General features: G+C 28.5%; 50 protein-coding genes and 2 tRNA genes (2 of these 52 only partly in view). 28 read left to right on the top strand and 24 right to left on the bottom strand.

Annotated features, from left to right (window positions below):
• Positions 1-712, bottom strand: partial view of a sigma-54-dependent transcriptional regulator gene (locus DS884_RS13950; RefSeq protein WP_113787178.1) — the 5' portion only. The gene continues 659 nt to the left of window position 1, outside the view; 712 of the gene's 1,371 nt are visible here — the first part of the coding sequence; it begins with the start codon at positions 710-712; its stop codon lies off the left edge, out of view.
• 159 nt (positions 713-871) lie between these two features.
• On the opposite strand from DS884_RS13950, the gene DS884_RS13945 reads away from it, so the two are divergent.
• The 7 genes from DS884_RS13945 to DS884_RS13915 all read left to right on the top strand — a co-directional run bounded on the left by DS884_RS13945 (position 872) and on the right by DS884_RS13915 (position 10,248).
• Positions 872-2,116 (top strand): efflux RND transporter periplasmic adaptor subunit, encoded by a 1,245-nt coding sequence (locus tag DS884_RS13945; protein ID WP_113787177.1) that lies wholly within the window; start codon positions 872-874, stop codon positions 2,114-2,116.
• Positions 2,117-2,176: 60 nt separating this feature from the next.
• Positions 2,177-2,878, top strand: a complete 702-nt coding sequence (locus DS884_RS13940) for an ABC transporter ATP-binding protein (RefSeq protein WP_113787176.1) — start codon at positions 2,177-2,179, stop codon at positions 2,876-2,878.
• Positions 2,879-2,904: 26 nt separating this feature from the next.
• Positions 2,905-4,356 (top strand): serine hydrolase domain-containing protein, encoded by a 1,452-nt coding sequence (locus tag DS884_RS13935; RefSeq protein WP_113787175.1) that lies wholly within the window; start codon positions 2,905-2,907, stop codon positions 4,354-4,356.
• 4 nt (positions 4,357-4,360) lie between these two features.
• Positions 4,361-6,781, top strand: coding sequence for an ABC transporter permease (locus DS884_RS13930; RefSeq protein WP_113787174.1), 2,421 nt, complete (start codon positions 4,361-4,363; stop codon positions 6,779-6,781).
• 1 nt (position 6,782) lies between these two features.
• Positions 6,783-7,547: a GIN domain-containing protein gene (locus DS884_RS13925; protein WP_113787173.1), complete on the top strand. Its 765-nt coding sequence runs from the start codon at positions 6,783-6,785 to the stop codon at positions 7,545-7,547.
• 108 nt (positions 7,548-7,655) lie between these two features.
• Positions 7,656-8,906, top strand: a complete 1,251-nt coding sequence (locus tag DS884_RS13920) for an Hsp70 family protein (RefSeq protein ID WP_113787172.1) — start codon at positions 7,656-7,658, stop codon at positions 8,904-8,906.
• Between the two features lie 154 nt (positions 8,907-9,060).
• The gene (locus DS884_RS13915; protein ID WP_113787171.1) at positions 9,061-10,248 is read left to right on the top strand and encodes a hypothetical protein; all 1,188 of its coding nucleotides are present in this window, start codon (positions 9,061-9,063) and stop codon (positions 10,246-10,248) included.
• Between the two features lie 17 nt (positions 10,249-10,265).
• Here the strand turns inward: DS884_RS13915 and DS884_RS13910 are convergent, their stop codons facing one another.
• From DS884_RS13910 to DS884_RS13890, 5 genes are all read right to left on the bottom strand, one after another.
• Positions 10,266-11,687 (bottom strand): cytochrome P450, encoded by a 1,422-nt coding sequence (locus DS884_RS13910; RefSeq protein WP_113787170.1) that lies wholly within the window; start codon positions 11,685-11,687, stop codon positions 10,266-10,268.
• A gap of 498 nt (positions 11,688-12,185) precedes the next feature.
• Complete coding sequence (gene purL / locus DS884_RS13905; protein ID WP_113787169.1) at positions 12,186-15,863, bottom strand: phosphoribosylformylglycinamidine synthase; 3,678 nt, start codon at positions 15,861-15,863, stop codon at positions 12,186-12,188.
• 86 nt (positions 15,864-15,949) lie between these two features.
• Positions 15,950-16,759 carry a carboxypeptidase-like regulatory domain-containing protein gene (locus DS884_RS13900; protein ID WP_113787168.1) on the bottom strand — a complete coding sequence of 270 codons (810 nt, stop codon included), beginning with the start codon at positions 16,757-16,759 and terminating at the stop codon, positions 15,950-15,952.
• Positions 16,760-16,960: 201 nt separating this feature from the next.
• Positions 16,961-17,044: transfer RNA gene (locus tag DS884_RS13895), tRNA-Leu, on the bottom strand.
• Between the two features lie 39 nt (positions 17,045-17,083).
• A tRNA-Lys gene (locus DS884_RS13890) sits at positions 17,084-17,156 on the bottom strand.
• 109 nt (positions 17,157-17,265) lie between these two features.
• Between DS884_RS13890 and DS884_RS13885 the strand changes: the two genes are divergently transcribed.
• Positions 17,266-17,784, top strand: a complete 519-nt coding sequence (locus DS884_RS13885) for a shikimate kinase (protein ID WP_113787167.1) — start codon at positions 17,266-17,268, stop codon at positions 17,782-17,784.
• Here the strand turns inward: DS884_RS13885 and DS884_RS13880 are convergent.
• The gene (locus DS884_RS13880) at positions 17,776-18,279 is read right to left on the bottom strand and encodes a phosphoribosyltransferase domain-containing protein (RefSeq protein WP_093871215.1); all 504 of its coding nucleotides are present in this window, start codon (positions 18,277-18,279) and stop codon (positions 17,776-17,778) included. The genes DS884_RS13885 and DS884_RS13880 overlap by 9 nt on opposite strands.
• A 25-nt stretch (positions 18,280-18,304) precedes the next feature.
• Positions 18,305-18,676 (bottom strand): RNA-binding S4 domain-containing protein, encoded by a 372-nt coding sequence (locus DS884_RS13875; RefSeq protein ID WP_093871214.1) that lies wholly within the window; start codon positions 18,674-18,676, stop codon positions 18,305-18,307.
• An 80-nt stretch (positions 18,677-18,756) separates the two neighbouring features.
• Here DS884_RS13875 and DS884_RS13870 point away from each other — a divergent pair, with 80 nt between their 5' ends.
• The 4 genes from DS884_RS13870 to DS884_RS13855 all read left to right on the top strand — a co-directional run bounded on the left by DS884_RS13870 (position 18,757) and on the right by DS884_RS13855 (position 23,444).
• Entirely contained in the window at positions 18,757-19,668 is a 912-nt protein-coding gene (locus DS884_RS13870; protein ID WP_113787166.1) for an FKBP-type peptidyl-prolyl cis-trans isomerase, read from the top strand.
• 338 nt (positions 19,669-20,006) lie between these two features.
• Complete coding sequence (locus DS884_RS13865) at positions 20,007-20,465, top strand: cold-shock protein (RefSeq protein WP_093871212.1); 459 nt, start codon at positions 20,007-20,009, stop codon at positions 20,463-20,465.
• 142 nt (positions 20,466-20,607) lie between these two features.
• Complete coding sequence (locus DS884_RS13860) at positions 20,608-21,648, top strand: helix-turn-helix domain-containing protein (RefSeq protein ID WP_093871211.1); 1,041 nt, start codon at positions 20,608-20,610, stop codon at positions 21,646-21,648.
• Between the two features lie 98 nt (positions 21,649-21,746).
• Positions 21,747-23,444 (top strand): S41 family peptidase, encoded by a 1,698-nt coding sequence (locus tag DS884_RS13855; RefSeq protein WP_113787165.1) that lies wholly within the window; start codon positions 21,747-21,749, stop codon positions 23,442-23,444.
• A 92-nt stretch (positions 23,445-23,536) separates the two neighbouring features.
• Here DS884_RS13855 and DS884_RS13850 read toward each other — a convergent pair whose 3' ends face one another.
• Positions 23,537-23,794, bottom strand: a complete 258-nt coding sequence (locus DS884_RS13850; RefSeq protein ID WP_113787164.1) for a hypothetical protein — start codon at positions 23,792-23,794, stop codon at positions 23,537-23,539.
• Positions 23,795-23,967: 173 nt separating this feature from the next.
• Complete coding sequence (locus DS884_RS13845; RefSeq protein ID WP_093871208.1) at positions 23,968-24,282, bottom strand: DUF6787 family protein; 315 nt, start codon at positions 24,280-24,282, stop codon at positions 23,968-23,970.
• Between the two features lie 188 nt (positions 24,283-24,470).
• On the opposite strand from DS884_RS13845, the gene DS884_RS13840 reads away from it, so the two are divergent.
• The 12 genes from DS884_RS13840 to DS884_RS13785 all read left to right on the top strand — a co-directional run bounded on the left by DS884_RS13840 (position 24,471) and on the right by DS884_RS13785 (position 37,268).
• Complete coding sequence (locus DS884_RS13840) at positions 24,471-25,709, top strand: alginate export family protein (protein ID WP_113787163.1); 1,239 nt, start codon at positions 24,471-24,473, stop codon at positions 25,707-25,709.
• Between the two features lie 2 nt (positions 25,710-25,711).
• Positions 25,712-26,440, top strand: coding sequence for an iron-sulfur cluster repair di-iron protein (gene ric, locus DS884_RS13835; RefSeq protein ID WP_113787162.1), 729 nt, complete (start codon positions 25,712-25,714; stop codon positions 26,438-26,440).
• A gap of 324 nt (positions 26,441-26,764) precedes the next feature.
• Positions 26,765-27,004: a hypothetical protein gene (locus tag DS884_RS13830; RefSeq protein ID WP_113787161.1), complete on the top strand. Its 240-nt coding sequence runs from the start codon at positions 26,765-26,767 to the stop codon at positions 27,002-27,004.
• A gap of 3 nt (positions 27,005-27,007) precedes the next feature.
• Positions 27,008-29,332, top strand: coding sequence for a molybdopterin-dependent oxidoreductase (locus tag DS884_RS13825; RefSeq protein WP_113787160.1), 2,325 nt, complete (start codon positions 27,008-27,010; stop codon positions 29,330-29,332).
• A gap of 3 nt (positions 29,333-29,335) precedes the next feature.
• Positions 29,336-30,031 carry a multiheme c-type cytochrome gene (locus DS884_RS13820; protein WP_113787159.1) on the top strand — a complete coding sequence of 232 codons (696 nt, stop codon included), beginning with the start codon at positions 29,336-29,338 and terminating at the stop codon, positions 30,029-30,031.
• A complete protein-coding gene (locus DS884_RS13815) occupies positions 30,024-30,653 on the top strand; it encodes a cytochrome C (RefSeq protein WP_113787158.1) in 630 nt (209 codons plus the stop codon). The genes DS884_RS13820 and DS884_RS13815 overlap by 8 nt, the downstream gene beginning before the upstream one ends.
• Before the next feature lie 6 nt (positions 30,654-30,659).
• Complete coding sequence (locus DS884_RS13810) at positions 30,660-31,793, top strand: 4Fe-4S dicluster domain-containing protein (protein ID WP_113787157.1); 1,134 nt, start codon at positions 30,660-30,662, stop codon at positions 31,791-31,793.
• A gap of 229 nt (positions 31,794-32,022) precedes the next feature.
• Positions 32,023-33,243 (top strand): sulfate reduction electron transfer complex DsrMKJOP subunit DsrP, encoded by a 1,221-nt coding sequence (gene dsrP / locus DS884_RS13805; RefSeq protein WP_113787156.1) that lies wholly within the window; start codon positions 32,023-32,025, stop codon positions 33,241-33,243.
• 620 nt (positions 33,244-33,863) lie between these two features.
• The gene (locus DS884_RS13800) at positions 33,864-34,445 is read left to right on the top strand and encodes a methyltransferase domain-containing protein (protein ID WP_113787155.1); all 582 of its coding nucleotides are present in this window, start codon (positions 33,864-33,866) and stop codon (positions 34,443-34,445) included.
• Positions 34,446-34,538: 93 nt separating this feature from the next.
• Entirely contained in the window at positions 34,539-35,870 is a 1,332-nt protein-coding gene (locus tag DS884_RS13795; RefSeq protein WP_113787154.1) for a cytochrome ubiquinol oxidase subunit I, read from the top strand.
• 3 nt (positions 35,871-35,873) lie between these two features.
• The gene (gene cydB / locus DS884_RS13790; RefSeq protein ID WP_113787153.1) at positions 35,874-36,947 is read left to right on the top strand and encodes a cytochrome d ubiquinol oxidase subunit II; all 1,074 of its coding nucleotides are present in this window, start codon (positions 35,874-35,876) and stop codon (positions 36,945-36,947) included.
• An 18-nt stretch (positions 36,948-36,965) separates the two neighbouring features.
• The gene (locus DS884_RS13785) at positions 36,966-37,268 is read left to right on the top strand and encodes a hypothetical protein (protein WP_113787152.1); all 303 of its coding nucleotides are present in this window, start codon (positions 36,966-36,968) and stop codon (positions 37,266-37,268) included.
• Between the two features lie 831 nt (positions 37,269-38,099).
• Here DS884_RS13785 and DS884_RS13780 read toward each other — a convergent pair.
• Both DS884_RS13780 and DS884_RS13775 read right to left on the bottom strand, forming a co-directional pair.
• Positions 38,100-38,510, bottom strand: coding sequence for a hypothetical protein (locus DS884_RS13780; RefSeq protein ID WP_113787151.1), 411 nt, complete (start codon positions 38,508-38,510; stop codon positions 38,100-38,102).
• The gene (locus DS884_RS13775; RefSeq protein WP_113787150.1) at positions 38,507-40,276 is read right to left on the bottom strand and encodes a reverse transcriptase domain-containing protein; all 1,770 of its coding nucleotides are present in this window, start codon (positions 40,274-40,276) and stop codon (positions 38,507-38,509) included. The genes DS884_RS13780 and DS884_RS13775 overlap by 4 nt, the downstream gene beginning before the upstream one ends.
• Positions 40,277-40,540: 264 nt before the next feature.
• On the opposite strand from DS884_RS13775, the gene DS884_RS13770 reads away from it, so the two are divergent.
• Positions 40,541-41,503 (top strand): BT4734/BF3469 family protein, encoded by a 963-nt coding sequence (locus tag DS884_RS13770; protein WP_113787149.1) that lies wholly within the window; start codon positions 40,541-40,543, stop codon positions 41,501-41,503.
• Between the two features lie 430 nt (positions 41,504-41,933).
• Here DS884_RS13770 and DS884_RS13765 read toward each other — a convergent pair whose 3' ends face one another.
• From DS884_RS13765 to DS884_RS13740, 6 genes are all read right to left on the bottom strand, one after another.
• On the bottom strand, positions 41,934-42,098 hold the full coding sequence (locus DS884_RS13765; RefSeq protein ID WP_113787148.1) for a Lacal_2735 family protein: 165 nt from the start codon (positions 42,096-42,098) through the stop codon (positions 41,934-41,936).
• 16 nt (positions 42,099-42,114) lie between these two features.
• Positions 42,115-43,116: a metal-dependent hydrolase gene (locus DS884_RS13760; RefSeq protein WP_113787147.1), complete on the bottom strand. Its 1,002-nt coding sequence runs from the start codon at positions 43,114-43,116 to the stop codon at positions 42,115-42,117.
• 166 nt (positions 43,117-43,282) lie between these two features.
• The gene (locus tag DS884_RS13755) at positions 43,283-44,746 is read right to left on the bottom strand and encodes an AAA family ATPase (RefSeq protein ID WP_113787146.1); all 1,464 of its coding nucleotides are present in this window, start codon (positions 44,744-44,746) and stop codon (positions 43,283-43,285) included.
• A gap of 66 nt (positions 44,747-44,812) precedes the next feature.
• Positions 44,813-45,934: a vWA domain-containing protein gene (locus tag DS884_RS13750; protein ID WP_113787145.1), complete on the bottom strand. Its 1,122-nt coding sequence runs from the start codon at positions 45,932-45,934 to the stop codon at positions 44,813-44,815.
• Positions 45,935-46,173: 239 nt separating this feature from the next.
• Positions 46,174-49,464, bottom strand: coding sequence for an ABC transporter permease/M1 family aminopeptidase (locus DS884_RS13745; RefSeq protein ID WP_113787144.1), 3,291 nt, complete (start codon positions 49,462-49,464; stop codon positions 46,174-46,176).
• Positions 49,465-49,466: 2 nt separating this feature from the next.
• A complete protein-coding gene (locus DS884_RS13740; protein ID WP_113787143.1) occupies positions 49,467-50,354 on the bottom strand; it encodes an ABC transporter ATP-binding protein in 888 nt (295 codons plus the stop codon).
• A gap of 208 nt (positions 50,355-50,562) precedes the next feature.
• Between DS884_RS13740 and DS884_RS13735 the strand changes: the two genes are divergently transcribed.
• Both DS884_RS13735 and DS884_RS13730 read left to right on the top strand, forming a co-directional pair.
• The gene (locus DS884_RS13735; RefSeq protein WP_113787142.1) at positions 50,563-51,354 is read left to right on the top strand and encodes a sensor histidine kinase; all 792 of its coding nucleotides are present in this window, start codon (positions 50,563-50,565) and stop codon (positions 51,352-51,354) included.
• Positions 51,354-52,049 (top strand): response regulator transcription factor, encoded by a 696-nt coding sequence (locus tag DS884_RS13730; protein WP_317047341.1) that lies wholly within the window; start codon positions 51,354-51,356, stop codon positions 52,047-52,049. Before DS884_RS13735 ends, DS884_RS13730 begins: the two co-directional genes overlap by 1 nt.
• A gap of 80 nt (positions 52,050-52,129) precedes the next feature.
• On the opposite strand, the gene DS884_RS13725 is transcribed toward DS884_RS13730, so the two are convergent.
• On the bottom strand, positions 52,130-52,729 hold the full coding sequence (locus DS884_RS13725) for a DUF6642 family protein (RefSeq protein WP_113787140.1): 600 nt from the start codon (positions 52,727-52,729) through the stop codon (positions 52,130-52,132).
• A 212-nt stretch (positions 52,730-52,941) separates the two neighbouring features.
• On the opposite strand from DS884_RS13725, the gene DS884_RS13720 reads away from it, so the two are divergent.
• On the top strand, positions 52,942-53,556 hold the full coding sequence (locus DS884_RS13720) for a DEAD/DEAH box helicase (protein ID WP_113787139.1): 615 nt from the start codon (positions 52,942-52,944) through the stop codon (positions 53,554-53,556).
• Positions 53,557-53,899: 343 nt separating this feature from the next.
• Here the strand turns inward: DS884_RS13720 and DS884_RS13715 are convergent, their stop codons facing one another.
• The 5 genes from DS884_RS13715 to DS884_RS13695 form a co-directional block, all read right to left on the bottom strand.
• A complete protein-coding gene (locus DS884_RS13715) occupies positions 53,900-54,853 on the bottom strand; it encodes a 2OG-Fe(II) oxygenase (protein ID WP_113787138.1) in 954 nt (317 codons plus the stop codon).
• Positions 54,854-54,903: 50 nt separating this feature from the next.
• Positions 54,904-55,755, bottom strand: a complete 852-nt coding sequence (locus tag DS884_RS13710) for an enoyl-CoA hydratase/isomerase family protein (protein ID WP_113787137.1) — start codon at positions 55,753-55,755, stop codon at positions 54,904-54,906.
• Positions 55,756-55,773: 18 nt separating this feature from the next.
• Entirely contained in the window at positions 55,774-56,109 is a 336-nt protein-coding gene (locus DS884_RS13705) for a nuclear transport factor 2 family protein (protein ID WP_113787136.1), read from the bottom strand.
• Between the two features lie 102 nt (positions 56,110-56,211).
• Positions 56,212-57,066, bottom strand: coding sequence for an AraC family transcriptional regulator (locus tag DS884_RS13700; RefSeq protein WP_113787135.1), 855 nt, complete (start codon positions 57,064-57,066; stop codon positions 56,212-56,214).
• A protein-coding gene (locus DS884_RS13695) for a DUF4437 domain-containing protein (protein WP_113787134.1) crosses the window boundary here: on the bottom strand, positions 57,066-57,671 show its 3' portion. Its footprint extends 237 nt past the window's final position; 606 of the gene's 843 nt are visible here — the last part of the coding sequence; its start codon lies beyond the right edge, outside the window — the gene reads right to left on this strand; it ends in the stop codon at positions 57,066-57,068. Before DS884_RS13695 ends, DS884_RS13700 begins: the two co-directional genes overlap by 1 nt.

The raw sequence follows: 57,671 nt of genomic DNA, 5'->3' as shown, positions 1-57,671 counted from the left end.
TATTAGCATCAGTAAATGCACCCTTTACATACCCAAATAACTCACTTTCAAATAAGTTTTCATTTAAAGATCCTAAATCTACATGGATAAAAGGATGATTTTTACGAGTAGATTGAAGATGTATTTCTTTAGCAAACACATATTTTCCTGTTCCATTTTCTCCTAATATTAAAATATTGGCATCAGTAGGAGCTACTTTTTGAACTAGCTTTATAGCAGATTGCATTGCAGGAGAATTTCCTATAATATGTTCTGTTTGTTTATGAAAATCTTTATCGTTTTGTTTTTGAACTGTTTGTAATTGTGTTGTTTTCCTCTTTGAGCGAGCTAATTCAACACCTGCATTTACAACACCATATAGTTTTTCAGTATTCCAAGGTTTTAAAATAAAATCAGTAGCACCTTTTTTAATAGCATCCACAGCTAAGTTTACACTACCAAAAGCTGTCATTAAAATAACTGTTGTTTCAGGACTTAACTCTTTAATGTGTTGCAACCAATACAGCCCTTCTTTACCATCTTCAAAACCTATTCTGTAATTCATATCTAATAAAACAACATCCACAGTAGAAGTCGTTAAATGATTACTTATTTTTTTAGGATTGTTCTCTTTTATAATTTCAGAAAAATATTTTTTTAAACTAATTCTTGCTGAAAATAAAATATCATCATCATCGTCAACAATTAGTATAGTTGCATCTTTTTTTCTCATGTTACATAATTACGTATTTGAATGATTATGAACAAATAAATGTTCGATTATGAACATGTTATTTTCAAATATAAACATAAGTTGTTGATTTATAATTAATTATAAAGTTGTTTTCTACTGGCATATTTCTGGCATAATCTATATCAAACGACTTAAATTATGGATAAGCAAATACAAACGAAAAATAAAAAAACAAAAAAAATGTTACTTTGGGGATTACCATTAGTATTATTAGCAGGAATTACATTTATGAATGTAACCCGTAAAAATCAAGTCAACTTAAAAAGAGATTCATTAAGTATAAGAAAAGTTACTAAAGGAGATTTTGAAGATGTACTTTTATTTAATAGTACAATTGAACCTAAAACGTCTGTTTTAATTAATGTAATTCAAGGAGGTTCAGTTTCTGAAATTTTTGTTGAAAGCGGACAAATGATTAAAAAAGGAACACCTCTTTTAAAAGTGTATAATCCAAATGCTGAATTAAACTATTTGACCCAAGAGACAGCAATCGTTGAACAAATTAATAATTTGAGAAACATTAGAGTTAATATAACCAATCAGCAATTAAATTTAGATCAGCAATTATTGAGAATTAATAATGATTTTAAAAATGCGAAACGACAATATAGTTTAGATACCACATTATATAAAAAAGGAGTAGTAGCAAAAAATGAATACCAAAAGTCGGTTCAAGAATATACTTTTCAAAAAGAACGAAGTGGAGTAATAAAGAAGAGTGTAGGAGAAGAGAAAAAAAATAGAGGCATTCAATTGGCAAGAATCAATTCTTCAATTGCTAACATGCAAAAAAGTTTAAATTTACTTAGAAAAAATAAAGAAAATTTTATTGTTAAAGCTCCAGTTGATGGCTTCTTATCTTCATTTAACCCTATTTTAGGAGAGAGTTATACACAAGGACAGTTTGTTGGAAAGGTAGATGTACTAAATGGTTATAAATTAGTAGCTAAAGTAGATGAATATTATATATCAAAACTTAATGAAGGAGTTAAAGGAAATGTTAGTGTTAATAAAGTAACGTATGCTATTAAATTAGCAAAAATTTATTCTGAAGTAGTTAATGGAAGATTTACTGTTGAATTAAAATTTGAAAAAGATTCGTTAACCAATGATTTAAAAAGAGGAATGTCTTTAAAAAGTAAATTATTCCTTTCAAATAATAGTAAAGCTTTATTAATATCTAAAGGTCAATTTTATCAAAACACAAACGGTAAATGGGCTTTTGTTTTGAGTTCCGAAAATAAAGCTGTAAAAAGAAAAATTACAATAGGAAGAGAAAATCCTTTTTATTATGAAGTTTTAGGAGGTTTAAAAGAAGGAGATAGAATAATTACATCTAGTTATGATGCTTTTAAAGATGTAGAAGAGGTTAATATTCAGTAGTACTTATTATTAGGTATTGATAGTTAGTTAAAAAGACAATAAAAAATTAAAAAATATATTATGATTAAAATAACAGATTTAGTAAAAGTATACAGAACTGAAGAAGTAGAAACAACTGCTTTAAATAAATTAAGTTTAGAGGTTAAAGAAGGAGAATTTGTTTCTATAATGGGAGCTTCAGGTTGTGGAAAATCTACTTTATTAAATATAATTGGACTATTAGATGCACCTGATGATGGGAGCTATGTATTTGATACTACTGAGGTAGCTAATTTTAATGAAAGAGAAAGAGCTGGGTTACGAAAAGCAAATATTGGTTTCATTTTTCAGAATTTTAATTTAATAGATGAATTAACAGTATATGAAAATGTAGAATTGCCATTGATTTATAATAAAGTAAAAGCATCAGAAAGAAAAAAACGTGTCAATGAAATTTTAGAAAGAATTGGTATTGCCCATAGAACAAAACACTTTCCATTACAACTATCAGGAGGGCAACAACAAAGAGTAGCAGTTGCTAGAGCTTTAGTAACAAACCCAAAATTAATTTTAGCTGATGAACCAACGGGTAATTTAGATAGTAAAAGCGGAAATGATGTAATGGAATTATTAACTGAATTACATGCATCAGGAGCTACTATAGTTATGGTAACACATTCTTCTTATGATGCACAATTTTCAACAAGAATAATCACTTTGAAAGATGGTGAGATTATTTCTCAAAAAGTAAATGAGCATAAAGTAGATGTTTTAGTGCAGTAACTTAACTCTTTGAAAATCAATTTAAAATGAAAAAAATAAACATACTTATATTAATAATAATTGTTCTTTTGACTTCTTGTAAAAAAGAACAAGAATCAACTCAAAATACTGAGCAAAATTTTTTAAATACTGCAATAGAGAGTTATTTAAAAGATCAAAAAAAAATCCATGAAATTCCTGGTTTTGCACTAGCAGTTATAAAAAATAATAAAACAATTTACAAAGGATACTTTGGAGTTGAAAATATAGAAACGAATAAAAAAGTTGATGCATCAACAATTTTCCCTGTGTTTTCTGTTACTAAGTTAATTGCAGCAACAACCATTTTTAAATTAATAGAAGAAGGGAAATTAACTTTAGAAGATACTATAGGACAGTATATAGACGATTTACCTTTAACATGGCAAAGTGTTACTATAGCAAACTTATTAACTCATTCTTCTGGTTTACCTGATTTCTTTTATGATAATAAAGAACTTACTGATAACGAAATGTTTTCATTGATAAAACAAAAAGAATTACTATTTACTCAAGGAAATGAATGGAAATATACTCAAACGAATTATTGGTTTTTAGCAAAAATAATACATAAAGTTACCAGTGTTCCTTTTGATTCTTATGTGTTAAACACTCAATTTGAAAATGCAAAAAATCCTGTTTTCTTTTCAATGGATTTTAAAAATCGTGTGGAAAATCGTGTACTGGAGTATATGTATAATAATGAAACGAATCAACAAGAGGCTGATGAAGTTTTGTTTAAAGGAAAAAGGGGAGATGCAGCTGGCGGATTAAATATTAGTTTAGATGATTTTATTTTATGGAATCAAAATTTTGACAAGAACTCTATCATAAACCCTACTACAAAAGAAAAAATGTGGCAGCCTTTTAAATATAATAATCCTGAAGATGAGTTTTTACATGGTTGGGGACTTTATAATTTAAATAATACTGATTCTTATGGATTTACAGGTGGACTTAAAACTGGTTTTAGAAAATTTATTAAAAATGATATGACAATTATATTCTTATCTAACGGATTTAAATATTATCCAACTCATAATATTATAATTGATCATATAGCAGGAATGGTAGATGAGAATTTATTGGATAAAGGTTCTTTGATTAATGAAAAACTATCTAATACATTTTTAAAAGAAACTACAGAAAAGGCAATACTTGAGTTTAAAAAGATTAAAACAGCAAATCCAAATACAAATTTAGAAAGTGCTTTAAATCGTATTGGATATGTTTTTTTAAGAAGCAATAGTTTAGAAAAAGCAATTACAGTTTTTAAATTAAATACCCAAGAATATCCAACATCTGGAAATGTATTTGATAGTTTAGGAGAAGCGTATTTTGTTTCTGAAATGTACAAGCTATCTAAAGAAAATTACAAGAAGTCATTAGTATTAGATCCAAAGAATGAAAATGCTAAAATGATGTTAGAAAAAATAGAAAAATTAACTACTAAAAACTAAAATTATGTTACAAACGTGGTTTAAAATATTCTTTAGAAATCAACAAAAAAACTGGTTAAACATTTTAATAAATGTATCTGGACTAACATTAGGTTTAGCAGGGTTATTAATTATTTTGTTATACTTAAATGAAGAAAATAGTTACAATCAATGGAACCCAAATAAAAACAACATTTACAGAGTAAATGTAAAGCATAGAGCAAACGGAACTTGGCATGTTGCAACTGCAGGACAATATCACTTGTATAAAAGTGATATTCCTGAAGTAGAAGAAACATTAATGATTGATAATGATTATAGAAGTAGAGTTGTTATTCACGAAAATTTAAATGAATTCACAAAAAAGGTTGTATATACAGAACCTCAGTTCTTTAGTTTTTTTCCTTTTGATATATTGAAAGGAAGCACACAAAAATTTGAAGAAAGCAGAAGACATTTAGCACTTTCAGAAGCTTTTGCAAAACGTCTTTTTAAAGAAGGTAGTGCAATTGGAAAAATTGTTAAAATTGGAGAGATTGATTATACAATAACTACAATTTTTAAAGTACAAGGTAATTCACATGTAGAACCAGATATGATTGTTCCTTTTGAAGAACCTTATGAAGTAAATTGGGGAAATCATAACAATGAAGTTTTTTGTAAAATAAAGGAAAATACGGATTTGGTAGCCTTGAAAGAAAAAATGGATACTATTTTAATAGAAAAAGCATACACAAAAGAAGCAGAAGAAGGAGGTGTTTCTTTAGAAGTTTATGAAGAACGTTTTGGCTTTAGAGAGGTTGTATTAGATCAATTAGATACTATTTATTTACACAATACAGCTAAACGTGCTGGTCCAAGTGGAACTGGAAACTATCAATTATTGGTAATTTTATTAGGCTTATCTATTTTACTAATTATTATTTCTTGTGTGAATTTTATTAACTTATCTATTGCAACAGCAACACAAAGATCAAAAGAAATAGGTGTAAAGAAAACATTAGGTTCTTCAAAAAAACAATTGATGCTTCAATATGTTTTAGAAATTATTTTCCAAGGTATAATATCATATATTTTATCATTAATTCTTGTAGAACTAGTATTACCATACTTTAATGAGTTTGTTGGAAAAGATATTTCAATACTTCAAATGTCTACTATAGGTATGCTGTTTTTAGTTATGTTTTTAGTGTCTTTGTTAGTTGGAATTATTCCAGCAATTTACATTGCCAATTTTAAAGCTGTAGAAGTATTAAAAGGAAATGTGTCTAAAACCAAAAGAGGAAATTTAGCACGTAATATAATGTTAGGAATACAGTTTTTAATTTCTGGTTTTTTTATCATCAGTATTTTTGTAATCAATTACCAAATACAGTTTATGATAAATAAAGATTTAGGTTTTTCTAAAGAATCTACTTTATCCGTAGATGTTTATAATATAGGTGACGGTCAGTTCAAGAAATATAAATTAGCTAAAGATGTACTTTCTAAAAATGAAAACATTATTGATATAAGTACTAGTATGTTTATTCCTGGTGAAGGATTTGTAAACGGAACAGATTTTAGATATACAGAAAAAAATATTAGCTTTAATAGTGCTTCTAATTTGGTAGATTTAAATTATATAGACTTTGCAAAAATTAAAGTATTAAAAGGAAGAGGGTTTTCTGAAAAATTTGCTTCAGATACTATTACAGGAATTGTTATTAATGAAACTGTGGCAAAAAGAATGGGAGTTTATAATGATCCAATAGGTAAAAAAGTAAGAATAGGTTGGATGAATGATGATCGAGCAGATTTAGAGGTAATTGGTATGATACAAGATTATCATTTTGATGGTTTTGACACAGAAATATCACCAATGTTTATGGTTTCTTGGCAAACCTTTGAGTTTACCAGAAATTGGTTACCATCAATTCAGTTTAAAGTTAGAACTGATAATATTGATAAAACAATTGCAGAAATAGAGTCGTTTTGGCGAGCAAACGTTGATACAAAGTATCCGTTTAATTATGAATTTTTAGATCAGAAATTTGCTAAAACGTACGAAAAGTATAAAAAACAGCAAACCATGTTTTTAATATTATCAATTATCGTAGTAATTATAGCTCTATTAGGTCTTTTTGCTTTAGCAACACTAACAATACAACAACGCTTAAAAGAAGTAGCAATACGTAAAACCTTAGGAGCATCAGTAAAAGAAATTATGTTTCAGCTAATAAAAAACTTCCTTAAAATAACAGTTGTAGCTTCTTTATTTCTTATTCCTTTTGCATATTATTTTATGCAAAATTGGTTAGGTAATTTTGCTTACAAGATAGATATGCCTTTATTACCTTATTTAATTACACCTATTATATTAGTAACTTTAGTTTTTATAGTTGTAGGTTTAAAAGCATACAACGCTACAAAAGTAGATTTAATAAAATATTTAAAATTCGAGTAAAATGAAAAAAATGTATTTAAAATCAATATTTACTATATTAACGTTAGTGGTATTATTAGGTTACAACACTAAAATTAATGCTCAAGATAAAGTGATTACAGTAGAAGAATTTGATAAAGTACTTATTAGTCCTCATATTCAAGTTACTTTTAAAGAAGGAAAGAAAGAATCAATATATATTCAAGAAAATAAAGAACATAAAGGAATATTAAATATAAAAGTTAAAAACAAAAAACTTCATTTATATTTAGAAGGCGCAAAAATTTCTTCACCAACAAAAAAAATGAAGGTAAATGGATATTTTCAAAAAGTACCTATATATAAAGGTACAATTGTAAAAGCTGTTATAACCTACAAAAAAGTTTCCGATTTTTCTTTTAGGGGAGAACAGAGATTTGTTTTTAAAAGTGATTTAATTCAAAAAGAATGTAATTTTAACATAAAAGGAGAATCAGAGGTTATTATTAATTCAGTTGAACTGGAAAGGTTAAAATTGGCCATATACGGAGAAAGTTTTATAAATATTAAAAAAGGAATTGTAAAAAAACAAAAAATAACTGCTTATGGAGCCAGTAAAGTTGTTGCTAATGAAATTAAGTCCAATGAAGTAAAAATAACTGCTTATGGAGATGGTACTTATCAACTTAGTGCTTCTGAAAAAATAAAAGTGACTTCTTATGGAGAAGCTACTATAACATACAAAGGAAAAGCAAAGCTTAAAAAAGGTATAATAATAGGTGAATCAACAATAGAAAATATAAATTAATAAATAATTATTTAACCAATAGAGGCTATTTTTAAATAGCCTCTATTTTATTTTAAAATTAAAATTAAAAAAAGTTGTAAATTGTACGCCTTTTTTAATTTAACAACTATGAAAAATATATGCGGTTTAGATTTTGGTACATCTAATACTATTAGTACAGTTTATAAAGATAATAGAACTATTATGGTTCCTTTTGAAGGAATTAATAAATCCTTACCAAGCTGTGTGTTTTTTCCTTTTGAAGAAATCGAAAAACCTATTTATGGAAATTTAGCTACCGATACATATGTAAATAATGGTTATGGTAGGTATATGAAAAGTTTTAAGAGAATATTAGGTACGTCATTTTTTGAAAAAGGAACAAACTTAAAACCTGGAACTAATATTTTTTTTCACGATATTATTGTTGACTATCTAAAGTATATTAAAAATAAAACAGAAGAATTTACAGGAAGAGAAACTGATTATGTAGTTGTAGGAAAACCTGTTCGTTTATCTGAAGAAAATAATGAGTCCAATTCAGGAATATCTCAATTAGAATCAATTTTAAAACATGTAGGTTATAAAAATTATTCTTTTCTAGAAGAACCAATAGCTGCTGCATATTATCATAAAAAAAGATTGAAAGATAATTCACTAGCTATCGTAGCAGATTTGGGAGGAGGAACGTGTGATTTTACGGTGGTTGAAGTTAATGGCAAAAAAAAGGATTTAAATATTTTATCTACATCAGGAGTATCTTTAGGTGGAACAGATATTGATAGTCATTTTGCTTTAAAAGCATTCTTTCCTGAACTTGGTTATAAAAGCCCTGATAAGTTTAAAGGTTTAATATTACCAGATACACCTTTTAGGTATGCATCTGATTGGAATAAAATAACAACATCATTATATACATTAAAAACGGAGCTTTTAGTAAAAAAAATGGTAAATAATGCTAAGTATAAAGAAAAAATAATTCAGCTTCAAAAATTAATAAATGATAAAAATGCACACTCGTTACTTGATCAGATAGAAGCTACAAAAATAAAATTATCAGAAAAATCTAGTATAGCTTTTAATAGTAAATTCATGCCTAATTCGATGAATTTAACCATAACTAAAAATATATTAGAAAATTCAATTGAAAATATTGTTAGTAAAATTCTAAATACATCTAATCATTGTTGTGTTAAGGCTGGAGTAAAAAAAGAAGCCATTGATTATCTTATTTTAACTGGAGGAACTAGTAAAATGCCTTTAATAAAAAAGTTATTCAAAGAAACTTTTTTTAATGCTCAATTAATAGAAAAAAATTCGATGGACTCAGTTGCTTTGGGCTTGTTAGAAAAAGCAAAAAAAGACTTAGATATAATTTAATTTATTAGTAATTCTTTTAACATTACTTTTTGTAAAAAGAATTAGTAAAGTATTTTAAATTTTGAGTAAATTCTTAGGTTAAAAAAGTATAATTTTGTTTTAGGTTTTCTTTGGCATTTTAATTGCTTATAGAAGTCATCTAAACTATACTTTTATGAAAAAAACGATACTATTATTACTTTTTTGCTCAATTATAATAGCATGTAGTAGTGTTAAATCTACTCAAGAAGCAATAAATAAAGGTAATTATGATAAAGCAATTAATTTATCTTTAAAAAAGTTAACAAGTAATAAAAACAAAGAAAAATATCAACCTTATGTTTTTATGCTACAAGAAGCATTTAAAAAAGTTTCTGAAAGAGAATTGTCTAAAATAGATTTTTTAAGAAAAGAAGAAAACCCTGAAAATTTAGAAAGAATTTATAATTTATATCTTTCTTTAAATAATAGACAAGAAAGAATAAAGCCTTTATTGCCTTTAAAAAATTTATCAAAAGGTAGAAACGCTATTTTTAGTCTTAATGATTATAATAATGATATAATCAATGCCAAAAATGATCTTTCGGAATATTTATATAGTAAATCTAAAGCAGTATTCTCATCAAAAAACAAACAAGATTATAGAAGAGTATATGAAGATCTTGAGTATTTAGATAAAATTAGCCCTAACTATAAAGATGTTAGACAGCTTCAAGAAGAAGCTCATAATATTGGAACTGATTTTGTTTTGGTATCATTAGAAAATAAAACAGATAAAGTTATTCCTAAAAGACTAGAAGAGGATTTATTAAATTTTGACACTTATGGTTTAAATGATTTTTGGACTATTTACCATAGTAAAGAAAGTAACAGAGTTAATTATGATTTTACTTTGAAACTTGTTTTTAGAGATATAAGGATATCTCCTGAGCAAGTACATGAAAAGGAAATAATTAAAGAAAAAAGAATTAAAGACGGATTTAAATACTTGTTAGATTCGAGTGGAAACCAAGTAAAAGATAGTTTAGGGAATAAAATAAAAGTAGATAAATTTATAAAAGCTAATTGTCACTTTTATCAGTTTACTCAGTCAAAATCGGCACAAGTAGTTGGTATGGTTCAATATTTTGATAATTATTCAAAACAACGAATTCAAAATTTTCCTTTAGAAAGTGAATTTATTTTTGAACATAGATATGCAACATACAGAGGAGATAAAAGAGCTTTAGGTAGAAGTTATTTAGATTTATTGTCATTGAGAGCTGTTAATTTTCCAAGTAATGAACAGATGGTTTATGATGTAGGAAGAGACGTAAAAGAGAAACTAAAATATATAATTACTAGAAATAAGTTTAGGAAATAAATTTAAAAGCGCAAATACTAATTAGTATTTGCGCTTTTAAATTTTACTTTTAAGTTTTCAGGATGAACTGTAAAAGCAAAGTTTTCTTGTATATCAGTAGGCTTTCCTTCTAAGTTAATATCAAATTGTTTACAAATACTAGAAATAGCAGTAGTCATTTCTATTAAAGATAAATGCATTCCAGGGCAAAGTCTTGAACCACCACCAAAAGCTTTAACAGCTTTTGGTGTATGATTTTGATAAGGACATTCAGATTTAATCCATCTGTTAGGTGAAAAACTTTCAGGATTAGTAAAATTCTCTTCTTGCATTGAAGTAAAACTATTTTGTAGAATGATGCTAGTGTCTTTAGCAATGGACAAATTGTTTATAATAACATCTTTATTTGCTTGGAAAAATAATATAGGAGTTGTTGGTTTTAACCTTATAGCTTCTTGAATTACTGCATTTGTATATTTTAGTGAAGCTATTTGGTCATAATTTTCAGGTGTTGAAGAGTTATATACGCTATTAGCTTCATCTCTAATTTTTTGAACAAATTCAGGGTGTTGACCTAAATAGAACAAAGTCCATGCTAAGGTATTAGAAGTAGTATCTTCTCCAGCTAAAAGCATTGCTATTACATTACCATACAATGTTTTTTCATCAAAAACGGTATCTTCTTTTTCACTTTCAATTAATAAAGCTTCTAAAAAATTCGATGGATTATCACGTAATTCTTGATTGTTTTTTAATCTATTCTTTGCATCCTTAATAAAGTCGTAAATAATTTTTTCAATTGATTTAAGTGAACTTTTAAGTTGTTTATCTTTTTTAGAAGGGAAAAATCGCCATATAGGAAAAGGAGCTGTTATTCTATCATTTATCATTGGAAAAATAAGTTCTAAATGATTTTGAAAACTATCTTTCTTATTATTAATTGTATTTAATTTATATCCAAAAGCTATTTCAGTAGTAACATCAATAGTAAAAGCTATGAAATCATTTAAAATTTCAATGGATTGATTTGATGTTGTGTATGTATTTATTTTAGAAAGTAAATTCTGTGTTTTTTCTTGAATAATAGGGTAGTAGCCTTTAATTTTTTTTACATTTAAGGCTTCTGTAACTGGCTTACGTTGTTTTTTCCAATGCTCACCTTCAGCATTAAAAACTGTATGAAACCCCATTTCAACAAAAACTTCATCAATTTTAGAAAGACGTCTGAAGTTTTCAGGTCTCTGTTTTAAAACGGTATTATTAACTTCTAAATCAGCAGAGACAAGAACTTTTAGGGGACCTAATTTTATAGTGTAAAGATTACCAAAATCTTTTGCCCATTTTTCTAAAATTCTGTGCTTATTTTTTTTCTTAAAGTCTTTTAAGTTACCTAATAAAAAACTCCCTTTAGGCGTTTTTAAATCATTCAAAGTAGTAATTGACTTGTTAGTTGTTGCCATAATTTATATTAAAAACTAGTACAATATACTATAAAGAAGAGGATGAATACAATTTTTTTAATTTAAATAGAATAAATCATTCAATACGTTATGAAATTAAAAATGTAAATAGGTATTATATTTTAATAGCTGTAGATAGTGATTAAAAAGAAAAGATGAGAAAGTATTTTTTTAAACTAAAAAAAGGCACATATAAATGTACCCTTTCAATCTTTTTAATACCATTAATCTAACCCTTCTAAAAGATTAATATCTATTAATAAACAAAAGTATTACGATTTAGTCTTAGACTATGTAACATTTGTTACATAAGTGCAATAATTAACAATTATTTATGTTTTCTTTAACGAATTGCTTTTAGTATTAACAAACTAAAATATTCTTATTTAAGAAAATAGAATTGTTTTTACTAAATGAATAGTATAATACAGTGAGCGGAAAGTGTAAGTAAAATAAAAGCCTTTTGAAATTTCAAAAGGCTTTTATTTTAGAGATATATTATTTTTGGTTTTCAATCCATTTTCTAGCATTTACAAATGCTTCTAGCCATGGAGATACTTCATCTTGCCTATTTTCAGGATAATTAGCCCAATTCCATTGGAATGTAGAGCGTTCAATATGAGGCATTGTTACCAAGTGTCGTCCAGTTTTATCACACATCATTGCTGTATTATAGTCGGAACCATTTGGATTATTAGGATATCCTTCATATCCGTATTTTGCTACAATATGATAGTTTTCTTCAGCTTCAGGTAAATTGAATTTACCTTCACCATGAGAAATCCATACACCAAGTTCTGACCCTACTAAAGAAGATAGCATCACAGAATTATTTTCTTGAATTTTTACAGAAGTAAATGAACTTTCGTGTTTTTTTGAATCATTATGAATCAATTTACCATGTACTTTATGATCAGGGTTAATTAAATCTAACTCCATCCATAATTGAGCTCCATTACAAATACCAACAGATAAAGTATCTTTTCTACTAAAGAAGTTCTTTAAAGCTGTATTTGCTTTTTCATTATATAAAAATGCTCCAGCCCATCCTTTAGCAGAACCTAAAACATCTGAATTTGAGAAACCACCAACTGCACCTATAAATTGAATACCTTCAAGGTTTTCACGACCAGAAATTAAATCGGTCATATGAATATCTTTAACATCAAAACCTGCAAAATACATAGCATTTGCCATTTCACGTTCAGAGTTAGATCCTTTTTCACGTATAATAGCAGCTATAGGTTTTCTTGTTGTACTATTTTTTAAATCAACAACATCTTCAAGTTTGCCTGTAAAATGTTTAGGGAAAGTGTATTGTAATGGTTGATTTTTATAGTTGTCAAAACGGTTTTTAGCTAAGCCATTAGCAGTTTGCTTATTATCTAATAAATATGATGTTTTATACCAAGTATCTCTTAATTCAGAAATAGATAGAGCAAAAACATCAGTTCCATTTTTAATATTTAATCTATCAGATTCAGTTACTGAACCAATATTAAAGAACTCTATATTATTTTCAGCTAATACTTTTTCTACAGAAGAGTCAATAGATTGAAATACGATACCTGAATTTTCAGAAAATAAAAGTTTAATACTATCATTTTCATTTAAAGATGATACATCTAAATTAGCTCCAATATTAACATTTGCAAAACACAATTCTAACAATGTAGTTATTAAACCACCAGATGCTACATCATGACCTGCAACAATTTTGCCTTCTTTAATTAAATTTTGAATAACATTAAATGTAGATTTAAAGAATTCATTATTAGTAATAGTAGGAGTGGAGTTTCCTATTTTATTAACAACTTGAGCAAATGAACTACCCCCTAATTTAAAAGAGTCTTGAGATAAGTTAATATAGTAAATATTTCCTTTGTTTGGTTTTAAAACAGGTTCAACTACTTTACTAATATCATTACAGTTTGCACCTGCAGAAATTACAACTGTACCTGGAGAAATTACTTCTTCATTAGGGTATTTCTGTTTCATTGATAAAGAATCTTTTCCAGTAGGAACATTAATACCTAAATCAATAGAAAATTCAGAAATTGCTTTTACAGCTTTATATAAACGAGCATCTTCACCTTCATTTTTACAAGGCCACATCCAGTTTGCAGATAATGAAACAGATTGTAAGCCGTCTTTAAGTGGAGCCCAAACTATATTTGTTAAAGCTTCAGCTATTGAATTTTTACTTCCAGCTTCTGGATTTATTAGCCCAGAAATAGGAGAATGACCTATAGAAGTTGCTACTCCTTCTTTACCTTTATAATCTAAGGCCATTACACCAACATTGTTTAAAGGGATTTGCAAAGAACCAACACATTGTTGCTTAGCTACTTTACCACCAACACAACGGTCTACTTTGTTAGTTAACCAATCTTTACAGGCTACAGCTTCTAATTGTAAAACTTGAGTTAAATAAGATTGGAAATTTTCTTTTGAATAATTTAATTCTTCATAATTACGAATAATGGTTTTATCATTCATAATTGTTTTAGGAGAACTACCAAACATGTCTTCTAAAGCTAAATCCATTGGTTTATTACCATTAGTTTTAGATTCAAAAGTAAAACGATCATTACCAGTAACATCACCAACTGTATACATTGGAGAACGTTCGCGATCGGCTATTTTATTTAATGTCTCTATATGTTTTTCAGAAATAACTAATCCCATACGTTCTTGAGACTCATTACCAATAATTTCTTTATTTGATAAGGTAGGGTCACCAACAGGAAGTTTATCTAAATCTATCTTACCTCCAGTATCTTCCACTAATTCAGATAAACAATTTAAATGCCCACCAGCACCATGATCGTGAATTGATACAATAAAGTTCTCATCACTCTCAACCATTCCACGAACAGCATTTGCTGCACGTTTTTGCATTTCAGGATTAGAACGTTGTACGGCGTTTAATTCTATTCCTGAAGCAAATTCACCAGTATCAGCAGAAGAAACAGCTGCTCCTCCCATACCTATACGGTAATTTTCACCACCAAGAATAACTATTTTATCACCTTCTTTAGGAGTGTCTTTTAATGCTTGCTCATTTTTTCCATATCCAATACCTCCAGCTTGCATAATAACTTTATCAAACCCTAATTTTCGAGCTTCTTCTTCATGTTCGAAAGTTAATACTGAACCACAAATTAATGGTTGCCCAAATTTATTTCCAAAGTCAGAAGCACCATTAGATGCTTTGATTAAAATATCCATTGGAGTTTGATATAACCATTTACGCTCATCCATTGCTTGCTCCCATGGACGATTTTCTTCTAAACGAGAATAAGAAGTCATATAAACAGCAGTTCCTGCTAAAGGTAAAGATCCTTTTCCTCCGGCTAATCTATCTCTAATTTCACCACCAGCTCCGGTTGCAGCGCCGTTAAATGGCTCAACAGTAGTAGGGAAGTTATGAGTTTCAGCTTTTAATGAAATTACAGAATCGAATTCTGATGTTTCATAAAAATCTGGTTTGTCAGCACTTTTAGGAGCGAATTGTTCAACTTTAGGCCCTTTTACAAATGCTACATTATCTTTATATGCTGAAACAATGTCATTAGGATGTTGCTTTGATGTTTCTTTAATTAACTTAAATAAAGAAGTAGGCATCTCTTCTCCATCAATAACAAAAGTACCATTGAATATTTTATGACGACAGTGTTCTGAATTTACTTGCGAAAATCCGAAAACCTCAGAATCAGTTAATTTCCTTCCTATTTTAACAGCAACACCTTCTAAGTACTCAACTTCTTCAGAACTTAAAGCTAAACCTTCTTGTTTATTATAGGCATTAATATCTTCGATTTCTATTATTGGTTCTGGTTGAATATCAATAGTAAAGGTTTCTTGATGTAAACCATTAAACTTTTGAGAAATCATAGGGTCAAAATCTGAAAAATCAGGAGAAACAGCTTCAAATTCTTCTATTCTTAATATCCCAGTTATCCCCATATTTTGAGTGATTTCAACAGCATTAGTACTCCAAGGAGTAATCATAGCTGCTCTTGGACCAACAAAAAAGGCGTCAAGAGACGCCGTGTTTATTTTAGATTGGTTGCCAAATAACCAAGTAAGTTTTGAAGTTGTTTCTGTAGTTAATTCTTCTGTTGTTTGAACAGCAAATATTTTACCGTTTACGTTTCCAAAGAAATGAATCATTATCTAGTTGTATTTGTGTGTGTGTTTAAAGGGCGTAAATTTACTTTTTTTAACTGAATTAAGCACATAAAAAAAGCAGTAAAATTTTACTGCTTTAAATCTGTTTTTTCAGGTATTCTATTTCTTTCTATCTTACCTTTTTTAAGGGCTTTATAATTTTCGTAACAATTTAAAACAGCTTCAATTAATTGTAAATCACTTGCTTTTTTTATAAAATACTCAGAATAATCACAGTCAGAAAGTAATTTATTTAACTCTGATCGATCCATCTCTAAGTATTCCATCATTACTTCTCTATCAAATTTCCCAGCTAACATTTTACGTAAGCCATCTTCTTTTTTAAGTTTTTGAAGCTTTTTTAATTGTTTAGGTTTTTTTCCAAATAAATTATAAACTAGATCTACTGGGTTTAATAATTTTGCTAACGGAGAGCTTATTTTTTTAGGACGACCAACTTCATAGGTTTGTGATATTCCATTAATGTGTATTCTTGTAAATTTATCTTTCGGAACTTGTTTAACATCTACTTCTAAAACTCCAATTAGTTTAGTAGATTTTATAACTATTTCTTTTACTTCCTCAGCTTTTTCAGTTAATGAAATAATCACTTCATTCCCTTTTAATAAGTCATTAGTAACTTTTAGCTTTATAGATGAGTACCCTAAAAATGAAACTAAAACAGTGTCATTTGCTTTAGCCGTAAGTTCAAATAAACCTTTCTCATTTGTAATTGTACCAATTACTGTATTAAGATTTAAAATATGTGCGGCACTTAATGATTTTTTCGACTCACTATCTATAATTTGCCCTTTTAGTTTATCGTTAGGAGTATTTTGAGCTATTGCTATAAATGATAAAAACAATAAGGATAATGTAATAAAATGTCTTTTTTGCATATTGCGAAAATAAGAATAAATGGAGTTTATAACGTTAATAATCTGTGAAATTGAGACGAGTAGCTGTTTTTTTAATTGAAAAACGTCAAGGGACAAAAATAAATCTAAAAAAGAACTGTTTGATTTAAGAAAATTAAATTTAAAAAAGCATTGATTTTAATATAAAAAGACACCAAATAAATTTTGATGTCTTTTTTATTGTGCACGTAACAAGAGTCGAACTTGCACGTTCTTACGAACACAAGCCCCTCAAGCCTGCGCGTCTACCAATTCCGCCATACGTGCTTAAACTAAAAAAGTTAAGCAAATTGCTTAACTTTTTTGTGACCGGGCTGGGGCTCGAACCCAGGACCCTCTCCTTAAAAGGGAGATGCTCTACCAACTGAGCTACCAGGTCATTGTTTGCTTCTGAAAGCGGTTGCAAATATACAATGGTTTTTTAAATCGCAAAACCTTTTTTTAAGTTTTTTTTACAGATATTTGTAACATATTAATTTTCAATAATCATGAGAATATTTTTTTTAGGTTATATGGCTAGTGGAAAGTCTACCATAGGTAAAATAGTGGCAAAAAAGTACGATTTGCCATTTATTGACTTAGATGATTACATAGAAAAAAAAGAAAATAAAACGGTTTCAGAAATATTTCAAAGTAAGGGAGAAATTTATTTTAGAAAAAAAGAAAATGAATACCTAAAAGAATTAGTAGAAGCAGAAGATAACTTTGTGTTGTCATTAGGTGGGGGCACTCCTTGCTATGGAAATAACATGGACTTAATTACAAAATCAAAAAACACGATTTCTTTTTACTTAAGAGCTAGTATAAGTACTATTATTAACAGGCTGAAAAGTGAGAAAGAGCAAAGACCCTTAGTTGCAAACCTTAAAAATGATGATCTTAATGAGTTTGTAGCAAAACATTTATTTGAACGTAGTTATTTTTATAACCAAGCAAAACACACTATAGCTATTGATACTAAAGAAATAGATGAAATATGTAACGAAATCTATAGCTTATTAACTTAAATAAGCTATAGTTTCATTGTCCTTAAATTCAACAACAACATGTTCTTTTATTGAAGTTGATAATGATATTCCTTTAAAATCTGCTTTAACTGGGTATTTTTTATGATTTCTATTCACCAAAACTGCAGTTTTAAATCTTTTAAGTGGAACTTGTAAAAAATGATTTACACCATAAATTAAAGTAGTACCAGAGTTTAAAACATCATCAACTAATACTAATGCTTTATTTTTATATTCATTAGATGTTAAAGAAGTAGTAACTGAATTAATAGGTTTCTTTTTATTAATAGAAACTTCACATAATAACACTTCAATAGACGAAATTTTTGATAACGCAGTAGCTAGTTTTTTAGCAAAAAGAAATCCGTTTAGTGTAATTCCAGCAATAACTATTTCTTTTTCATTACTATTACTCTCATATATTTGATAAGCAATTCTTTTTATTTTTTGTTCAATTTGAACATTATTAAGTATAATATTATTTTTTGTTTCCATTTTTTATTTTTTATAAAAACTACTATTATTCATTACCATCGTTATAATCGTCAATATCTCTTCGATCTTTTTTTGTTGGTCGACCAGTACCTTTTTTTCTATAATAATCTTTAGCGTATTTCAAGAGTTCAGTTTTTTCAAATTCTTCTTTTGGAGTTAAATCTTTACGGTATAAATCAACTAATTTAGCACCAACTCTACTTGGAGGAATGTCTAAAACCTTAATTTTATAGTTAATTTGATTTTTTCTTACCACTATTTCTTCATTTCCAAATATTTCTTTAGATGGTTTTAAATTAGTACCATTTATTTTTATATGCCCTTTTTTACAAGCATCTGTGGCTATACTACGTGTTTTAAAAAATCTAATACACCACAAATATTTATCAATTCTCATATAAAAAGTTAAAAATTATTAATTCATTTTTTACAAAGGTATAAAAATGGTAAATTGCGCATCAAAATTCTTAAGATTAAATGATAAAAATTAAATATTTTTTTTACATACTTGTAGCTAGTATTGTATTATATTCATGTGGAGATAGTGGTTCTAGTGTTGAAGTCTTTGATCATGCAGCACAAGAGAAGATGGATAATGACACAATAGTAAAGTTTTTGAAAAACAATTATTATAATGTAACTACTGATGCTGTAGAACCTTTAAAGTCTGGAGAAACAGCACTTTTTGATGATTCTAAGTTAGTAACAAAAGAGATAAAAGAGAATGATATAAATTATAAATTATATTATTATGTAATTACTGTTGGTGATGGTACTCCTGTATATAACAGTGCTGGAAACTTACTTAGAAAAAAAGGTTTTCCAACAATCATGGACTCAGTTTACTCTAGATATAAAGGAAGAAGAATATTAGGAGAGAAAACTTTAGGTAGTGAATTCGATAACAATACAACATGGTTTTCACTAGCTAACGTAATAACTGGATGGACTCATAGTTTTCCGAGTTTTAAAGGTGGTGAAAATAAAACTGTAGTTAATGGACCAATAACATATGATAAAGGAGGTAAAGGAATTTTATTTATCCCTTCAGGGTTAGCATATAGAAACATAAGTAGACCAGGAATTCCAGCAAATTCAGTTTTATTATTTTATATTGAACTATGGGATACTGTAGAAAATACTGATCAAGATAATGACACTGTTGCTTCTATTTTTGAAGATCCAGATGGAGATGGAAATCCAAAAAATGATGATACGGATAAGGATGGAGTAGCTAATTATTTAGATGTAGATGATGATGGTGATGGTATTTTAACTAAATATGAAGATAAAAATAAGGATGGTGATCCTAGAAATGATTTTAGTGATCCAAATAATCCTACAATACCAGATTATTTAAATAGAAGTATACGATACTCTAAAGAATAAAAAATAAAAAACTCATCTGATTCAGATGAGTTTTTTTTTATGAAAATTTATAATTTTAATAAGTATATTAAGTAGTGATACAGAAAAAATAAACATAAAAGTACATTTATTCGTATATTTGCAAAAGCAGATTCGTAGTTTACCCAAGAAAACAACATTCTTTAGTATTAAAAAGTTAATATATCTTTTTATCAATATCAACTACAAAAGAACTCTAAACTAAGCATTTATAGCTTGTCAAAACAAAATAAATAACTTTAAAAAAGTACTACTTATAGTCTGTTTTTAATGTTGTTTAAACAAATAAGTAGTACAGAAATTTAATTTAAAAATAATAAATGGCAAAATCGCAACAGACATTTAACAAAGCTGAAAAAGAAAAGAAACGTTTAAAAAAACGAGAAGATAAGAGAAAGAAGATGGAAGCTCGAAAAGCTGAAGCTAAGGAGAGTGACAAAAAAGGAATTGAATTTGCCTATGTAGATATTTATGGTAATCTTACAGATACACCACCAGATCCTGCACAAAGGGTTCAAGTTGATGCAGAAAGCATACAAATTAGCATACCTAAAACATTAGATATTGATAAAGAAGATATTGATCCTGTTAGAAAAGGAAAAGTATCATTTTTTGATTCATCTAAAGGTTTTGGATTTATTATAGATTCATTAGATCAGCAAAAATATTTTACGCACGTTAGTGGTTTAATTGATGAAATAACTGAAAATGATAAAGTTTCTTTCGAATTAGAAAAAGGTATGAAAGGAATGAATGCTGTTCGCGTTAAAAAAATATAAGCTCTAAAATTATACAAAACAACATTACACTTTTACAATATTTTTTGTAAAAGTTTTGTTGTTTATAATTGTTAATATGTAAAAAAATAAGTGATAAATTAGTAATATCAAGTTTATATATTTGATACTAACAATTATAATAATGGCTTTTTCATCACTTTTTTTATTCTTTTTTGGAGCTATAGGTGTTTTTAACAGCTTTTTTGTTAGCTTATATTTTATTTTCTATAAAAAATCAAAGAGATTATCTAATAAGTTATTTGGATTTTTTCTTTTTTTCTTAAGTGAACGGGCTTTTCGTTCATTAATTTATTTTTTTAGTGATATAACTCCAAATGCATATTCTAAATTTGGGCCCGTTTCTTTTCTTTTTATTGGTCCTTTTTTATTCTTATATGTTCTATCAATTACCAATAGAGAAAATAAGATACTTTCATTTTGGAAGCACCATATTTTATTTTGGGTTGCTGTTGCTATTATAATGCATATTGTATATCCATTTAGAACGGATCCAATTTTTTATAAAAAATATATTTTAAAGGGAATAAATATTCAATGGTTAATTTATTTATTACTCTCAATTAAAGTAGTTTATTTAACTATAAAAAATAGTGAATTTGGAAAAGAAAAAATCACTGTTAAAAATTGGTGGTTATCTTTATTATTAACCTCAATATTTCTTTTATGGTGTATTTATTTTTGGATTAGTTTCACCTATTTTGTGGTAGGTTCAATTGTTTTTTCAGCTATTTTTTACTCTTTTTTTATTTTCTTTTTGTTTAAAAAGAAAGAAAGGGAACAGGTTTTTTACATTGAAAAGAAATACTTGAATAAAAAAATGGATAGCTTAATAACTAATCCATTGATAGTTCAACTTAAGGAATTCATGGATGCTAAAAAACCTTTTAAAAATCCTAATTTAAAATCTTCTGATATCGCAAATGAACTTTCTATTTCTACACATCAATTATCACAGCTTTTGAATGATAGTATAGGGAAAAGTTTTTCAAATTTTGTGAATGAATACAGAGTCGAAGAAGCAAAACAAATAATTAGCTCTAATACTAAGTATACTTTAGATGCAATAGGAAAAGAATCAGGATTCAATTCTAAATCAACATTTTATACTTATTTCAAACGAGTAGTTGGAGTTACACCATCAAAATATAGAGAACAATTATAAGTTCATATTTATAATTTTGAACAAATACGATGAGTATTCTTATTTAATTATTTTCAAAACTTATGTTTTTTTGTTTTTGAATTTAAACAATATTACAAATGAAAAAGCCTATTAGAGTACTTACAAAATTGTTATTAATAACAGTTTTTATAATTAGTTGTAATTCTAAAACTGAACAAAAGAAATCTATAGCAGAAGCAATTTCAGTTTTACCTAATGCTACAATTAAAGAAACAATAGCATATTATTATAAGCTCAAAGAAGAATATCCAACTAAATATAATTTTGAAAAAGAAAATGAGTTAAATACACTTGGTTATCAATATTTAAGTAATGGAAAAGTAAGTGAGGCTATCGAAATATTTAAATTATTAGTTAGAGAGTTCCCTAAATCTTCTAATCCTTATGATAGTTTAGGTGAGGCATACAAAACTGCTGGTAATAATGAATTAGCTATAAAAAATTATGAAAAATCTTTAGCGTTAAATTCAAAAAACATTAATGCTGAAGATATTATTAATAAACTAAAATATAGTAAATACGATGCTACTCGTTTTGGTAAAAAATATAAAATTAAAGAGTATAAAGATGATTTAGACGAACTTGGTCGCAGATTATCAGAAGTTAATCCGAATGTTTATAAATTCATCAGTAAAAAAGATTTTTGGAGTGCTATTGAATCGAAAAAAGAACTGATAACTGAAAGTACTACTTTTAGTGATTTTCTTTGGTATTGTAGTGAAATAATAGCTAATATTAATTGTAGTCATACTTCTATGGGATACTTTAATCAAGAAAGAAAATTAATTCCTATTGAATTACGATTTCCACTTGAAGTTAAAATGATTAATAATAAATTATATGTTTCAAATTCACTAATTAATAAAGAAAAAGTAAACTTAAAAGATGAAATTGTTGCTATTAATGGTAAGTCGATTGAAGTTATTAAGCTAGAAATTTTCAAGCATATTTCATCGCAAGGAAATATTGAAACGTATAAAAAAAACTTTTTAAATGCACATTCAACATCAATAATACCTTATGCATTAGGTTTCCCTAAGTCCTATAACATTTTATTAAAAGGAGCTTCAAATTCAATAAAACTATCTCCTTTAAAAAAATATCAAAATAATTTTCAAAAACTGCCTAATTATTTATGTCAAGAAACTTTATGTTTTAACTATTCAAAAGATAAAAAAACTGCCTTCATAACAATTAGAAGTTTTGCCTATTATGGAAAACGGTTTAAAAAGTTTAAAGCATTTATAGACAATAGCTTTGATTCCATGGCCAAAATGAATATTCAGAATTTAGTAATTGATATAAGAGGTAATGGAGGAGGTCCTTCTGATGCAGGTATTTATTTATTAAAATACTTGTCTCAAACTCCTTTTACATATTTCTCTAGTTCTCAATTTTCTGAAAGTTTAGATGAAATTCAACCCTTTAGTAATAATTTTAAAGGTACTACTTACATTACTATGGATGGTAACGGAGGGTCTACAACTGGGCATTTTATGTCATTAGTAAAATACTTGAAATTAGCTACATTAATAGGAGAGGAGCTAGGCTCTAATCAGTTTTGCACTGGTGGTCAAAAGAGACTACGTTTACCTAATACAGGTGTTATTTATAATGTTGCAAGAAATACTTATATAACTACGGCTACATCTTTTCCTATAGATAGAGGTATTATGCCTGATTATGAAGTTACGCAATCAATAGATGATTATTTAAACAATATTGATACTGTAATGGAATATACATTAAGCTTACTAAGAAAGAAGGATAAATAATACTAGTTTTTTTTATTAAAAACCACCAACAAAATAATTTGTTGGTGGTTTATTAAAACAAAATTGTTATTTAAAAGTGTATTAGGATGTTCTTATAATGATGAAGTATTAAACTCATTGACAATAAATTCTTTTACTATCTTTTTTATATCATTTGGGCAATCTTCGTTTGGGTAAACAACCTTAACTATTTTCTGATTAATTACAGTATGGTTCCATTCAATTAACCTTTTTAATTTCCTGTCCTTTATATAGTAATTTTTTTCTGCTAAATAATCTTGAACTTTAACTTCTAATGAATTTACAATATTGTCTAGTTCTTTAATTTTAAAAATATTATTCAATGTCATTCTACTGCATGGTATTATATTAAAAAACAATGTTAATCACCTGATATATGGAGTTATAACAAAAGTATTAGATGTTTTTTTTAATAAAAATACCTAGAATCCCTATTTAAAGTATAGGGTAATCCCTTAGAAGTATCAGTAAATGGTAGAGTATTGACTCAAAGTTATTTTTTCTAATTTTCTTCGCTTTTAAAAAGAAACCCTAACCCTAAACGTCCTAAAAATTTCTTTTCAAACTCCCAGAAAAACTTGAATTGTCCAAACAACCATCCAACAATAGGTAAAGTAGTTTGGTATATCGGAAAAATTAGTAAAATACGTAAAGGCCAATATATCCAAGGAGATATAGTTTCAGGTGACAAACCTAAATAAGCGGTAATAGGTTTAGCAACCCAAGCAGCAAATGAACCATTAATAGCGAAAACAATAAAAATAGCAATTACATCCCAATTACTACTAATACCCCAGCGTTGTTTTAATTTTTCCATGAGGGCAAAAATATATAAAACTCAAAAGGCAAACAAATGTTCATCTTTAAACTTATTAATATTTTGTATCAGTAACTATTTATACTAAAAAGAAGGTTTTTAATTAAAAAAAGAGAGGTATGATTTTTATCATGTTTTACAGGAGTTTTTATATTGAAATTTGTTAAAGAAATGTAAAAATGAACATCATGAAAATAAATAAATATTTAAGTAGCATATTATTACTATTTATAACAACACTATCATACTCACAACTAAAAATAGATGCAGAGTTACGACCTCGTGCAGAATACAGACATGGATTTAAAACATTATTTCCTAATGATGCAAATGCAGCCATGTTTGTGTCGCAAAGAACAAGATTGAATACCTCTTTTTCTATGGATAAACTAAATTTTTACATTAGTTTTCAGGATGTAAGAGTTTGGGGTGACGTTCCTCAATTAAACATAGCAGATGCCAATGGTTTAAGTTTACAACAAGCTTGGGCAGAAATATTGTTAGATCGAAATTTTTCATTAAAGTTAGGACGTCAAGAAGTAGTTTATGATGATAGTAGAATATTTGGTAATGTAAATTGGGCTCAACAAGCACGTAGTCATGATATGGCGTTGTTAAAATATAAAAAAAATGATTTCAGAATAGACGTTGGTTTAGCTTTTAATCAGTCAAAAGAAGGTTTAGTAGGTACTAATTTAACAACTCCTAAAACATATAAAGCAATGCAATTTGCTTGGTTTCATAAAGAATGGAACAATTTTTCAGGAAGCTTTTTATTTTTAAACAATGGTTTGCAATCATCTACAGGTCTTAAATATAGTCAAACTATAGGAACACATATAAAAACTAAAGTTTATGGATTAGATATTGTTTCTAATTTATATTACCAATTTGGTAATGATATATTGAATAGAGACTTAAGCGCTTATTTATTAGGGTTAGAAGCTAATTATAAAGCAACAGACAAGATCAAACTAGGTTTAGGTATGGAATTATTAAGTGGTAATGATTATAATACTCCTGATAATAAGAACTACGCATTCACTCCTTTTTATGGAACTAATCATAAGTTTAATGGACTTATGGATTATTTCTATGTTGGTAATCATGCTAACAATGTAGGGTTATTAGATGTATATATGAAAGTAAACTATAAATTAAACCCAAAATCTAGTTTAACAACGTTTATTCATAATTTTTCTGCTGCAGCAGATATTAATACTACAGTTTCTAAGCAATTAGGTACAGAGTTAGATATAGTATATGGATATAAGTTTACTAAAGAGATAGGTATCAAAGCAGGTTATTCACATATGTTTCCTACTGAAGGGATGGAAATATTAAAAGGAAATAATGACAATAATACTAATAATTGGGGTTGGGTTATGGTAACCATTAAACCAACATTATTTTCATCAAAAAAATAAAAATGGCAACATTAAAAGAAAAAACTGTTGCTGAATATGTTACTGAAAATATAAAAACGGCTCATATTTTTAAAAAACATGGAATTGATTTTTGTTGTGGAGGAAATATTTCAATTGAAAAAGCCTGCTTGAAGAATAATGTAAATCAATTAATTTTAAAAAAAGAACTTTCTGAAGTAGATATAGTAAAAGATATTATAGAAGATTATGATAAATGGGAATTAGATTTTTTAATGATTTATATTGAAAATGTACATCACACTTATATAAAAGAAAATTTGCCATTGATATCACAGTATGCAAATAAGGTAGCTAAAGTTCATGGACATCATTACATAGAAGTAACAGAAGTAAATATGCTTTTTCATGAAGTAGCAAATGAATTAATAGGGCATTTACAAAAAGAGGAACAAATATTATTTCCGTTTATAAAGCAATTAGTTATTGCTAAAAAAGAAGGAAGTAATACAGTTACTCCACCATTTGGGACTGTAAATAATCCAATACAAATGATGGAGCATGAGCATGAAAATGCGAGAAATGTTTTTAAACAAATAGCAAAGCTTACAAATAATTACATGCCACCAGAAGGAGTTTGTAATACATTTAAGGCTTTATATGCTAAATTAGACGAGTTTGAACAAGATTTGCATAAACATATACACTTAGAAAACAATATTTTGCATTCAAAAGCACTCAAACTAGAACAAGAAATTAATAGACAAGTATAATTATTTAAACAATTATTATAAAATTTAATAGTACCCTATCTTAAAAGAACAAAATGATCTTTTACAGATAGGGTTTGTTGTTCTTGTACTAAGCAATCTAAAAATGAGCTAAATTAATTGATAATCAACTCTTAAGTTATTTATAATAAAACTAAACTACTCATGTATGACAATAAAAAAAAATTCAATGTATTGTTTATCAGTGTTTTACTATATGTTTAATTGATTCTAGATTTTTGCTTTTTTATCACATGATATTTATCATGTTTAAACTTCAATTAAAAAGACAAATTTGTGTACAGTTTAATTTAAAACTAGTCTCTTATGCCAATTAAAAGCTATTTAGTACATCCTTATACAGGAAAAAAGAAAGAGCTTATTACAGCTATTTCATCAATAACAGAATGTGAAATTTTTCCAGCAGAAAATAAAGATCTTTTAGTTTTGGTTACAGAAACAGAAGATGAAATACAAGAAACAATTTTAAAAGAAAAATTGGATGCTATTGCTAGTTTAAAATTGTTAGCAATGGTTTCAGGATTTAATACACCAATAAAGAATTAATATATGGATACATCAACAACAAACAGAAGAAGCTTTATTAAAAAAATGGCAATGCTATCTGCAATGACAGCGGCAGCAACTATGTTTCCAGGTATATTATTTGCAAAAGATCAAGAAGCTGGAATTCCTGAAGGTAATTTTGATTGGAAAAAAGGACCATGTAGATTTTGTGGTGTTGGCTGTGGTATTTTAGTAGGAGTTGAAAATGGTAAAGCAATTGCAGTTAAAGGTGATCCAAATTCTTCAGTAAATAAAGGATTACTTTGTGTAAAAGGGTACCATCAAACCATGTGTATACAATCAAAAGATAGGTTAACACATGCTTTGGTTAAAAAGAATGGAAAGTACGTAAAAACACCAATAAATGAAGCATTAGACATAGTAGCTAATAAAATGAAAGCGACTATTAAAGAACATGGAAAAGATGCGGTTGCTATGTATACATCAGGGCAATCGACGATTCCTGAAGGGTATATAGCTTCTAAATTTATGAAGGGTGCCATTGGTACTAATAATTTAGATTGCAATGCTCGTTTGTGTATGGCTAGTGCTGTAGCAGGTTTTTTAACAACATTTGGAGCTGATGAACCAATGGGATGCTATGAAGATTTTGATCATGCCGATTACTATATTACTTGGGGAAATAATATGGCTGAAATGCATCCTGTTTTATTTTCTAGAATGTTAGAAGAAAAAAATAGAAGAGGAGCAAAAATTATAGATTTTGCCACTAGAACAACTCGATCTAGTATGGCAGCAAATAAATCTATTTTATTTGAACCTCAAACAGACTTAGCCGTTGGTAATGCAATTTGTTATGAAATAATTAATAATGGTTGGGTTAATAATTCATTTATTGAAAAGTACTGTAGTTTTAGTAAAGGACTTACTAAAATGGGCTATGGTTTAGAGGATAAATATAAATTTAAAGATAAGCCTACAAAAATTAATTTTGAAGAGTATAAAGCCTTTTTAGAAGACTATTCCCCTGAAAAAGTATCAAAACTTACAAAGGTTTCTGTTAAAGACATTAAATATTTAGCAGCTATATATGGTGATCCAAACAAAAAAGTAATGTCACTTTGGTGCATGGGTGTAAATCAACATACCAGAGGTACATGGATGAATAATATCATTTATAATATTCACTTATTAACAGGAAAAATTTCACAACCTGGTAATAGTCCTTTCTCATTAACAGGGCAGCCTTCTGCATGTGGAACAGCTCGTGAGGTAGGAACATTTACTCATAAACTACCTAAAGGGGTTGTAATGAACCCTAAGCATAGAGCAAAAGCAGCTAAAATTTGGAAAGTTCCAGTTGAAAGAATTCCTTCGAAACCAACATATCATGCTACTGAAATGTTTAGAGCTGTTGATAGAGGAGATATTAAGTTTATTTGGACTCAAGCTGTAAATCCGTTAGTATCCTTACCAAGAACAAGTAGATTTCGTCCAGGAATGGAAAAAGAATCGTGCTTTGTGGTAGTTTCTGATGTATTTCCAACACCAACCTCAGATGTTGCTGATGTCATTTTACCAGCATCTTGGCATATAGAAAAATCTGGATTATACGGTAATTCTGAAAGAAGAACCCAACACTGGAACAAAATGGTGGAAGGACCTGGTGAAACAACACCTGATGCATGGATGTTTATTGAAGTTGCTAAGCGTATGGGCTATGGAGATTTGTTTCCATATTCTAAAGAAAACCATGTAGAAGAAATTTATAATGAATATCGTCAGTTTCATGCTGGTAAAAAGCACAATATGGCACCTTTAGAAGTGTTAAAAAAAGAATCTGGAGCTATTTGGCCTTATGTAGATGGAAAATCAACACAATGGCGTTTTAATGCAAAGTATGATCCAGCTTGTTCTAATGGGGAAGATTTTCATTTTTATGGAAAACCAGATGGAAAAGCGGTTATTTGGCAACGACCTTATGAACCAGCACCAGAAGTTCCTGATAATGAATATCCGTTTTGGTTAAACACAGGTCGTGTTATTGAACATTGGCATACAGGCTCTATGACTAGAAGAATACCTGTTTTACATAAAGCTATGCCAAATGCTTATGTAGAGTTTCATCCTGACGATGCTAAACGATTAAACATAAGAAAAGGTGAAAAAGTAAAAGTAAGCTCACGAAGAGGTTCATGTATTTTACCTGCTTCAATTAATGAGAGAGGTTTACCTACAAAAGGACAAGTATTTGTGCCTTTCTTTGATGAAAACATGTTAATCAATGATGTAACCTTAGATGCATTTTGCCCTATATCAAAAGAGCCAGATTATAAAAAATGTGCTGTTAAAGTAGAAAAAGCATAAGGTATGAGAAAGCGATTAGGTATTATATCATTATTTATAATTCTATTTATATCATTTATTGTTATATGGAATTATAGTTATCAAACTGGTAAGGAAGAAGCATACATTCCTGTAAAGGATAAAAAAGAAATAGTAAAAATTCCTTCAGAAGCAGGAGTTTTTAAGCGGTCTAAACATGCTATAGACTATGTTAACATACCAGTAGATGAGACCCATCAAAGAAGTTTAAAAAACTATTATGATAATAGAGCCTATCATGGTGCTCCACCAAGTATTCCACATCCTATAGATGAAAAGCAGAATATTGGAGATGGTAGTTGTTTAAAATGCCATGAAAATGGAGGTTTTGTTGAGAAATTTAAAGCCTATACACCTGTAACACCACATCCTGAATTGGTGAACTGTAAACAATGTCATGTAGAACAAAAAAAGCAAACTTTATTTAAAGCTGGAAATTATGCAAATGTTAATGCGCCTAAAGTAGGGGTAAACAATGTATTACTTACAAGTCCGCCAACTATTCCACATCAAATACAATTAAGAGAAAATTGTTTGGCTTGTCATGCAGGACCAAGTGCTCCGAAAGAAATTAGAGTTACACACCCTGAACGTGTAAATTGTCGTCAATGTCATGTACCAAATGACAAAGTAACTGAAGAAATAGGAACATTTATAAGAAACATTAAAACAAATGAATAAGTATCAAACTACATATTTAATAGGCTTTTCTTTATTAATTGTTTTGTTAATTTCTTCATGTAAGCATCATAAAGAAGATGAATATCATAGTATTACAGATAAAATAAAAGCGAAAAGTAAAAACTATAAAGGAACTTCAATTACCTCAGAGAAATATACTGACCATATTAAAACTATAGAAATTTCTGCAGACGGGCTTAAATTTTTAATTCCAGATAGAAAGGGGAAAATTAAATCATATGCATGTACTGAATGTCATACCAAACCATTAAAAGAGATGCAAAGTGCTGACATAAAAAAAGCACACTGGAATATAAAATTGAATCATGCCAATCAAGAAACAATGAATTGTAACACTTGTCATAACGGAAAAGATATGGACAATTTAAAGAGTTTAACAGGGCATACTATTGATTTTAATAAGAGTTTTAAATTATGTAGCCAATGCCACCAAAAAGAATATAAAGATTGGACGGGTGGCGCGCATGGTAAGCGTATTGGCGGTTGGGCACCTCCAATAGTTTCTATGACTTGTGTAAATTGTCATAATCCACATTCACCTGGGTTTGATACTAAGTGGCCAGCAAGATTTAATACTGAAAAGACAAAAGAACGTAAATAATTAGGCATGAGCAATAACAATAAAAAATGGTTTTCTCTAAACCTAAATAGTAAACATAAACAAACAACGAACTCAAATTCTTGTGGTTGTGGTAAAACCTCTGTAGGATGTAATTCTAACACTTCAAAAGAAGAATTAAACGAAGAAGAGTTTTTTGATGCAGCCGTAAATGCTTCTATTGGAGAAGAAAAGCATAGAGATGGTTTTGAGCAAGTTTTTGATGTTAAAATGGATCGCCGTAGTGCTTTTAAAAAACTAACAGCTAGTTTATTAATTGGAGCAGGAGCAGTATCTTCTTGTACAAGTGTAGTTTCTAGTGATGAATCTAAAGAGAAAGCGCAAATAGACTGGGAAGAGCAATTTAAAGGAAACTATAAATTGATGAAGGATGATGAAAAAAAGGCTACTGTTGATAGATTAGTTCGTTCGTATCAATTACGTACTGGAAAAACAATTAGTATGTCTTCAAAAAATGCAGAAGATGATGTTTTATTTGGATATGCTTTTAATATCTCTAAATGTCAGGGATATATGGATTGTGTAAGTGCTTGTGTTGAAGAAAATAATCAAGATAGAAACTCACAAATGGAATACATCCGTATTCATGAAATAAAAGATGGAAAAGGCTTTAATTTTAATGAAGCTGATGATAATTATTACCATGAAGTTCCTGCGGAAGGCCATTTTTACATGGGTACACAGTGTTTTCATTGTGATAACCCTCCGTGTGTAGAAGTGTGTCCTGTACAAGCAACTTGGCGTGAAAAAGACGGATTGGTAGTTGTAGATTATGATTGGTGTGTTGGTTGTAGGTATTGTATGGCAGCTTGCCCTTATGATGGACGACGTTTTAACTGGAGTAAACCTGAAGTGCCAGAAGAGGAAGTAAACAAAAACCAACACTATTTAGGAAATAGAATGCGTAAAAAAGGAGTGATGGAAAAATGTACTTTTTGTGTACAACGCTCAAGAGCTGGAAAAAACCCAGCATGTGTAGAAGCATGTCCTACAGGAGCCCGTGTATTTGGTAATTTACTTGATCCTAATAGTACCATTCGTTGGGTATTAGAAAATAAAAAAGTATTCAGATTAAAAGAAGATTTAGGTACTGAACCTAAGTTCTGGTATTTTATGGATTAATTGATAGTGCGTTAGGGATTGCAGTGATATCCTTTTTAAAATAGTATCCATAAAAGCAGTTATTACGAGGAAAGTATGACGAAGTAATCTCTTTAAAAGAAAAAAGTACCCGAGCAAATAAAAAGTTACTTGGTTAATACAATGTTTTAAAAAGATTTAACGGAAAGCCCGACCCTTTTGGGAAACGCCTAAAATAATATATATACTAAGAGTTATAATAGAAAATAAAATGAGAAGACTTAAAGTTTTTGGAAGTTTAGTTAAAGACAGTTTAGATGTTATTACTAGTGGTTCTAAGAAATACCATTTATGGATGGCGTTTTTAACATTAATCATGTTAATAGGAATGTACTGTTATTCGATTCAATTAGAACACGGTTTAAGTGTTACTGGTATGACAGATAGAGTAAGTTGGGGTTTATATATTTCAAATTTTACATTTTTAGTAGGTGTTGCTGCTGCTGCTGTTATGTTAGTAATGCCAACGTATGTATTAAAGGATGTAGATTTTAAACAAGCAGTTTTAATAGGAGAGGGGCTTGCTGTAGCTGCACTTATTATGTGTTTAGCATTTGTAGTAGCTGATATGGGAGGACCATCTGTTTTATGGCATATGCTTCCTGTTGTTGGTGTATTTAACTTTCCTAATTCAATGTTAACATGGGATGTTATTGCTCTTAATGGGTATTTATTTATCAATTTAAGTATTCCTTTTTATATCTTATTTAGGCATTATCAAGGAAAGGAATCTAAAAAGAAAGTGTATTTACCAGGTGCAATAATTTCAGTTTTTTGGGCGGTTGGTATTCACTTAGTTACTGCCTTTCTATACCAAGGTTTACAGGCAAAACCTTTTTGGAATACAGCTTTATTAGGACCTCGTTTTTTAGCATCTGCTTTTGCTGCTGGTCCGGCTTTAATTATTTTAGTGTTAGCTATTATTAGAACGTATACCGAATTTAAAATAGAAGATAAAACGATTAAAAAACTAGCTTTAGTAGTTACTGTTGCTGCTCAAATTAACTTAATCATGTTAATTTCTGAATTATTTAAAGAGTTTTATGCACCAACTCACCATAGTGAAAGTGCTTACTATTTATTTTTTGGTTTAGATGGAAAAACGGCATTATTACCGTGGATATGGACAGCTATTACACTAAATGTTATAGCAACAGTATTACTTACGTTTCATAAACTTAGAAACAACTTTAAAGTATTATTTTTTGCTTGTAGTATATTATTTATAGCTATTTGGATTGAAAAAGGGTTTGGTTTAATTGTTCCTGGTTTTATTCCTGGTCCTTATGGTAAGATTGCAGAATATACTCCAACTGGTATTGAAATTGGTGTTACATTAGGTATTTGGGCTATGGGAGCACTTATTTTTACCATGTTAGCACGTACAGCTATCAGCATAGAAATTGGTAAAATGCGTTATAAAAAGAAGTAACACCTATAATTATATTTATAAATTAAAGATATGTCATTGCGAATGAGGAACGAAAGAAGCAATCTCTCTAATAATAGCTGTCAATTAAATTTTTAACACAGCATAAACAGACTGCTTCACTTCATTGCATTTTGTTCGCAGTGACGTTTTTTTTGTCATTACGAAGGAAGGTAACGACTAAAGTAATCTCTCTAATAATAGCTGTCAATTAAATTTTCAATACATAATAAACAGACTACTTCACTTCATTGCTCTACGTTTGCAGTGACGTTTTTTGTCATTACGAAGGAGGAACGACTGAAGTAATCTCTCTAATATTAGTTGCCTATTAAAATTTCAATCCATAATAAACAGACTACTTCACTTCATTGCATTTTGTTCGCAGTGACGTTTTTTGTCATTACGAAGAAGGAACGACTGAAGTAATCTCTCTAATGATAGTTTCCATTTAAATTTTCAATACAGCATAAACAGACTGCCTCACTTCATTACATTTTGTTCGCAGTGACGTTTTTTGTCATTACGAAGGAAGGTAACGACTGAAGTAATCTGTTAATTGGACAGCTTATTTTGTTGTATTTCTATGAAAAAAATAAACTTAAATTGTATAATTTTGTTAGATGGATTTAGCAGCAGATTTTTGGAATAATAAATACAAAAACAATAAAATTGGATGGGATTTAGGTGAAATATCTCCTCCTTTAAAAGCCTATTTTGATCAACTAGATAATAAAGAGCTGAAAATTTTAATTCCTGGAGGTGGAAACTCCTATGAGGCAGAATACCTTTTTAATAAAGGTTTTAAAAATGTGTATGTAATTGACTTGTCAGAAACTGCCATTGAGAACTTAAAAAAAAGAATTCCAAATCTTCCTGAAAAACAATTAATTTTAGGTGATTTTTTTGACCTTGAAATGCAGTTTGACTTGATTATTGAACAAACTTTTTTCTGCGCTATTAATCCAACATTAAGAGCTAAGTACGCTATTAAAATGAAAGATGTTTTAAAAGGTGAAGGAAAGTTAGTGGGGCTATTGTTCGATGCTAAATTAAATGATGATCATCCACCATTTGGAGGAACAAAAAAGGAGTACATTAAGTATTTTGAACCGTTTTTTTCTTTCGAAACTTTTAATGAATGTTACAATTCATATCCTAATAGACAAGGGATGGAGTTATTTATAAAATTCAAGAAAAAATAAGCTGTTAAAAGTTCGTTTTTACCGCTTTTTTATAGCCAAAGTTGTCTAGAATTCACGAATCGATTCGTATTTTTATAGTCTAAAAATTAGATTATGGATGACATGCTCTTTTATGATAGATTGCAGTTTGCATTTACTATCACTTTCCACTATATTTTTCCGCAATTAACCATGGGATTATCGTTATTGATAGTCTATTTTAAAGGTAAATATTTAAGAAATAACATTGAAAAATATAACAATGCTGCTAAATTTTTCATGAAAATTTTTGCTGTAAATTTTACCATGGGAGTCGTAACCGGAATTCCGATGGAATTTCAATTTGGTACTAACTGGGCTAAGTTTTCTGAACTAACAGGTGGTATTATTGGACAAACATTAGCCATGGAAGGAATGTTCTCTTTCTTTTTAGAATCTTCATTTTTAGCCTTATTTATTTTTGGTGAAAAGTTAATGGGTCAAAAACTACACTTTTTAACAGGTTTCTTAGTGTTTTTAGGCTCTTGGGCTAGTGGTTGGTTTATTTTATCTACCAATGCATGGATGCAGCATCCTGTAGGTTATGAGGTGTTAGAAAACGGGAAGTTTGTATTAAAAAACTTCTCAGCGTTATTTACCAACCCTTGGTTGTTACCCGCTTTTTTACATAACCAATTAGCCTCTGTAGTAACATCATCGTTTGTAGTAGCAAGTATAGGTGCTTTTTACGTTTTAAGAAATAAACAATTAGAATATGGAAAATTGTTTTTAAAAACAGGGGTTGTTTTCGGATTGATTTCTAGTGTTCTCTTGGCATTTCCTACTGGAGATTGGAACGCAAAGAATGTAGCAAGGTATCAACCAGCAACTTTTGCAGCAATGGAAGGTATTTTTGAAACGGAAGAAGCAGGAGCAGAGATCGTATTGATTGGTCAGCCAAATATGGTTGAAAAGAAGTTAGACAACAAAATAGCTGTTCCGAACATCCTAAGTTTTTTAACCTATCAAGAATGGAATAAACAAATTCCTGGAATGGATCAATTTAAAGAAGAAGAATTACCTGATAATATTCCTGCATTGTATTATTCGTATCATATAATGGTTGGTTTAGGTACTTTATTTATTGGTATAATGGCATTAGCATTTTTCTTTTTATGGCGAAAAAAATTATACACTTCAAAACGCTTATTATGGACTATCATGTTTTTAGTTCCGTTTCCTTATATCGCTAATATTACAGGGTGGTATACTACCGAGTTAGGCAGGCAGCCGTATTTAGTATATGGTTTATTAAAAACAAGTGATGGTATTTCTCCTACAGTTTCATCTGGTAATACATTATTCACTTTACTTGGTTTTGTTGCTTTATATATGCTGCTAGGCCTCTTGTTTTTAGTTTTAGTAGGAAAAACAATAAATGAAGGTCCAAAACCTCAAACACATTAGATTATGGAAATATTTTGGTATATAATAATAGCGATTGTTTTAGTTGTATTTTTTATTTTGGATGGATATGATTTTGGAGCAGGAATAATTCATTTATTTTTTGCAAAAAAAGAAAAAGATAAAGAAGTCATTGCTAAATCGGCAGGGCTATTCTGGGATTCTAATGAAGTTTGGTTAGTAGCGGCAGGAGGGATGCTCTTTATGGCATTTCCAACTTTTTATGCGTCTGTTTTTAGTGGGTTTTATTTACCTTTAATTCTTGTATTATGGTTAATTATTTTTAGAGCTATTGGTTTAGAATTTAGAGGACAATTTCAGTTTCAAATGTGGAAAGACATTTGGGACAAATCTTTTGGGGTTTCTAGTTTATTATTAGCCTTCTTTTTTGGAATAGCGCTAGGAAATATTATACGAGGTGTAAATTTAGGAGGTGTTGAAAATGGTGTATCTGTTTATGAAGGACATTATTTTTTCTTACCACTTTGGGATAGTAGTTTTAGTCCTTTAAGTGATACTCCAGGAGTTATTGATTGGTTTACGATTGTTATTGGTTTAATAGCGGTTGTTACCTTGGCTATTCATGGTGCTAATTGGGTGATTTTAAAAACTAACTCGTCTATAAATAAAAAATTAAAAGAGGTTATTTTTACATTGAATATAGCATTAATCGTACTTACAATATGCTCAATAGTACTGTGGCAAATTGTAAACCCTAATTCATTAAATAATTTTGCTGAAACTCCATTATTATTAGTGTTTCCTCTTATTTATATTACTGGATTAGTTGGTTTATTTTTTATCAAAAAAATAAAAAAAGATAGTCATGCTTTTTTGTGTTCTACACTATTAATTTTAGGTGGAATTACATCATCATTAGCATCATTATTTCCAGTTATATTACCTTCTGTGAATGATATAAAAGAACCTTTAACCATCTATAATACAGCTACCTCTGAATATGGGTTGTCTGTAGCTATGACATGGGGAATAATAGGTTTTATATTACTTTTTGTATACATGATTATACAAAAAAGATTGTTAGGAGGTAAGATTGATAAAATGGATTATGGTCATTAATTGGTATAAGATTAATGTATGACAGGGACTTTAATTTCATTAGTAAGTATTTTTTTAGGTATTATAGGTGCTATAATCGTGGGATCTATTTATAAAAAATATTCATTTGGGATACTAGGAAATACAATTGCTGGTGTTTTTGGAAGTGTTTTTTTTATTAAAACCTTTGGTAGATTAGGTTTTGATCCATATTCAATTATGAATCATGGATCGATTAACATTTTTCTATTTAGTATTAATTGTGTTATTTCTTTTTTAGGAGGTATTATAGGATTAGTTGCCATCAATTATTTTAAAACTGTAGTATCAAAAAAGGAGTAAACTATAGTAACAAACATTCTATAGAAAGGAAGTATTTCAAGAAGTTCCTATCTTTCTATAAAAATTCTATTTAACATAATATTAATTATAGTTCAAATGTTATTATGAGTAAAATGGCGAATACTGTGTATTTTACATAATTACAGATATCATGTCGTTAGACTTATATCGACAGTAATTATGTAATAGCCATTTTACGACCTGCACATTATTAAATATTCGAAAGCTATAATTCTATAGCTCGATTGCTTTATTAAAATAATTATGCTATCGCATTAATTTTTTAAAACACAATTTCCAACCGCATAGCCACCGCCATAAAAAAGCTAACCTTTTAGATTCATTCAAAATTCGCGTATTCGATAATAATCCTGCAATATTTTTTTCTACGGCATTCTCGTAAAGGTTTCCGCAAGAGTATAAAATTTAAGAAAAATAAATTTCTATACACTTGCTTTAATTGTGCTCTAATTCAACTTTTTTTAATTTGTGCTGTTTAAGAACATTTAGAACTGAAATTTGAAATCGTGACTATTAAGGTTTATTATTATCTTTTTTTCTTGATAAAAAAAGAAACAAAAAAATCAAGGCTGCACAAAACTTTGGAAACAATCACGGCTCAATCGCTATATTTTAGGAAACATTGTAACCCATTAAGATTACTTTGAACTAGCCTTAAACCTTATTTTTGTTAAGAATATGTATAACTAGACCTCTAAAATATGTACGCTCATTCACCTATTGTTTTAACCAAAGTTTTCTGAGGCCGTTTTGCCAACGCTCCATCTGGGTAAAAAACGCGTAGTTTCTATTTTACATAATGTTATAAAACTAAGTTTTTAGTTTATCTATCATATTTTCTAAAGAATACTTAACTAATTCTGGAATTGTATTACTAGATACTTTAATCTCCCAATTGGACAAACTGGGCAATAATGACACATTATTCTCAATAAATATGTTGTTATCACCTTGTGATAAGTCTTTTGATGGGATTAAATAAACAACCTTTGGTTCTTTATCTAAAATTAAAACTAAAGCGACAAACAAGTTATCTTTTAGTTCTCCTAAATCTTGTTTAGATATTTTAATACTACGTTGTGTGGCATCTAAATCAATGGATTGTAGATGTAATAGGTTGTCTCCTATTAAAAAACCAACTCCTTCCCTCCCATCTTGTTTTGGAGTTAATTCTAAGTTAAACGATTTTAGTTCTGATTTTATGAAATGTAATACACTCATTTTATATGATTATAATAGCTATAAGGTAAACCAAAATATAATTCTTCCATATACTTTGGTAAATCATCTTGACCATCTGTTTCTTTGTCTAAATGAGAAATAATTCTTTTTAAGTACAAGATTTGTTGTTCTCTCCTCTTATCCAACTCTTTTAATTGCTTCATAGCAATTTTATTATTATTTAATAAATGAAAACCATTAGTCCAGCATAGACCTTGGTTAAGGTTAGTTTTATCATAATTATATATGGTAACTCTGCCTACAGACATTGAAATTAACCTTTGTTGTAAGCTAAAAACAATTTGATTAATTGTTTTTCGTGAATATTTATTAATGTCCGGTAACTCTCTGTTTTTATCAATCCCTAGAGAAATTAAAATTCTTTGAGTTTCGCTAATCTGTTTACTAATTTCCTTTTTTATTGAACTTTTTCTAACTCTTAATTCTCCTTTATAATTTATTTGATAACCAACAAAAGAAAGCCAAGGTATGTTTCTTTCATTTGCATATTTATTCCCAAAAAAATAAGGTTCCTTTGATTTTACTTTCCAAAAGTCATTCGCAGAGTCTTTATAATTTGTAAAACTTTTAGGCTCGTGATAAAGCAAATAATTGTCTCTAATCCCTTTTTTATAAATCTCTAAAGCTTTCTTACATATATCAACATCTTTGTGAGCTAAAACCATATCATCACAATACCTTACATACAAAATATCGTTATTAACCTCTTTTACAGCTTTATCAATGTTATTTAATATAAGGTTTGCAATAAAACAAGAAACTGCATTTCCTTGAGGAACACCTATTTTAAATTCATCAATATATTTTTGCGAGTACTTATCTACAAGTTCCTTTTTTACCCAACCAAATTCACCAACTGGAACTCCATTATCTTTAAAATACTTTGGTGTGCTATTTTTAGTAAGAACATCTAAATTAAAAGAATATGAATCTAAGAACAAGGAAAATAACTTAATAGCTGTAGCAGATATTTTAATTCCTTTCACTAATAACTCTTCTATTGTTTCATTAAAAATCTTAATTAGATGTTTATGCTGTACTGTATCAAAAAACTTTTGTATATCACATTCAGAAACCCAAACCTTTTTGTATTTTTTTCTATATTTTAATATTTCAATAATTGAATCGTGATGATTTGGTACAACTCCATTCTTTCTTGCTCTAAAAGCATAAGAACAATCTAAAAATACACTATCAAAATTTATTGTTAAATATCTAGAAAACAAAGATGTAATTATTTTGTCTTCCAAAGTAAATTTTGCAATTGGACGATAGATATATTTACCGTTTTTATTTGATTTAGGTAAAGGGAATATTAGTGGTTTTTGAAGTATGTATTTATCTTTAGATATATCTTCTATCTTTTTTCTAATTTTATCACAGAATAATAATAGTTTATTATACCATTTTTCAGGTGTTTTTCCTTTAAAATCAACAAGATACTTTTCAAGTTTATACGATTTCCATAGTCTCTCTTGATTTCTTTCTAGACTGTTTGTTAATCTATTTGGGTCAAGTCTTTCTGTCTGATTTAGCTTTTTCCAATTTCTGCGAGTTGGAAATAAAGATTGAATAGTAATAAAATCTGAATCTTTATGTGAAATAGTTATTTTATTAGTTCTATTATGAAAGCTAATATCTCTAGACATATGTTTTTTATGTCTTTTGTGAGATATCCCTGCTCTGTGTTTACAAAGCATTTTAATTATCGCTGGGTTTGTATAATAATCTTCTAATTCTTTCATTTTAAATAAGGCGTAGAGCGTAGAAATCAATTTGATTGAGATACATTGCTGCTCTGATATACAAATACAGCAGAAACCATAAGCATCAGGATTTTTAGGTTCGTAAATTGTTTCAGTGATTTCGATTATAACTAAAATAGTTAATGCTACTAACACCTAAAGAATAAATTCTTATACCTGTTCAACATAATGAAGTAAACCTCACTCTTGCCTACGCCTTAAACCAAATATAGTATATTTATGGCTTTAAAATTATAATTAAAAATGAAAGTTTCTAGATTTCAAAATATCTATACAAAAACCATTGTTCAATCAAATTTATTGGACGAACTTAAGGATATAAAGGAAGGTAGATATAAAACAATAATAGAAAAATGCAGATATTTTACTGATAAAAAAGATTATGATTCATATAAAACTTTAAAAATTAAACTACCTATAGTAACTTTTTGTGGAACATTTAAAAACGGTAGAAAACTTGAGAATTTAGATGTTTACAATAATATTATGATTTTAGATATTGACCATATTGATTTATCTACCATAAATAATATTAAAGATAAATTAACTAAAGACAAATATATTTATTCAGTTTGGCTATCTCCATCAAATGAAGGATTAAAAGCTTTGGTAAAAATAAATAGTACACCCAAAGAACATAAATCAAGTTTCAATTCTCTTAAAGAATATTTTAAAATAAAATATAGTATTGAACTAGACAATAGTGGAAGTGATGTTACAAGGTTATGTTTTGTTTCTTGGGATAAAGATTTATATTTAAATACAACTTCTGAGATTTATAAAGATAAACTAATCGAAGAAACAGTTATAAAAACTAAATCTAAAAAATCGACTTTAAGTAAATCTCTTAATAAAAGTGCCTATGCTACAGAAGGTTTAAATAAATCTGAACATAGAAAAATGATTAACCTTATAATTAAATATTTAAAAAGAAAAGAATTATCAATAACAAACTCTTTTGATAAATGGTTAAGAGTTGCTTTAGCTATTGCAAGTACTTTTAGTTATGATTTAGGTGAAAAATATTTTTTAAGTCTATGTGAGCTAGATAAAGAAAAACATAATGAACTTGAAAGTAAAAACATACTAAAATATTGCTACAATAGTAGAAATTTAGAAATGTCATCTTCTATATCACTAGGGACAATAGTTTTTTATGCTAAAGAAAAAGGCTTTGTTACTAAAAAAGATAAGTTTACAAGTTAATCCCATTCCATACACATTACCACTTCACTCCTATCGTCGCTTCGGGCAAAGCGTATTCCATTACATTTTTAAAGAAACTTTTAGAAAGAAAAAAATAAAAGAATATTAGTACTGGTAAAAGCTTTTTACCAAAGCAAAGTTACATAACGCAGAACATTATAGTACAAATATATCATATTCAGTTTTAGCCTTGATAATATAGTTCGTAGCTATAATTCTATATTATGTAAAATATCCCAGTTTGTTTTGGGCTTTCGTGAGAATTTCATATTCTGTACAATGGTTCATAATTTTTTAAATACGCGGTTCTCAAGAAAAATTGTAACTATACATTTGTAGCTATAATTGGACATTATGTAAAATTATTAAGGAGTTTTATATTTAATAAATTTGATCTCATGATTCGCTTTGCAATTGCTTCTTGTTAATATTAATTAAGCTTTTCTAGTTGTTTCATAATTTCTTCAGCTTCAAAAGCTTTCTGGTCACTCTTTTTTCTGTTGGTGGTAGATAACGTATAAGCTTCTTTCAAGAGTTTTTCATACTTAGCTTGTAATTTTTCTTTCTGTGATTTCTTTTTGAATATTCCGAACATATTTATATTTCTTAGATTAATTTCCTTTTATTCTATGCCAAAGTCGTTGCATCAAAAACTTTGCTTCTCGCTTGGTTTTAGGAACTTCAGTTGCCTGAATTTCCCCTTCCTTTTCTTTTAAGTAATAGGAGAAAGTAAAAAATGAACTACCATCTTCTCTTGGAATTAATCCAAATCGCAGATCGTTAAAATACCATTGATCCTCTTTTTGTTCTATAATATACCATCCTTCAGAAATATTGATAAGTCGTTGTACATTTAAATATTTAATTAATGCCTCTGATTTTTCACGATGTTTAGGGTACTTTTTGAATTTTAAGGGTTGCGTATCAAAAAAGGAATAATCAGTAATCAGATAATTCTCTTTTGTATCGATATTAGCATTCCATAAAATAGTATTTAAAGGAGCAGGACGTGTACTAATTGAGGTATATTCTATACCTTGATTTTGTAATTCACTTTCAATTTTTTTATACGCTAATGATTTTAAAATAAGTGTACAAAAAAGATAGCTTGTTGATATAATCAACCCGAATCTATTAAATCTCCATCTGAGTTTTGAGGTACGTTTACAAAAAAGAACTGCTATGCAACAAAAAAGAAAAGGTAATGTATACAAAGGATCAATAACGAAAATAGAATTGAAAGCTATTTTTATATTAAAAGGCCAAAACAATTGAGTACCCCATGTAGTGAAAGCATCCAACAAAGGATGTGTAATCAAACTCCAAAAGAATAGCTTAGCCCAAGGTTGCCAACCAAGATTCTTACTCCGTTCTATTTTATTAACTAACCACCCCAATAGAGGTGCCATAATTACAGAAAATAAGATAGAATGACTAAATCCTCTATGTAATTCTATCGCAGTAATTGTATCTGTAAATAATCCTAGAAATACATCAAGATCGGGTATAGTTCCACCAATTGCTCCATAGAGTAAAGCCTTATTTCCAATTTTCTTTCCTAAAACAGCCTCGCCAACTGCTGCTCCTAATACAACCTGTGTAAGTGAATCCAATTCTATCTATTTTTTTTAATCTTTTAACACCATTTTTATTCAAAATAATCTAATTCCCTTGCATTATCAACTATTTTTGGAAAAGTTATATTATAATTTCCTTTTGAGTTTTTTTAAAACAAACTCATCACCTCCATTTTTGAATGCTCATAGCTATAAAGAAGAACTATATTCTTCTTATATAATTGGCTAATGGATCATTAAACTGAAAACCAGTGTTAAAACGTTCCTTGTTTAAAATTTTATATTCAGACAATGCCCAAAGTATAAATTCTTGCATAAAAGGTATATCTTTTTCAGAAATTTCAGGTTGGTATTTTTTAATTAAACGAGTTAAAGGCGCTATCGAATCTAACTGCTCTCTAAAATAATTTTCATCCATATCATCTAATAACTCTACAGCATCTTTAGAAGAAAACCATGATGATATAGCGTCATATGGTGATGCTTCTCCTTCCTTTTTCAATTTCTTTATTTCTGGAAATAAGGTATTGAAAATAGTTTTAATCGCATTATTGAGTAGTATTTGTGCAACCATATCTGCTCCCTCCTGTTCTCCTTCATAAACTAACTCTATCTTTCCAGTAATTGCAGAGATAGTTCCTAAAAAATCTAATACACGAACCGAGGTATTCGTTTCTTCGTTTAACAAAGATCTTCTTTCAGCAGTACTTAAAAGATTTTCAAAGATTGAGATACTCATTCGGGCACTTACACCACTTTTTAAATCTACATATTCACTTTTTCTCGCTTCAAAAACTAGTTGTTCAATTATATCTCTTGCAAGTTCTGGTACATGTATCTTGTTTTTTTGCTCTTGAAGATAGGTTGCTTCTTGTGCAGTAATTTTTTTAGCTATTTCTATAGATTTTGGGTAATGCGTTAAAATTTGCGAACCAATACGGTCTTTTAATGGCGTTACAATACTCCCTCTATTAGTGTAATCTTCAGGATTTGCTGTAAATACAAACTGAATATCTAAAGGTAAACGTAATTTAAACCCTCTAATTTGGATATCGCCCTCTTGTAGTATATTGAATAAGGATACTTGAATCCTGGCTTGCAAATCGGGAATTTCGTTAATTACAAAAATACAACGATTAGCTCTTGGAATCATCCCAAAGTGAATCACCCGGTCATCTGCATAATTCAATTTTAAATTCATGGCTTTTATAGGATCTACATCGCCAATTAAATCGGCTACAGTTACATCGGGAGTTGCTAATTTTTCAAAAAAGCGTTCCTCTCTGTGTATCCAAGATATTGGTGTATCGTCTTTATGTTCAGCTATTAGTTCTTTGGCATATCTTGATAAAGGACGTAATGGATCATCATTTACTTCAGAACCTTTTACAATAGGAATATACTCATCTAATAGGGTTATCATTAAACGTGCTAACCTTGTTTTTGCTTGACCTCGTAATCCTAGAAGATTAATGTTGTGCTTCGATAAAATAGCAGTTTCTAATTCAGGGATTACGGAATCTTCATAGCCCCATATATCTGTAAAAACCGTTTCTTGCCGCTTTAATTTATTTATTAGATTGTTTCTTAACTCGTTTTTTATGGAAATAGATTGATATCCTGTAGCTTTTAATTCACCTAATGTATTTATATCTTGATGATTCATATTGTATATTCTAGTATAGTATCCTTTTTAAGTATACTTCTTTATTAATAATGTATAATTTTAAATTTATCGTATTCTTCTTTTTCTATTTTGTTCATAATCTTCAAAAATCATTTCCCCTAAACCTTTTAAACCAGTATAAAAGGCCTTTCCTTGATTTGCTTTTGTAAAATGCTCGATAAATTGCATTAAGTAGGGATCACTTGCAATCATAAAGGTAGTTATGGGGATATGCAATTTTCTAGCTTGTGCAGCCATATTGTAGCATTTCTCTACAATATGCTTGTCTAAGCCATTACTATTTTTATAATACGTACCATCAGCCATACGTAAACAGCTAGGTTTACCATCCGTAATCATAAAAATTTGCTTATTAGTATTTCGTTTTCTTCGCAAAATATCCAAGGCAAGTTGAAGCCCTGCAACAGTATTCGTATGGTAAGGCCCTACTTTTAAGTATGGTAAGTCTTTAACGGAAATCATCCAAGCATCGTTACCAAAAACCAAAATATCCATAGTGTCTTTAGGATAACGGGTTCTAATAAGTTCTGTTAATGCCATTGCTACCTTTTTAGCAGGAGTAATTCTGTCTTCTCCATACAATATCATGCTATGGCTAATATCAATCATTAAAACGGTACTCATTTGCGCGTTAAAATTCGTCTCTTGTACAATTAAATCCTGTTCCGTTAAGGAAAAATTACCAATACCATTGTTAATCTGCGCATTTTTTATGCTTTCAGTCATCGAAATTCGATCTAAAGAATCTCCAAAATGAAAATTTCGAAATTCACCTGTATTCTCATCTCCACTACCAATAGCTTTGGTTTTATGATTTCCAGCACCCCGTTTTTTTAATTTTCCAAAAATTTGATTTAAGGCATTTTGACGCAGTGCTTGTTCTGTTTTAGAAGTAATTTTATTTTTTGAACTTCCAGTACCATCTTCCAATTCTTCTTTTATGTAGCCTTTATTTTTTAGATCTTCTAAAAAGTCATCAAGTGTATATTCAGGAGTAGTTAAACTATATTCTACATCCAATTGTTTTAGCCATTCAAAAGCCTCATCAAAATCTCCTGAAGTATAGGTTAATAATTCTTTGAAAATATCAAAGAGTTTATCGAAAATTGGGATTTTTTTTTCCTTGAATTTTTTAAAACGTAACCCTTTGTTAAACTGTTTAGCCATACCATAAAAATACGGATATTTGTATTTTTATGCCAATTATATCATAGATTACTGTTATTTGTAACGTTTATAAATACAAATAACCTATGGATATATTTTTTAGAGTAAAAGGAGTAATAAATTCCAAACAATCCTATTTTACATATAGAAATATTTGGAATTTATTTTTTAAATCCGCTATCGTATTTACATAAGTTCTCTTCCTTTTAAATATTTTATGTTTAGAAAATAATAAATTACTATTCTTTAAACGTTGTTTTCTCAAACAAATCAGTCACTATATATTGAAGAGATTCTGGTGTAACCTTTCTAAAATATCCTATTAAATCATGAGTAGTTGCATATCTTTTTGTAGTTCTTTTCAATTTACCATTGATGGTATTCCAATCATTCAAAAAGCTCTTCAGCGCTTTATTTACTTGCTCCTCTCCTACTATTTTTTGAAATTGATACATATTGATTGCTCCTTTAGCATAATATACATACTCTTGATTTTCTACCAATGCCAATGAAGGTTCTTCGGTTGCTTCTCTATCTTTTCCTTTTTTATAAATCTCTTTTTGAGTTTCTAAAAACTGAAGTAGTTTTTCTTCTGAATACTTCTGTTTTAAAACCATCATAGCAGCATATTGTGATAATGTTTCTAAAATAAAGTTTCTGCCTTTTACATTTGCTGCTTCAACCTGCATACCAAACCATTGGTGGGCAATTTCATGTGCTGTTACATAAAACGCCATATCCACATCTTTTTTATCATCAATATTTAAAACAAAGCCTATAGATTCTGAAAATGGAATGGTTCCTGGAAATGATTGCGCAAATTGAGCATAATTTGGAAACTCCATAATACGTAGTTGCTTATATTGATAAGGACTGAAATTTTTGGTATAATACTCTAAAGAAACTTTCATTGAAGTCATCATACGTTCAATGTTATAGCTATGCTCTTTATGATAATAAATTTCAAGATCAACTGGCTTATTATTCATAGAATCTTTACTAGAAATCCATGTGTCTTTTTCAATTTCATATACTGCCGAAACAATGGAGAAAAAATTGATTATGGGAATTTCCATTTTATAATGAAAGTAGTTGCGATGATTTTTTGTCCATTTTTTTAATAAATTCCCAGGTACTAATGCTGTTTGATTTTTTGAAGTACCAATAATCATTTCAAAATTAATTCCATCAGAGTCACTACCTGACCTAGCATTTACTAATTCATTAGTATTATCTCTATCAGATTTATTATTTCTTAATGGTAGTTTATTTTCTTCACGTTCATCAGTATTTCTTAATTCATATTTTCTATTATATCCAATTGTAGGTAGATCAGAATTGTTAAAAAATGTTCCATTGTTGTTGATGTTTACATTAGAGTTGCCTAATTCAAAACCTTTTGTAGTAAAACATTGCTTGAAATACATTTTTACAGAATCTCCTGGTTTTAATGTTTTTGTAAGGTTGAATATTGAGTAGTCAAATTTTTCGTATTGATGATTAATAGTGAATCCGCCTTCAAAAGAAATACTATCCAACGTAACATTTTCTTCTATGAGTTTTTGAATGTGAATTGATGTAATATCTACAGTATTTGTGTTTTTCAATATATATGAGCCTTCTACTAGGTAATTTCGCATTGAAGGATAAAGTTCTAATTGAAGGTTTACATCTACAATTTTTGGCTGTGGTATATATTCAAACTGCTTTAGTTCTTTTTCATAAGCTACTCTATATGCGGTGGTTTCAGAATCACTCCAGTGTTTATTTAAAATATTTGTATTGTAAAAGATAAAGCTTCCAATAGTTATAAATGCTAAAAAAACTAAGCATGCGAATTTGAAAAATGGTTTGCTTACTCTGTATTTACTAGCTTTTATTCGTTTTATAAAGTTGGTTTCTATACCTCTAACATGTACTGAAGAAGCAATGATTAGTAGTAGTATTCCAAAGAGCAACCAATAAGATTTAATAATGAGGTATGGTTTTAAAAAATGACCATATCCATTCATAGCTGAATATGTTTTTAATGAACTACCTCCAAAGAAATACAAATCGTGATCAAAACCGAATAACCCAAAAGCGATATTGGCAATAAAGAATATAATTACCAATAAAACACCTACAAATTTATTATTTATTACCGATTGAATAAAAAATGCTACACATGTGTATAACGCTAAAAAAGGTAAAATTTCTAGAAAAAAACCATAAAAATAAACTTGAAACTCGTACTTATAATATCCACTTATTGTTTGAAATATAATCCCTGAACTTATTAAGGCTATCATTAATACCACGTAAACTAAATTTAATCCAACATACTTGCCCAATAAGTTAATAAAGCTAGACATTGGTGTGGCATCATAAATTAGATGTAGTTTAGCACTTCTTTCTTTCCAAATCAATTCTCCCGAATAAAATACTAAAAGAATAATGAAGAAATAAATGGATGTTTCTTTAAGTTCATCAACAATAAAATAAGTTACAGGATAACTATCTACTCCATATACGGTTCCAAGATTTACTGAGTTTATAAGAATTATAATCATACCACAAATAACAATTCCCCAAAATGATGATTGTTTGCAAATACTTATAAAATAAAACCAGGAAAATTGTTTTAATTGTATACATTTTGCTAATAAACCATATTCTTTTTTAGCATTAGGTATTACAATGTCTACATTTTCATTACTTCCTTTAACGGCTAATGTTTTTACTTGTTTTTTTCTTGATTTCTTTTCTTTAACTACATGAAAATTAAACTTTTTATAACCATATGTCAACGCTATGAAGCCTAGAAATAGCCAAAACAATTTATTATACATAAGTGCTCCCCAAAATGGAAGGTATTGTGTACTCTTTTCTAAAGTAGACCATGATTGTGTAATAAAAGTGGTAGTAGTTAATGAAAATGGATCTAAAATGGCTTGCCAAAACGGATTAGTAATTGCTTTGGTTAGCATAAATACTACAAACAAAATAATACCTTGTGTGTAAACAACAACTAAGTTCCTACTTAAAGCACCAGTAACAAAAAATAAAGATGCTCCAAAAAATAAGGTTGGCAAGGTTATTATTAAAAATGTCTTTAAATATACAATTACATTAAATTCTAACAGGCTATCTCGGCTATGCCATGGCATAAATTCACCTAATATCATTCCGAATAAAACACCTGAAAACACAAATAGTAAAACAGTAAAAGATCCTAAAAATCGACCTACTAAATAATCTTTTTTATTGATAGGAGTAGAAAACAGTAAAGACTCTATATTATACTCAAAATCTCTTAATACAGATACGCCCATAATCATTGAGGCAAGAATCATAAATATTCCAGTAATAGCACCCATAGTTTTTGCTATAACTATGGGTGAGTTTTTCTTCATTAATCCCATTTCTGAACCTTGAAAAATAAAATCTACACCTACAATTGAAAATAGAAATAGAAATAAGAAAAACACATAGGTATCTGGACGTTTAATTCGATATTGTATTTCGAACTTAAAAATATTGTACCACATAATTAGTTAGAATTAGAGTTAGTATTACTAAATATTTTAGAAAAGTATACATCTTCTAGTTCTGCATTGGTTAGAGAAAATCCACCTCCCGGGTTCTTATCGCTTAATATATGAATAGTTGGTTTTCCTAAAAACAGCTTTTCACTAATTACCTTATAATTTTCTTTGTAAATTTTTAATTCTTCTTTTTCAATTGTTTTCTTATAAACTTTACCCTTTAAACTCTCTAGTATTTCAAGTGGCTGCCCCTTTAAACAAACTTGACTTTGATTAATAATTGCCATATTTGTACAGAGCTCTTTAACATCATCAACTATATGTGTAGATAAGATAACTACAGTATGTTCACCAAGTTCACTCAAAACATTGTAAAATCGATTTCGTTCTAAAGGATCTAATCCCGCTGTAGGTTCATCTACAATGAGTAACTTTGGGTTATTAAGTAACGCTTGTGCAATACCAAAACGTTGCTTCATACCTCCAGAATAGCCTTTAAGGTTTTGTTTTCTTACATCGTATAGATTAGTTTTATACAAAAGTGCTTTTACTAGTTCATTACGTTCACTTTTATTTGTAATTCCTTTTAATACAGCAAAATGATTAAGCAATACTTCTGCAGATATTTTAGGATATAAACCAAATTGTTGTGGCAAATAACCTAACACTTGTCGTAATTCATTTTTTTGTTTTAATACATCAATATCACCAAGAGTAATAGTTCCAGTATCTGCTTCTTGTAATGCAGCAATAGTTCTCATTAAAGTAGATTTTCCAGCTCCATTTGGACCTAACAAGCCAAACATGCCTTTAGGTATGTTTAATGAAATGTTTTGTAATGCTTTAATTCCATTAGAATAGGTTTTTGATAAATTATCAATAATAAGTTCCATACTGTTTTTTGATTAATTATTTAACGCAAACCTATAAGCTATTCCTAATACGAAAAAGGAAATGGGACACACCTCTTGTTTAGTGTGACGCAAACACTTTTGGAAAGTATAAACGTATTTCATCACTACTAAATAAGTATTTACCCCTTTCTAACCATTATTTATCAACTAATTTGTAGGAGGAGGTTTATTTATTTAATATTGACACATGAAGTTGAAAATATCAGATAGAAAAAGGAAAATTCTAAACCGATTTTATAAAATTACACTTGTATTTGTAGGTTTTATCCTTGTGATTTTTAATGACACTTTTGGTAAAATAGAAGGATTTGTAGAGTTTATTGCTTTATATTTCATTATTTTATTTATCACAATTGCGCATTGGATTTTTAAACAGATTAAATCCATTATTCGATTAAAGAATGAAAAAGAAAAAACAGAATTACTGCATTTAAAAAGCCAGGTTAACCCACATTTTTTCTTTAATACTCTCAACAATTTATATGGATTAATGAAAAAAGACTCCAAAGAAAGGGAAATGGTACTCAAATTATCTGATATGATGCGATATAGTATTTATGAGGGAGGAAAAGATTGGGTAACCCTCAAACAAGAAATAGATTATTTAAAAAACTATATTGAACTTCAAGAAATTCGTTACCATAAAAAGTCTGATATTCAATTTAATTCTGAAATTGGAAATCCTCAAGCTAAAATTATGCCTTTGTTGTTTATTATTTTAGTAGAGAATGCTTTTAAGCATGGATTAGAAAATTTAGAAAAAGATGCTTATATCCATATTTATTTAACCGAAAATAATAATAAAGTAAGTTTTGACATTGAAAATAATTTTGAATTACATCAGAAACCTAATCATCAAGGAATTGGTTTAAAAAATTTACAAAGAAGATTAGAATTGATATATCCCAAAAAGCATACACTTGTTTTAAGTGAAAATACTAATACTTATAAAGTTACACTATCTTTAAAGATAAAATAATGAGATACTTAATTATTGATGATGAACATATAGCCCATAAGATTATAATGGAATATTGTGAAATGTTACCGCATATGAAGCTGCAAAAAAACTGTTATAGTGCTTTAGAAGCTTTGGAATATTTAAATACTCATCAAGTAGATTTAATTTTTTTAGATATAAATATGCCAAAGTTAAAAGGATTTGATTTTTTAAAAACGCTTACAGCACCACCTAAGGTTATAGTTACTACAGCTTATAGTGAGTTTGCGATAGAAGGCTATGAACTTAATGTTATAGATTATCTTTTAAAACCATTTAGTTTTGAACGTTTTTTAAAAGCTGTAAACAAAATAAATGACTCAAATACCGTTTCAAAAAGCACTAGTATTGATGAAAATACCTCAGAAATAAAGCGTATTTTTTTGCGTCAGAATAAGTCGTATATACAAATAGAAATAGACACTATTTTATTTATAGAAGCTTCAGGAAATTATACTAAAATTGTTTTAATAAATGAAATCATTACCATAAGAGAAAAAATATCTGATGTCTTAGAAACATTACCTTCAGACAATTTTTTACAAGTGCACAAATCATTTGCGATAGCTATAAAATATATTAATAAAATTGATGGGAATAGAATACACATTCAAGAACATACAATTCCCATTGGGAAATTATACAAAGCCAATCTTATTAAAATTTTAAATTAGAAATCTAAATATTATACTTTTTTTATCAAAAAAAACTTAATTTTCAGATAAATTAGAATAGCTTCTTTAAATGTTGTTTTTTAATAATACAATCTAAAATCAAGTAACTTACAAAGTTTATAATGTCTTTGATATAATTCTTCTACAATAGCTAACATATTCTCGTCTTTTTTAAACAAGTTAAAGAATACTTTATCAAGATCTGAGCTAGTAATTCCATTAAATTCATTTCCGTAGCCAGAAATTCCTTTAGCTCCAGTGATATCTAAAAAATACTGAGCTTCTTCTTCGTCTAAATCTAATACTTTGGCATTTGAAAAATGCAAAATCTTTCCATTTAACCTACCTTCAAAAATTTCTGCAATTTCCTGTAAGCTATAGTAGTAGTCATTTAAACAAATACTGTTTGCTTCACCTGTTATAACTAAGTATATTATTTCATAGTCTTTAAAATTATGATCATCCAAAACCAATGTGTTTAAGCTAACTTCTAGCCCTTCAATAGTGTCGCATGTTTTATAAATACTTGCTACTCCATATTGCATGGTTAATTGTTCTAACTTTTTTTGTGTTTCGGTAAACGTCTCCATTTCTATATCATCAACCGCTTCTAAACAGAATATAAAATAATCTGTATTAGTAAATTGTTCTTGGTATAATTGTGGTGTTTTCTCTAACAAATTTTAGGATTTATGCAAACTATTTATAAAACACAAAAATAATATAACTCTTTTATTTTTTTTGGTATTTTATATAAAATTCAGAAAACATTCTAACAAAACATGTGTACTTGTAATTAGATTTATACTTAAATTTGTAGCTGTTTACTTTAAACACTGGAGTAGTATTTATAATACTCATTTTTATAATCAAATACATTATTTACTTAATTATGCCTTTTAAAAAACTTGATGTTAATATAAAAGAGAAGTTATCAGAATTAGATTTTGATACCCCTACTCCTTTTCAAATTAAAAGTATTCCAGTAATAAAAAGTGGTAAAAATTTATTTTGTGTTGCTCCTAAAAATAGTGGTAAAACAACAGCGTTGATTCTTACAACAATGCAAAAATTAAAATGTAAAGAAGTAGGTACTGCACCTAGAGCTATTGTTTTTGTAGAAAATAATGAAAAAGCATTAGAATTATACAATTCTTTTTTAAAGTTTACAAAAAGTACTTCATTACGTGTTTATGTTTGTGATGAAAGAGAGCATATAGATTTACTTAAATCAGAAATATTTGAAGGAGTAGATATTTTAATTACTACTCCTAAAACTATGAACAAACTATTGTTATTAGAGGGAGTAAATACTACACAATTAAAAATAGTTAGTTTTGATGATGCTGAATATTTAGCTAACAAGTCTGTAATTTCTGATGTATTATCTATTACTCAAAGTATTCATAAATGTCAATATGTTATTTATTTAGAAAAAATGAATACCACGATACAAAATTTAGACAATTATTTTATGCTTTACCCTGCAAATATTTCTGTAAAGTAATTATTATAAAGCTTAGAAATTACATACTTTTTTTAATAGTACGTAAACACAAAATAAAGTTGTAAATTTTCATATATCGTAGTAAGTTAAACTAATTAAATTTAAAGAGTTCATATAAACATTATAGGGACAATAGAAGTTAGTATAAACAAGTAATCGAATACCACTTCTTCTCAAATACAGGATGCTACTTATTTAGTAATTCTTTTTTGTATAAATATTTTACGATTTTTCTAAATAATACCTTACTTTATACTTACAAGGACCGCTTCTACATTTACTACTAACTTATTTCGACTCTCAAAAAACATCCTAAACAAATTTAGATTATAAACTTAAAGTTTTAAAATGGAGCAAAAGTATCTTTAGGACTGTCTGGTAAGCTCCAACGTTGGTGAGAACTAATTTTTTCTTTTTTAATTTCTGTAGATACTGAGTTATCAACACTACCGTAGCTACTTACTCCTCCTCGGGGAATTTGCATACGGTTTCCGTATAGCCACACGACCAAGTTACTTCGCTGACCACTGATGATTGGATGTGTTGCGTGTGCGATGTTACCACTATGAATTATTGCTTTACCTGGTTCAAAAACAGTTTGTACAGTTTTTCTTGAAATCTTATCATAGAAATCAACTTGTGAGCCTTTAAATTTTTCATCAGGTAAATTAATATTTATATTCAAAGTAGCTGCTGAAGCGTCAGTGTGTGCATGCAAATCTTTATCTTTCTCAGGGTTGTACTGAATTGAAAAACTAAATGTTTGGTTATCATAACCGTAAGTACCAAGTAGTAAACGAGCAATCGGACGCATATAGCGGTTCATTATATCATTATAAAAAGCTTGGAAATTAGGTGCAGCTAAGTACCCATCCGAGCGTGGGTCAAGCATAATACCATAACGATTTAATTGAATACCATATGGTGGTCGAACAGGAATTTTCGAAGATACTATAGCTTCTAAATAATTTCGGAATTCTGTTAAGCGTTCAACGTCAAAAAACTGTGCAGAATAAACCCCAGGAATAATTTCTTTCCATAAATCAGCTACAGCATTTTCTTTTTCTGGGTTTTTCCATGCTTCATTAATAACTTGTCGTAAGTTTGAGTCAAGTAGCATTTCATCAGGAATTAGTAAATTTTCTTTATTTTCGATTTCCCATTCTGCCCATGCATTTTCTAATAACTTCCGATTACTATTCCAAAAATAAGATACAGACGACTTTCGTTCTAGTGAAGCTTCACGAGAAGGTAAAGTAAGCGCAAGAGCTTGTGCGAGTGCATTATTATGTGTCATTTTTCTTTATTTAAATGTTTTTACTATTAATTAATCTTAGTTGCCAATAGTTATTCTCTTTGAATTTCTTGTAAATCAATTAACATGTTTTCCCAGTTTTTCTGATTATTGTGATCAAATTGTGCTCCATTTTCATCAGCGATTGTAAAACGTTTGATTGCAGGTGTTTTACTAGTAGCTTGAAATAATTGATAGGCCTCTTCTTTTAAAGCTTCAGAAATTGGCAAATCGATAGAAGCATAAACTGCACGTTTACAAGCTTCGATAGATGCTGCTGGAAATTTAGAGATTCGTTCTGCTAATGCATCTACATATACACCAATTTCATTAGCATCTAATGCTTTGTTAATAGTACCAAATTTTTCTGCCTCATCAGCATCCCAATCTCTTGCTCCTAAAATAATTTCGAGAGCTTTTCCTAAACCAGTTTGTCTTGCCATACGTGATGCTCCACCACCACAAGGTAAAATACCCATACCTACTTCCATTTGCATGAATTTTGCTTTACCACGAGCTGCAAAACGCATATCTAAAGCTAAAGCCATTTCATGCCCACCACCACGAGCAAAACCTTCAATTTTTGCTATAGTTGCTTGTGGTACATTACTTAATCGTTCTAGTACAGATTGTAAATCAAGTAGTTTAACTTCATTTCTTGGCACTGCTTCTTCTGACATATCTCTTAACAAGTTGGTATCATAATGACAAACCCAATAACCAGGATTTGATGATTGAAATACAACTACTTTAACACTTCTATCTCGTTCTAATCGAAGACATAAACTGCTTAAGTCTGCTAACATTTCTTGACCTTGCACATTAACAGGCCCAAAATTAATATCTACAGTTAATATTCCTCCTTTTTGTTCTGCATTAAATGTTTGAAAATTTTTGTAATCCATTGTATTTATAGTTAAAAATTAATTATTAATTGCCGCAAATGTGTGTTGTTTTATTTTACCGTTTTCAATGATATAAGTATCGGTTGCTAGTTGTATATCTAAATGTTGATTTTTTCCATTCCAAACGAAATAAACTACATTATCATTGGTTTCTTGTTTGATAGTATTAAATTGAAAACCTTCAAAATTTGGTAAGAATTTTTTATAAAAACTGAAAATTTCTTCTTTTCCTTTATAGGTATTTTCTGGCGTAATAAAAATCGCATCATGCGAATAATCCTCCATTACCTTTGAAGTATATAACATATTTACAGCCATCATATGTGCTTCAAAAACTTCTTGTGAATTTTTCATTATAACTATTGTTTAAAAATTATAATGCAAATTTACTTTGAGTATAGTCTTAAGGTTTAGTAAGAAAAAATGAGGATTTAGTAAAAAAAGAGGAACCTAAAATTAATCGATAATTTTCAAGCTTTTTTTATAAGTTTTAGCAGTGATTCCTTTATAAGTTATAAATGTTTTATCAAGATGACTACTATCAGTAAAACCTAATTCTTGGGCAATTTCGGTAATTGTTAAATCGGTATGTTTTAAGCGTGTTTCAGCTAGTTTTAATTTGTAATTAAGAATGTATTTTTTTAGACCAACATTCATTTTACTTTTAAAATATTGACTAATATAATTTTCTGAAAAATGAAATTGATTTGCTAATTCCTTTTTTGTAAGTTTTTCTGGGTTGTGAATATTATAATTTATATAATTAATAATATCTTGAATTTTAGAATTAGATTTTTTTGAAGAAATAAAATTTACATTTCTAGAAATAATATGTAAAATCGTATGTAAAGTAGATTTTAATACAACTTCATTCTTCAATTTTTCATCATTGTATTCGTTACACAACACAGTAAACAACAAATTCAAGCTACTTTTATCTGTTTTAAATTGTATATTTAAATGTGATGTTCTGTCAGAATTATGTAGGATTGTTTCTATTCTTCTGAACCAATCTTTTCGTTGTGCTTCATTTTCATTTAAACTAAAAGTACTAAAAAAATTATTTAGAAATTTTATAGCAGAAACTGTAGTTGGTGTTTCAATTTCTAAATTATATTGATCATTAGGAATTAAAATGAATAGTTCATTGTCGTTATACTTTACTCTATGATTATTGATTATAATTGTTCCTGAACCCTTTTCTATATGTAAAATTTCAAAAAAACGTATAGTTGTGTATTGACAAAAGGCCAACGATGTTGCCTGTTCAAATTTTTGAATTACGATATTTTCAAATATAGTTCTTGACATTAATTAATTTTTAAATCCCCATTGGTGCGTATATAGATAATAATCTCTCTTTCTGTACTATTCAAAACTGTATGTATCGATTTGTCTGTTGAACCAAAATAACTTCCTGCATCCAAAACTTTTATTTCTTGACTTTGAGGTATCTTATAATTTATCAGGCCTTTAATTACAACTGAATGTAAAACCGTTCCATTTGTTTCTATTGTTCCATTATATCTTTTTGGAAGCTTTATAAAAAGACTCTTTAAGCCATTATCTTTATTCCCTAAAAGAAAACTAATTTCTGCTTTACTATTTGAAGCAACCCAATTTGTTTTATCGCTATTCAGCCAAACTAAGTTAGAAGTATCTATATTTACAGGTCTTTCGCCATTATCAAAGGCTTCGCTCGTTGGTTTTACAAGATATGGACCATGGTCAATTTCTACTAATGCGATGTTTTCTTTTCCTTTGGCTGAAGTAATATGTGATTCGCCTTCTGGTTGTGTCCAAAAGCTACCAGGTGTCATCCACATATTTTTAGCATTTTTATCATCATTATGTATGAACCCATTGATAACCACTGCTCGATAAGTGACATTATGAATATGAGGTGGCGAAGAAAA

Origin of the sequence: Tenacibaculum sp. E3R01, assembly GCF_003318185.1 — a bacterium.
In the GTDB taxonomy this organism is placed as follows: Bacteria; Bacteroidota; Bacteroidia; order Flavobacteriales; family Flavobacteriaceae; genus Polaribacter; species Polaribacter halocynthiae.
The sequence above is the reverse complement of the archived record's forward strand: the minus strand, read 5'-3'. Positions and strand labels throughout refer to the sequence as shown.

Bases quoted from the DNA above. Each gene is read 5' to 3' on its own strand.
- DS884_RS13865 (WP_093871212.1), top strand. From the start codon at position 20,007: ATGGCAAAATCGCAACAGACATTTAACAAAGCTGAAAAAGAAAAGAAA.
- DS884_RS13900 (WP_113787168.1), bottom strand. From the start codon at position 16,759: ATGCAAAAAAGACATTTTATTACATTATCCTTATTGTTTTTATCATTT.
- DS884_RS13800 (WP_113787155.1), top strand. From the start codon at position 33,864: ATGGATTTAGCAGCAGATTTTTGGAATAATAAATACAAAAACAATAAA.
- DS884_RS13785 (WP_113787152.1), top strand. From the start codon at position 36,966: ATGACAGGGACTTTAATTTCATTAGTAAGTATTTTTTTAGGTATTATA.
- DS884_RS13850 (WP_113787164.1), bottom strand. From the start codon at position 23,794: ATGACATTGAATAATATTTTTAAAATTAAAGAACTAGACAATATTGTA.
- DS884_RS13705 (WP_113787136.1), bottom strand. From the start codon at position 56,109: ATGAAAAATTCACAAGAAGTTTTTGAAGCACATATGATGGCTGTAAAT.
- DS884_RS13740 (WP_113787143.1), bottom strand. From the start codon at position 50,354: ATGGAACTTATTATTGATAATTTATCAAAAACCTATTCTAATGGAATT.
- DS884_RS13820 (WP_113787159.1), top strand. From the start codon at position 29,336: ATGAGAAAGCGATTAGGTATTATATCATTATTTATAATTCTATTTATA.
- DS884_RS13780 (WP_113787151.1), bottom strand. From the start codon at position 38,510: ATGAGTGTATTACATTTCATAAAATCAGAACTAAAATCGTTTAACTTA.
- DS884_RS13920 (WP_113787172.1), top strand. From the start codon at position 7,656: ATGAAAAATATATGCGGTTTAGATTTTGGTACATCTAATACTATTAGT.
- DS884_RS13755 (WP_113787146.1), bottom strand. From the start codon at position 44,746: ATGAATCATCAAGATATAAATACATTAGGTGAATTAAAAGCTACAGGA.
- DS884_RS13925 (WP_113787173.1), top strand. From the start codon at position 6,783: ATGAAAAAAATGTATTTAAAATCAATATTTACTATATTAACGTTAGTG.
- DS884_RS13885 (WP_113787167.1), top strand. From the start codon at position 17,266: ATGAGAATATTTTTTTTAGGTTATATGGCTAGTGGAAAGTCTACCATA.
- DS884_RS13775 (WP_113787150.1), bottom strand. From the start codon at position 40,276: ATGAAAGAATTAGAAGATTATTATACAAACCCAGCGATAATTAAAATG.
- DS884_RS13730 (WP_317047341.1), top strand. From the start codon at position 51,354: ATGAGATACTTAATTATTGATGATGAACATATAGCCCATAAGATTATA.
- DS884_RS13870 (WP_113787166.1), top strand. From the start codon at position 18,757: ATGATAAAAATTAAATATTTTTTTTACATACTTGTAGCTAGTATTGTA.
- DS884_RS13795 (WP_113787154.1), top strand. From the start codon at position 34,539: ATGGATGACATGCTCTTTTATGATAGATTGCAGTTTGCATTTACTATC.
- DS884_RS13735 (WP_113787142.1), top strand. From the start codon at position 50,563: ATGAAGTTGAAAATATCAGATAGAAAAAGGAAAATTCTAAACCGATTT.
- cydB (WP_113787153.1), top strand. From the start codon at position 35,874: ATGGAAATATTTTGGTATATAATAATAGCGATTGTTTTAGTTGTATTT.
- DS884_RS13770 (WP_113787149.1), top strand. From the start codon at position 40,541: ATGAAAGTTTCTAGATTTCAAAATATCTATACAAAAACCATTGTTCAA.
- DS884_RS13825 (WP_113787160.1), top strand. From the start codon at position 27,008: ATGGATACATCAACAACAAACAGAAGAAGCTTTATTAAAAAAATGGCA.
- DS884_RS13810 (WP_113787157.1), top strand. From the start codon at position 30,660: ATGAGCAATAACAATAAAAAATGGTTTTCTCTAAACCTAAATAGTAAA.
- DS884_RS13830 (WP_113787161.1), top strand. From the start codon at position 26,765: ATGCCAATTAAAAGCTATTTAGTACATCCTTATACAGGAAAAAAGAAA.
- DS884_RS13700 (WP_113787135.1), bottom strand. From the start codon at position 57,066: ATGTCAAGAACTATATTTGAAAATATCGTAATTCAAAAATTTGAACAG.
- DS884_RS13840 (WP_113787163.1), top strand. From the start codon at position 24,471: ATGAAAATAAATAAATATTTAAGTAGCATATTATTACTATTTATAACA.
- DS884_RS13745 (WP_113787144.1), bottom strand. From the start codon at position 49,464: ATGTGGTACAATATTTTTAAGTTCGAAATACAATATCGAATTAAACGT.
- DS884_RS13710 (WP_113787137.1), bottom strand. From the start codon at position 55,755: ATGGATTACAAAAATTTTCAAACATTTAATGCAGAACAAAAAGGAGGA.
- DS884_RS13915 (WP_113787171.1), top strand. From the start codon at position 9,061: ATGAAAAAAACGATACTATTATTACTTTTTTGCTCAATTATAATAGCA.
- DS884_RS13855 (WP_113787165.1), top strand. From the start codon at position 21,747: ATGAAAAAGCCTATTAGAGTACTTACAAAATTGTTATTAATAACAGTT.
- DS884_RS13845 (WP_093871208.1), bottom strand. From the start codon at position 24,282: ATGGAAAAATTAAAACAACGCTGGGGTATTAGTAGTAATTGGGATGTA.
- DS884_RS13940 (WP_113787176.1), top strand. From the start codon at position 2,177: ATGATTAAAATAACAGATTTAGTAAAAGTATACAGAACTGAAGAAGTA.
- purL (WP_113787169.1), bottom strand. From the start codon at position 15,863: ATGATTCATTTCTTTGGAAACGTAAACGGTAAAATATTTGCTGTTCAA.
- dsrP (WP_113787156.1), top strand. From the start codon at position 32,023: ATGAGAAGACTTAAAGTTTTTGGAAGTTTAGTTAAAGACAGTTTAGAT.
- DS884_RS13815 (WP_113787158.1), top strand. From the start codon at position 30,024: ATGAATAAGTATCAAACTACATATTTAATAGGCTTTTCTTTATTAATT.
- DS884_RS13860 (WP_093871211.1), top strand. From the start codon at position 20,608: ATGGCTTTTTCATCACTTTTTTTATTCTTTTTTGGAGCTATAGGTGTT.
- DS884_RS13875 (WP_093871214.1), bottom strand. From the start codon at position 18,676: ATGAGAATTGATAAATATTTGTGGTGTATTAGATTTTTTAAAACACGT.
- DS884_RS13750 (WP_113787145.1), bottom strand. From the start codon at position 45,934: ATGGCTAAACAGTTTAACAAAGGGTTACGTTTTAAAAAATTCAAGGAA.
- DS884_RS13910 (WP_113787170.1), bottom strand. From the start codon at position 11,687: ATGGCAACAACTAACAAGTCAATTACTACTTTGAATGATTTAAAAACG.
- DS884_RS13930 (WP_113787174.1), top strand. From the start codon at position 4,361: ATGTTACAAACGTGGTTTAAAATATTCTTTAGAAATCAACAAAAAAAC.
- DS884_RS13715 (WP_113787138.1), bottom strand. From the start codon at position 54,853: ATGACACATAATAATGCACTCGCACAAGCTCTTGCGCTTACTTTACCT.
- DS884_RS13765 (WP_113787148.1), bottom strand. From the start codon at position 42,098: ATGTTCGGAATATTCAAAAAGAAATCACAGAAAGAAAAATTACAAGCT.
- DS884_RS13880 (WP_093871215.1), bottom strand. From the start codon at position 18,279: ATGGAAACAAAAAATAATATTATACTTAATAATGTTCAAATTGAACAA.
- DS884_RS13945 (WP_113787177.1), top strand. From the start codon at position 872: ATGGATAAGCAAATACAAACGAAAAATAAAAAAACAAAAAAAATGTTA.
- DS884_RS13935 (WP_113787175.1), top strand. From the start codon at position 2,905: ATGAAAAAAATAAACATACTTATATTAATAATAATTGTTCTTTTGACT.
- DS884_RS13720 (WP_113787139.1), top strand. From the start codon at position 52,942: ATGCCTTTTAAAAAACTTGATGTTAATATAAAAGAGAAGTTATCAGAA.
- ric (WP_113787162.1), top strand. From the start codon at position 25,712: ATGGCAACATTAAAAGAAAAAACTGTTGCTGAATATGTTACTGAAAAT.